Genomic DNA, 57,671 nt, shown 5'->3' with positions numbered 1-57,671 from the left:
GTAAGCGGCGTAAGGTTAAGCCGGAAGTAGTTACCCATTTTTTCAAAAGCCGTCATATCCATTTCTGCCGATTGGTTCTCGGTCGCTTTCCTGATCAATGCCGGGAACTTGGCTTGCAATTTAGCCGCATCGGCGCCGTTCTTTAGCAATATGTAAGTGCCGCAGCTGTAAGTAAACCAGTCGGTACTCCTATATTCGGGGCGAGAAGCCATCGAAAAAAAGAAATCGAAATTAAAGTGCGATTGTGCGGGGATGTCCTGCATAACGCCGGTTATCTTATACACAGCGGAATCATTTACCGTTAGCGTTTGGCCGATGACATGTGTATCATTAAAGTACTTTTTGGCGGTAGCTTCGGTAATTACCACGGTATGCGGTTCGGCAAGCGCGGTGTTAGGATTACCTTCGATAAAGGGCAACGTAAATACATCAAACAAACCGGCATCGCTATACACAACCTTATCTTCCTGAATGCTCTCGCCCGATTTTTTTACACGTACACCTACATCATGGTACATCCTCACAGCCTTTTCAACCTCCGGAAAATTGCTCATCAAAGCGGCCGAAAGCGGCGGCGGGGTTATAGCATTTGACGATGCGCTGCCGCCGAATTTAATATCGGCATTAACACGGTAAATGCGATCGGCATGGGTATTGTACTTATCGTAACTTAACTCATCTACCACGTAAAATATAATAAGCAGGCAGCTGGCTATCCCCAGGGTTAAACCCATAATGTTGATAAAGGTGAACCCTTTGTTTTTACGCAGGCTTCGGAAAGCTGTTTTGATGTAGTTTCTGAACATGTTATTCTTTAAATAGTGGTGAGGTAGCTTTTTCGGTTGATGTACGGTAGCTGGCGTAGCATTTTTTAATGTAGAGCAGCAGTTCGTAATCGGTCATCTCTTTTACCGAATCGATAGCCGGGCGGTAGCGGTCCATAAACACCCTTAACGAGTCGCCTTTGAGCGAGGTGATATTGCTTACACGTTGCCTGGTAAAGCGGTGGTCAACAAAGGTGCTTTCCTCCTCGCTGAGCAGTATTTTCTGTAGCTTGGTTACCGGTAGCTTGTTCTTATTGAACAAACCTATTACCGACAGCACATTCACACTTACAATTGAGGTAGCCGTATTGGGCGATGAAATTTGATCGTAAGGCAAATACGGGTTATAATGATGGGCGATAAAGGCATCTTTTATCCCCATTTCTTTATGCGCGAAAACCGCCGCGAAGTCTTTGCGGTTCTGCATCGAATCGGCCGTAAAATCGCGCCGTTTGCTGATGGTGGTGCCCTTCAGCATAATGGAGATCTGCTCCATATAGATCTTAATAGTATCCTGTTTTTTATAACCGATAATTAAATGGTAGGGCTTGTAACCGGGCAGGGTAATTAAAGCGGTATCGCCGGGTTTGGGCTTAATGCTGAAACAGCCCGCGTAATTGGTATACCCCAACAACTTGGGCGAACTTATTTTGGCGTAGGTTAATGGCTGCTTTGTAACCCTATCAATCACCAAGCCGGTTACACGCTGTGCAAAAAGCCGGGCAGAAAGCAGTAACAGCAAAAGTGTACACAGTAAACGCATGCGGCAGTTAATTATTCGGGTTAAGGTATTTTGCTAAAGCAGCCTAAATATAAAGGCTTTACCGGCCGGTAAATAATTGTTTAACAAACGTTAACATTTGGGGTGAAAGGTTTCACCTGAATAGTAAATATCATAGGTATATTAACTCATCCCGACATCGCTTCGCTCGTCACCCTTCTCTCCGCAAGCGGAAAGAAGGGTTTGTTTTTTTTTAGCCCTCTTTGCGCTTGCGCAGAGAGGGCGGTCCAGCGAAGCGTAGACCGGGTGAGTTGATCCCCCTCAAAAAAAATTTACAATCCGCGTAAGGGTAAACCTTTGCAAGCGTGTTTTAGGGGAAATTAATCACAATGAAAAAGATCGTTCAATTGATAATGCTGTTTTTACTGGTGCTTGTCACGCAGGTAAAAGCGCAGGTAACCGACTCAACACAAACCAAATTTACCCAAACCATTAAAGGTATCGTAACCGATAAAGATTCGAAACTTACATTACCCGGAGTTACCATAAAGTTAAACACCGTACAACCGTTAAAATCTACAAGCACCAATATTGATGGCGTGTTTCGCATAACAGGTGTGCCGGTTGGCAGGCACGTGGTAGAGGTAAGCTACATGGGCTACCAAACCGCCATTATTGCCGAAATACTGGTAACCACCGGGAAAGAATCGGTACTCAACATAGAACTCGAACCATTAAGCACCCAGCTTAATGAGGTGCGGGTGAACGGCACATCGGGCAAGCGGCCGCTCAATGAAATGGCAATGGCCAGTGGCAGATCGTTCTCGCCGGAGGAAACTAATCGTTATGCCGGGGCATTTTTTGATCCGGCACGTATGGCGCAAAGCTTCGCAGGCGTGGTTGCCGGGGGCGATAATAACGAGATCATTGTACGCGGTAATTCGCCCAAGAGCCTGCAATGGCGTTTGGAGGGTATCGAGATCATCAACCCCAACCATTTTGCCAACGAAGGCGCGGCGGGCGGCAGCGTGAGCATGCTGAACACTACCGTACTGGGCACATCCGATTTTTATACAGGCGCCCTGGCTGCCGAGTATAACAATGCCAATTCGGGCGTGTTCGATCTTAAGTTTCGTAAAGGTAATACCGATAAACGCGAATATGCCTTAAACGTAGGTGCCTTGGGTGCAGGCTTAACATTAGAAGGTCCGTTTAAAAAGGGCGGCAATGCTTCATATTTGGTCAGCTACCGTTACTCATCATTAGGTTTACTTAAAAAGGCCGGGGTTGAAATATCAGATGCCGGTGTGCCCGAGTACCAGGATCTTTCCTTCAACTTTGTGGTGCCTACAAAAAAAGCGGGTACCTTCTCGTTTTTCGGTGTGGGCGGTTTAGGCGCACTTAACAATGATGCCGAACGCGATGTAAGCAAATGGGAAGAACGCTCTGACGCGTACGATAACCGCTATAGTTACCGTGCAGGCAGCGCGGGCTTAAAGCATTTGTTTATTGCCAACAGCAAGTTGTATATCAACAATATCATATCGTACTCCAACAGCCGGAGCGCTTACAAAACGGATACGCTAACCAATACCTTTCAGTCAAGTTTGTACCGTACCAACCGGTTCGAAAATTCGGCAGTGCGCTATGCCGGTACGGTTAACTACAGGGTGAGCAGCAACAACACCATCCGCACCGGGGTAAACGCGGGCTTTTTACGCTACAACTTTTACGCGCTCGAATATAAAAAGGAGCAAAACGGACTGAAAGAACTGATAGACCAGAAAGGCAACACCAGCACCTTTGATGGCTACATACAAAACAAGCACGAGTTTGGCGGTAACGTTACCGTAAACACGGGTGTGCACGCCAACTACTTTACCCTTAGCAAAACCTGGAGCATTGAACCGCGCGTGGGCTTAAACTGGCAGGTAACTCCCGATCAGCAAATTTCGGTAGGCGCGGGTTTGTATAGCAGACTGGAGCCCCTGTCGTTCTATTTCGCTAAGGATGAATCGGCCACACCGGCACAGCAACAGGCTAATGGCAAACTTACGCCCACCAAATCGGCACAGGCGGTTTTGGGTTATGAGAAGCTATTTAGCGGCAACCTGAAATTCAAAAGCGAGGTTTACTATCAGCACCTGTATGATGTGCCCGTTTCCAGCGATCCAACTATCAATTATTCGCTGCTGAACGAGTCGGATAATATCGGCATAGCCTCGTCAGACTACCGTTCACTGGTAAACAAAGGCACCGGTAAGAACTATGGACTGGAGTTATCGCTCGAAAAATCGTTAAGTAAGGGTTATTATTTCATCATCACTTCCTCACTGTTCGATTCAAAGTTTAAAGCCTTAAGCGGTCAGGAATTTAACACCACTTACAATACCCGTTATGTAGGCAACCTGCTGGCCGGTAAAGAGTGGGCTGTGGGTAAAAGCGACAAAAATATGTTCGGGCTGAATGCTAAATTCATTTACGCGGGCGGCAGAAAGTATTCGCCTATACTGGTTGCCGAATCATTTGAAAAAGATGAACAGCTCATTAACCAGGCACGCATCAACACATTATCTGCCGATCCTTATATTCGTATGGATTTTTCGGCAAGCTATCGCATCAACGGTAAAAGGGTAACGCATTTTATTTTGCTGGATATCCAGAACGTGCTTAACAGGCGCAATAATACCGGCTTATGGTATAACCAAAGCAAACGCATCATCGAAAAAAACAAATGGATAGGTATGGTGCCTACCATCAATTACCGTATAGAGATATAATACACGTGCTAACCTCAAACAATTAACACATTGAACCCGGATAACGAACAATTGATCCCTTTGCTGTTGCAGGGCGACGAACCGGCCTTTGAGCGAGTATACAAATACTTTTTAAAGCCGCTGCATGTGTACGCCATCAATATGCTGAAGGATGAAGATACCGCCGCCGAAATGGTGCAGAATGTTTTTTTGAAACTATGGGAACGCCGCGAACGGTTCAGCCTCAGCGGCTCTATACAGGCTTACCTGTACGGTGCGGTGTACAACGAGTGCTTAAACCACCTGCGCCACCAAAAAGTAAAGATCAATCACCAAAGCCACGTAGCCTATACCATGAAACAGGATAGTGAAACAGATGCAGGTATGGAACTGCTTGACCTGAAAGAAAGATTGCAGCAGGCCTTGAACGAACTGCCCGAAAGATGCCGTACCATTTTTCAGCTAAGCAGGTTTGAGGATTTGAAGTACAAGGAAATTGCCGATCAGTTGGGCATTTCTATAAAAACGGTAGAAACCCAGATGGGCAAGGCGCTCAAAACGTTGCGCTTAAAACTGGTTGATTATCTGCCGGTAATTATTTGGTTGATCAGTAGAAGTATATAAAAACATTGAATATGATGGACGAGTTATTGGCAAAATATATGTTAGGCGAAACCACCGCGGCAGAGGGTGAAGCCATTGCCGCGTGGATTGCCGAAAGTGAAGAGAACCGCAAACGTTTCGATCATTTTAAGCTGATATGGGATACCAGCAAATCCCTTAAAACAGAAAGTAAGCTGGATGCCGATCAATCGTGGACTGCGTTCAGGCAGTTGGCTGCCAGGCAGGATATGGCAACCGCCGTAGTGGAGCCGATGCACGCCAACCGTAACCGATGGATGCGTATAGCCGCCGCCTGGATAGTGATACTGGGTGCCGCCGCCTTACTGTACACCCTGTTAAAGCCGGGCAAACCAATGATGCTTACCCTGCAAACCATTGATAAACCCATTACCGATACCCTTGCCGATGGCTCAATCATTACGCTGAATAAAAATTCGGCATTGAGCTATCCCGAAAAGTTTACGGGCGATATCCGCGAGGTAAGGCTAAAAAAGGGAGAAGCGTTTTTTGACATCGCGCATGATAAAAGCAAACCTTTTATGATAAAGGTGAACGATGTATTGGTGCAGGTGGTAGGTACATCATTCAACATTAAAGGCACAGGCAACAAAACCGAGGTAATTGTAGCTACAGGTATTGTACAGGTAATTAAAAAGAAACTGGTGATCAGGCTGAAGCCTAAAGAGAGCGTAACCATTAATAACGGTTCGGCTAAATATGATAAAGCATTGCGTACCGATGAACTATACAATTACTACCGCACACGCAAGTTCATTTTTAACAACACCCCTTTATGGCGAGTGGCGCAAGTGCTAAACGAGGCCTATAATGTAAACATTGTAGTGCCCGATAAGCGCCTGGGTAAAGAACCGTTTACGGCCACTTTAAGTTACGATTCGCTGGCGGGCGGGTTAAAAGTGATCAACGATGCATTGCTTACTAAAGCAGTAAAACAGGGTGATAAAATAATTATTCAGAAAAGATAAAGGGCATTTGCCTCAGCTAATGTTAAAACTTAAACAACTGTTTCGCCGGGCATTAATAGCCGTATGTACTTTTTGTACATGCGGCGTACTGGCGCAAAATAACCTCAGCCGTAATATTACGGTGAATATAAAAGGCAAAAAAATTGCCGATCTGCTTACTATTATAGGCGAGCAGGGCGGGTTTTACTTTGCCTATGGTAACAACCTGGTGGCTACCGATAGCGTGGTGACCGTATCCGCAAGTAACAAAACGGTAAGGACTCTGCTCGATGACCTGTTTAACGGCAAGGTTGATTATAAAGAAACCCCGGGCTACATCATATTGCGCCCTGCGCCTTATCGTCTTTCGGTATACCCGGATAGCGTGGGCACTCCCGATAACCTGTACATCATCAGCGGGTATGTGGTTGATGATAACACGGGCAAGAAACTGGCCAACGCCAGCGTGTACGAAAAAAGCCTGCTCATATCCACCCTTACCGATCAGAACGGGTTTTTCAAACTGAAAATAAAACATGCCGGTGCATTAACGCTCACGGTTAGTAAAGAGATGTACCGCGATACCAGCGTAAACCTGTTGAGCGATATCGCAGTATACTCTAAGCCGCGCAGTCATTACTATTACAGTGCCGATACTGCTTACAATAAACTGGAACGCGGCTGGTTCGGGCGACTGTTCATCTCATCAAAACAAAAGATACAGGGCATTAACCTTGGTGGCTTTGTAAGCAGCGTTCCGGTGCAAACCTCACTTACGCCCGGTCTTAGTTCGCAGGGAATGATGAGCTCGCAGCTGGTTAACCATTTATCACTGAATATTATTGGCGGCTACACAGCCGGGGTGAACGGTGTTGAGCTGGCCGGTGTGTTCAATATTGATAAGGGCGACGTAAAGCAGGTGCAGGCGGCAGGTGTGCTTAATTTAGTAGGAGGCGATGTGCGCGGTGTTGAATTGGCTGGTGTGGGCAACCATGTTTATAAAGAGGTAAAGGGCTTTCAGGCGGCGGGTGTGTACAATGTAGTGAGGGGGAAGCTATCAGGCGTGCAAATGAGCGGCGTACTTAACCGGGTTAAGGATAGCGTAAGCGGTGTGCAAGTGGCTGGTGTGCTTAATACAGCCAAAACTATTAAAGGGGCGCAAATGGCCGGTATACTGAACTACACCAAACAAAACAGCAAGGGTTTTCAAATAGCGGGTATTGGCAATATTACCGGGGGCGAAGCCAAAGGCTTTCAAATGGCAGGTCTGTTTAACAAGGCTCGGACGATGAAGGGCGTGCATTTTAGTATAGTGAACATTGCCGATACGCTGGATGGCTGCGCCATTGGTTTGATCAGTTTTTCAAAAAATGGGTATCACCAGTTGTCCGCTTATACCGACGAAACCTTCAGCACTAATCTCTCTTACAAAAGCGGGAATAAAAAACTATATACCCGCCTCATAGGCGGCGCTAACCTTACCGATAGCGTACGGTATTTCAGCTACGGATTGGCTATAGGGCACGATTTTATTTTGAATAAGAACATGGTATTATCTGCCGAAGCCTCATCAGTAACGCTGCGGTCGGGTAGTTGGAAAAACCAGCATCAGCTTAACCGGGTAAGCGCCTTGCTTAATATAAAGGCCGGGCCTAAGGTGAGTTTCTTCGCCGGGCCGTCGTTCACCCTTTATCATGATCTGGGCGATACCAAAGCGCCCAACGAGCAGGCGCAGATCACCCGCGATAAACTATTGCCCGTTAAGTTTAACAATAACCTGAAAGGCTGGCTGGGCTTCAGCGCGGGTATTACCCTATTTTAAAAATCTTAAAGCACAAAAAAAGAGCGACCCAACCGGATCGCTCTTTTTTATTATGTAAGGCTGCAATTACTGCGGCCTTTGTGTTAAGCCAAATTTAGCTTCGTAACCTTTGTACTGGTCGCCATACTTTTTGTTAAGGGCGGCCTGGTGAAAGTCTTTCGTTAAACCGATCAACCCGTTCAATAACGACATTGATAATTGTATATCGCGGTTATTGGTATCAGTTTCGCCTTTTTGTATCAGCGCGTAGTTGTATGTTAACAAGTTATCCAAATACCTGTCAATCTGCTCGGCAAGGGCGTTACCTGTTTTAATATCGCCGGTGCGGTAAGCAACCTCTATCATGTAATATTTACGGATAGCCACCTCTGTTACCGGGATGGTGGTAGGTAATACTTCTTCCGATTTTTTGATAGCGTTCTTAGCCAGATCAGTGCGGCCTTCTTTAGCCAGGTCATCAGCCAAATTAAGGAACAAACGGCTGATCAGCGGGTAGAACATCGTTAACGACTCGTGATCAAGATAGCTGGCTTTCTTCAGGTTGCCGTATTTAAACTTGTTCACCATGTTATCATACATCTTTAAAGTATTGGTGCTCTCTAAAGCTTGTGCGCTGGTATCAGGTTTTAATGGCATCAGGCGGTAAGCAAAACCTTCGTTATATAAATAACGGTCGAGGCCTATCATGTTATCGCTGCCTACTGTTACCGAAAAATATATCGGGCGTTTCCAGTTGTTATGCGCCAAAATATCCAGCAGGGCTAAGTTATCTTTAGTAACGTAGTTGCCCGGGTATTTCCACTCTAAGGCAGGTAATATCTGGTCTTTTTTATCGGCAGGTACAGTACCTGATTTTACTACATCATCAGGGCTAACTGTAATTTTGAAATCCTTAGTAGGCAAGTAGTTCATTTTTTCGCCGCTGTTGGTTTCTGCCTTGGTGCGGTCATCATCAGATGTAATGAAATCAAATACTTCTTTCAGTTCAACCGGGCCTTGCACCTGGTTATCGCTGTAATAGATCACATCGCGCACACCGGCCACAAATTTCTCGTTAGGCATAGTGATAGGCAACGGCTCTGATTCGTTCATCTTCACTTTCATCTGGCGGATATACCAGTCGGTACCCAGCAAGCTCAAATTCACGATACGCACATCCGGACGAACATTTTCTACCTCCTGTAAATACCAAAGCGGGTAAGTATCGTTATCGCCGTAGGTGAACAATATAGCGTTAGGCGCGCACGAGTTAAGGTAGTTATACGCCATATCGTGCGGGGTAAGCTTGGTTGAACGGTTGTGATCATCCCACTCCTGGTTAGCCATTAATACCGGCGCGGCCAGTAATGATACCACTGTAGCTATAATAGCGCCTGTTTTTGCATTCAGCTTTTTGCTTAGCAGATCGGCCAGGAACAATACTCCCAAGCCTATCCATATAGCAAAGGCATAGAAAGACCCCGCGTAAGCGTAATCACGTTCACGAGGTTGTAAAGGGTCCTGGTTAAGGTAAAGCACAATAGCCAAACCTGTAAAGAAGAACAGCACACCCACAATACCGGCATCTTTTTGATTGCGGCGGAAATGGTACACAGCTCCTAATAAGCCCAATATTAAAGGCAGGAAGAATAAACGGTTATATGTTTTACTTTCGGTTACGGAGTATGGCAGCGGTTTGCTGAAATTCCAGCCGCTTATCCAGTTACCGTCAATACCGGTAGAACTGGTTTGGCCATCCATTTCGTTGGTGCGGCCGGCAAAGTTCCATAAAAAGTAGCGGGTATACATTTGCGTTACCTGCCAGCTCATAAAGAAACTAAGGTTGGTACCCAGCGATGGCTGTTCGCCCTCGCCAAGATGGGTCCAGTCGCGGTAGAACGCCGCATGGCCCGGTTTATCACTGAACATACGCGGGAAAATGGTGTTCCTGTCGTAAACGGTAACTACCTTTTTGCCTGCAATTTCATATTTATCTTTACCACGACGGTAAATGTTTGCACCGTCTTTTTGGTCAACCGGTTTTGAATCGAAGTATTGGCCGAATAATAAAGGAGTATCGCCATACTGATCACGGTTAAGGTAGCCGTTAAGTGCGAAGGCATCCTGCGGATCGCTGTTGTTTAAGTTAGTACCCGCTTTAGCACGGATAACGATCATCACGAACGAACTGTAACCGAACAGGATGAAGGCTAAACAAACTAAAAAGCTGTTAAGGGCAAAACGCTTTTCGCGAATTTTTACCACATACTCTAATAAAGCTACAACAGCTGCTGCAACTATAATACCTATAACACCACCGCTGATGCCTGCAAGCAATACAAAGCTGGCCGCTGTAACCAATATGATGGTTTTAACAGGTTTAATAGTGTAATATATACCCGAGGTGATCAACACGATCAGCAATACAAAGAAAGCGATGGCACCCGTGCCGAAGCCCAGGCCAAGGGTATTTACAAATAACAGATCGGAAAAGGCAGCACCCTTAACCGTGAACTGGATAACACCCCACAGTACAAATGCTACGGCAACAATACCGCCCAGGAACCAGTAAATGGTACCCTTAGTAGTAACCTGCTTAGCCTTACGGAAATAAATAACCAACGCTATGGCCGGTATAACCAGTAAGTTAAGTAAGTGGATACCTATTGATAAGCCCATAATGTAGGCTATAAAAACGATCCATTTATTGGCATAAGGCTCATCGGCATGGGCATCCCATTTCAATATGGCCCAAAATACTACGGCAGTACACAGTGACGACTGCGCGTAAACTTCCGACTCGACAGCCGAAAACCAGAACGTATCAGAAAAAGTATAAGCCAGCGCGCCTACCAAACCCGAACCTATTATTAATATAAGGTTGGTATTGGTAAGGTCGGTTAGTTTTTTTACAAGCAGCTTTTTGGCAAGCGCGGTAATGGTCCAAAACAGGAACAAAATAGTAGCGCTGCTGGCCAGTGCCGATGCCATGTTGGTATAATAGGCCACTTTGGTATTATCACCGAATGATAGGAGTGATACCACTTTACCTATCATGGTAAATAACGGCGCACCGGGTTGGTGGGCCACTTGCAGGCGGTAAATACAGGCTATGAACTCGCCGCAATCCCAAAAGCTGGCAGAGGGTTCAAGTGTTAAAATGTACGTTACGGTGGCAATCAGGAAGGCTACCCAGCCGAAAATGTTGTTGAGCTTGTTGTAATTCATCTGTTCAAATACAAATACGAAACATATTTATAAGCTGACGAAATTAGCAAAACTATTAGTATGAACTAAAAAAATCTACTCCGTTAACATTTTTTAACGCACATTTTCAGCACATAACATAGGGGCGAATATTTTTTTAAAAATTACTTTTGAGAATTAAAAAAACGTCTTACATTTGCATTCCCTTCGCAGAAGCAATGATACGGAGCGGAGATTGCCTGATAGTATAATGGTAGTACGACGGTTTTTGGTACCGTTTGTCTAGGTTCGAATCCTGGTCGGGCAACAAAATTCAACTTCGGATTTCGATTTTTAACGTCGGTTTAGATGCCGGATTTAGAAAAACGAAATCCGAATTGTGTTTTATAGGTTTGGTAAATTTAGCACATCAGTTTCGGGGGCATTAAAAATATCCGGAAATGAAAACTCGAAATCCGAAATAAAATGCCTTTACAATTTAATCCGGTTAAATTATTTTCCGGTTCAGGTTCAAAAGAGTTGGCTACCGAAATAGCGGCCAGTTACGGGCGTGATCTTGGTGAAGTAATTCTTTCACGTTTCAGCGATGGCGAGTTTCAACCACACTTTAACGAATCGGTTCGCGGTAGCGATGTATTTCTTATCCAGTCAACCAACCAGCCTTCTGATAACCTGATAGAACTATTGATGCTGATTGACGCGGCCCGCCGTGCATCTGCTCACTACGTTACCGCGGTTATCCCTTACTTCGGTTTGGCCAGGCAGGACAGGAAAGATAAGCCACGTGTGGCCATTGGCGCTAAACTGGTTGCAAACCTTTTGGTAGCAGCCGGTATTAACCGCATCATGACGATGGATTTGCACGCCGCGCAGATACAGGGGTTTTTTGACATCCCGGTTGATCATCTGGATGCCGCCGTGATATTTGTACCTTATATTAAAAGCCTTGGCCTTGGCAATTTAACTATTGCCTCGCCGGACATGGGCGGCTCATACCGCGCACGTACCTTCGCTAAGTTTTTTAACGCCGAGGTGGTTATTTGCGATAAACGCCGTAAACGTGCCAACGAAATTGAATCGATGACCGTTATTGGTGATGTTACCGACCAGGACATTGTATTGATAGATGATATTTGCGATACCGCGGGTACCCTGTCAAAAGCGGCCGGTTTAATTATGGAGCGCGGCGCACGCAGTGTAAGGGCGGTTTGTACGCACCCGGTATTATCGGGCAAAGCTTACGAAACCATCGAAGCATCTGCTTTAACAGAGCTGATCGTTACTGATACTATCCCTTTGAAACGCCACAGCGATAAAATAAGGGTATTATCAACTGCCGATCTGTTTGCGAAAGCGATAATGAACGTTAACGAGCATGGCTCAATAAGCCAGCTTTTTAAGGTGGACTAATTTGGTCAGTGGTCATTGGTGAATAGTCAATGGTCAATAGTGAATAGTCAGCGGTCATTGGTGAGTAGTCAATGGTTAATGTTGATTAGTCAGTGGTGAATATGAATAGCTGATGGTCAATAGGCCTTGGCTTATAAAGAAGATTAAAAATATCTTGCTTTTAGTCCCTCTCCGGCGGAGAGGGGGTAGGGTGAGGCTTTAAATAAATAACAATAAATAATTAAAAATGAAATCATTTGCTATTAGCGGTTCTCCGAGAGAGAACGTAGGGAAAAGAGATGCTAAAGAGCTGCGTTATCTGAGCCAGATTCCGGCAGTACTTTACGGTGGTGCAACTCAAAGCCACTTTTCAGTATCCGCAGCTGATTTGAAAGCCGTAGTTTATACCCCGGTTGTTCATTTCATCGATCTTGATATTGCCGGTGTTAAATCACAAGCTATCATCAAAGACATCCAGTTTCATCCATTAACTGAGCAACTTTTACACGTTGACTTTTTATTGCTTGATCAGGATAAACCGGTAACTATCGAAATCCCTGTTCAATTAACCGGTACTTCTCCGGGTGTTAAAATGGGTGGTAAATTAGTTCAAAAATTACGTAAACTGCGTATCAAAGCTTTACCTAAAGATCACCTGGATTTTATCGAAGTGAGCATCGAAGGTTTAGAAGTTGGTAAATCAGTACGTGTATCTGACCTTAAGTTAGATAACCTGTACATCACTAATGCTAAAGAAGATACTATCGTTTCGGTAACTACTTCACGTGCATTACGTCAGGCTGAACAAGAAGCAGCAGGTAAAAAATAATATTTTAAGGTGTTATCACCTTTTTAATGTGATTAACAGCGGCAGAATTTTTCTGCCGCTGTTTTTTTGTCTCTGATTTTTTAATGTATTGCTACAATAATATTACGTGGCGTTTACCATTCCCCGATATACAAAGAGCTACTTTTGCGGCACAAAACCCCAATAAAACCATTTGCCCGTAATGTTTAGTACGATAAAAAAAACAATAAAAATGTACGCGAAAGTGTAACATAATGTTTTTTCAGCCGTCTCTTGTATTGTTAACTATGCTAACTAATAACTGTCCGATAGTGCCAAGCACAACAACTGTATGAAATATCTTATAGTAGGTTTAGGAAATATAGGCCCTGAATATGCCGACACGCGCCATAACATTGGTTTTATGATACTGGATGAACTGGCCAAGCAGGAAGGTGCCAAATTTAATATCATGCGCCACGCTTATTATACCGAAGTATCATACAAAGGGCGTGCACTGCACCTGATAAAGCCTACCACTTACATGAACCTGAGCGGAAAGGCCTTAAACCATTGGATGAACGAATTGAAAGTACCCGTTGAAAATGTACTGGTACTGGTTGATGACCTTGCTTTACCGCTGGGTACGCTGCGCCTTAAGCCTAAAGGCAGCGCGGCCGGCCACAATGGTTTAAAGCATATTGAAATTACACTGGGTAACAACAATTACGCCCGCCTGCGTTTTGGCATTGGCGATAACTACCCTAAAGGCCGCCAGGTTGATTATGTATTGAGCGGCTTTGATGATGACGAACAACCCGAACTACCCGCGCTGATAGATCGCTCGATTGAAATGATAAAGAGCTTTGCCACAGCCGGTACCGAACTAACCATGACCCGATTTAACAAATAGAGCATCAGTAAGTTAAATTGTGTTAAATATAATATACCGATAATATCCCCTAATTAACTTGCAATAGTTCTACCACTTTTTTTATGAGAAAATCCTTATTCACAATAATATGCTGCCTTTTTGCGTCGTCACTTTTGGCGCAAAATATAACGGTAAAAGGTATCGTTATTGATTCGGCAAGCAACAAAGCGCTTGATTATGTTACCGTAGCCTTGCAGGATGCTAAAACCAGCCAGTCTGTAAAAAGCGACCTGTCCAAAGGTGATGGCAGCTTTGCGCTGAGCGCCCCCGGCGGTAAAGCTTACCAATTAGTACTGGCTTATGTAGGTTATGCCAATAAGGTGATCAAACTGGATAGCAGCAAAAAAACGATCGATCTGGGCCGTATCCTGTTTTCATCGGCTACCAAACAATTGGGTGAGGTATCTATCACTGCTGTAAAGCCGGTAATGAGGCAAGAGGTTGACCGCATCAGCTACGATGTACAGGCCGACCCTGAAAGCAAAGCTGTTACCGCGCTGGATATGATGCGCAAAGTGCCTTTAATTAGTGTTGATGCCGAAGACGCCATCAAACTGAAAGGCAGCGGCAGTTACAAGATCCTCATCAATGGTAAAGAATCGGCACTGATGGCCAAAAACCCATCGGATGTATTGAAAGCCATGCCGGCCACCAACATTCAAAAGATAGAAATAATTACCACCCCGCCAGCTAAATACGATGCCGAAGGTTTGGCCGGTATTATCAACATCATCACTACAAAAAATGCCGATAATGGTTATAACATAGGTATCAACGCCCGTTACAACACTGTATGGGGTTCGGGTATGAACTTTAACGGTACCGTTAAACAGGGCAAGTTTGGTTTTTCGGGTTATGCAGGTTTTGGCAAGCAGCGCCGTAACAGCAATACCTCAAAAAACGTTCAAACCTTTAAATCTGATAACTCGGTGTTGCAGCAATTGGGCGATAACTCGTTTGGCGGTAACTACAACTATTTAAATGGTGAGCTAAGCTATGAGATAGATACCCTGAACCTGCTTACCGGTTCAATTGAAATGTACAAAGAAGCTAACGACGAATCGGGCAGCCAGCTTTCGCAACAGTTATTGAGTAATAACGATATTACCGAGCAGTACCGCTTAAATAACAGTACTGATAGCCATTACAAAGGTATGGACCTTGCCCTCAACTACCAGCTGGGCTTTACCCGCAGCAAAGATCAGTTGCTTACCCTATCTTATAAATACAGCTATTCGCCGGGTACACAGTTTACTGATAATATATTTTCCGACAGGATACAGTACCCCGTAATTGGTCACCCCGATTACCTGCAAAACAACAGGCAGGGTACCCGCGAGCATACCGTGCAGTTAGATTATGTGCATCCGTTTAAAGCCATCAATGTAGAAGCCGGTGGTAAGGCCATTCTGCGCAACAACTTTAGTGATTTCTCTACCGATACCCTGGTATCGGCCGGTGTTTATGATCGTAATCAATCGCAAACCAATGTGTTCGATTATCAGCAAAACGTATACAGCGTTTACAACTCGTACCAGTTAAAGGTGAACAAGTGGGCAGCCAAAGCAGGCTTGCGTTTAGAGCATACTACAATTGATGCCAACTTTGAATCTACAGGTACGCCTTTAAATACAGGGTATGATAATTTGATCCCATCGGTATCAATTCAGCGCACCTTAAAAAGCAGCAGTATTAACCTGGGGTACACCCAGCGTATACAGCGTCCGGGTATTTTCCAGTTGAACCCCTTTGTTGACCGCTCGAACCCTAAGTTCATCAGCACCGGTAACCAGGATTTGAAACCCGAGCTGAACAACTCGTTCGAGTTAACTTATAGTAATTTCTCTAAGGGTTCTATCAACTTGGGCTTAAGCTATGCCTTTTCAAACAACGCTATTCAAAATGTAACCAGCCTGGTGCCAACCACCATTAATGGCCAGCCCGATACGGTTACCTTTACTACTTACCAAAACTTAGGCAGTAATAAAACGCTCGGCTTTAGTGTTAATACCAACCTGGATATCACCAAGAAATTCTCTATCAGCCTTAACGGACAAGTTTCGCATGTATGGCTTGAGGGTACCTACAGGGGCACACCTTACAAAAACGATGGTTACATTGGTAACGCCTTCGCTAACTTGGGTTACAAGTTTGATAACGGCTACCGTGTAGGCTTAAACGCGGGTTACTTTAGCGGTAACGTAACTTTACAGGGTAAATCAAAATACTTCATATTTAACTCGTACGTGGTTACCAAGGAGTTTATGGATAAAAAGGCATCTATATCATTAGTGGCTAATAACCCTTACAGTAATAGATGGACGCGTACTTCATCAACCAATACGCCCGATTTTTACCAGTCATCGGCATTTGTGCAGCCTTACCGCCATTTCGCTATCAGGGTTAACTACAAGTTTGGGAAGCTGAGCAGTGATATTAAAAAGAACCAGCGCGGTATAAATAATGACGATACCAAAGGCGGTGCCAGTAAAAGTGGCGGAAATGGTTAATTTTGTGGCATGAAGGTATACGGAATAACCAACTGCAATACAGTTAAAAAAGCGCTCGACTGGCTGAAAACCAACAACGTGGCTTACGATTTTCAGGATTTTAAAAAACTGGGTGTAAGTAACGATACCCTGCAAAAATGGGATGCCAAAGCAGGTTACGAAAAGTTTTTAAACAAACAGGGCCTCACCTGGAAACAGCTTGACCCCGCGGTTAAAGAAACTATAAAAACCAAAGAAGATGCCCTGCAATTATTGCAGCAAAAAACCAGCATGATAAAACGCCCCGTAATTGAGGATGGCGATTTTCTGTTCTTCGGTTTTGATGAAGCTGTTTATAAAGATCACTTCAAAAAATAAGACAAGCAGCACGCCGGGGAAATCGCTTTTAAAACATTGCGCAACGGAATTGTGCGATTCCCCTCTTGAGAGAGGTGAAGGGGGGGGCCTTTGGAATAGAAATGTTCAAATACACACCCCGCCAACACTCGATCTCTCCCGCCCCCTCTCAAGAGCATAGCCGTCAACTTAAGGGTTTAAGCAAACCGCATAGTTAACTCACCCGGTCTACGCTTTGCTGGACCTGCCCTCTCTCCGCAAGCGGAAAGAGGGCTAAAATAACAAAAAACCCTCTTTCCGCTTGCGGAGAGAGGGGTGACGAGCGAAGCAAAGTCGGGGTGAGTCGATATGCCGCTATAATATTTACTTTCTCAAGTAAATATTTCATCGATCAATACTTAAGTTGACGCCTATGCCTCTCAAGAGGGGATAAAACTTTAAAAGCGGTTCCCCTGTGCAGCACGAGTTCTGCATGCTGTTATCGATAACTAATTTTCTTTTTAATATTTATTCGGAGCCGGCATAACTGGCTTTGAATAAATATTTTGGTAACAAAAGCTTTACTGCTTATTCCTGTTAAGGCAATTTGTAGTATACTTGCCTTTTAAAACAAAAACTAATTAACATGACCTTTAAATCCACGGCTGGTTTGCTACTGGCTTTCTTGGGTATTGCAAGTTCAGTGCAGGCACAGCAGGAGTCGGCTACAGGAGGGCAACCCGTATCTAAGTATAACTATCACGACGCTTTCGCCCCCCTTTTCTACACCAAAAACGGTAATGAATTTCGTGCGGCAGATGGCGCGCCGGGCGCCCAATACTGGCAAAACCGCGCCGACTATCAGCTGAGCGCGAAGCTAAACGATCAAACAAGTGAAATTACAGGTTCTGAAATATTAACCTATACCAATAACAGTCCGCAAAAATTAGGTTTCCTGTGGATGCAGCTCGACCAGAACTTGTTTAAACAAGATTCGCGCGGTTCGGCAATTGTACCGGTTACCGGCAGCCGTAACGGTGGCCATGGCCAGGTGTTTGATGCCGGTTATAAAATTAAATCGGTTAAAATTGCCGGTACCGATACCGAGCTGAAATACCTGATCAACGATACTCGTATGCAGATCTTCTTACCCAAAGAAGTTGCACCGGCCGGCGGACAGATCAAAATTAAAATTGATTATTCATTCGTTTCTCCTGATTATGGATCAGACCGCACAGGTGTATTAGCAACCAAAAACGGAAAAGTATTCACCATTGCACAATGGTACCCGCGTATGTGCGTGTATGATGATGTATTAGGCTGGAACACCGTGCCATACAGCGGCCCGGGTGAGTTTTACCTGGAGTATGGCGATTTCGACCTGAGCATTACCGCTCCGGCAAGCCATATTGTGGTAGCATCGGGCGAGTTACTGAACCCGCAGGAAGTATATACTGCCGAGCAACAAAAACGCTGGGCAGAAGCAGCTGCGAGCGAAAAGACGGTGATCATCCGTTCTGCTAAAGAAGTTACCAACCCGGCATCCCGTCCAAGCGGTAAAGCGGAGTTAACCTGGCGCTTTAAAATTAAGAACGCGCGTGATGCTTCATGGGCTTCATCAGCATCGTTTATTGTTGACGCTGCCAAAATGGACCTGCCAAGCGGTAAAAAATCATTAGCTATTTCGGCTTACCCCGAAGAAAGCGATGGCAACGACGCATGGGGCCGTTCAACCGAATACGTAAAGAAATCGGTAGAGTTCAACTCTAAAAAATGGTTTGAATATCCTTACCCTGCTGCTACAGCCGTTGCCGGTATTGTTGGCGGTATGGAGTATCCGGGTATTGTATTTTGCGGTTACAAAGCAAAAAAAGGAAGCCTTTGGGGTGTAAATGATCACGAGTTCGGTCATACCTGGTTCCCGATGATCGTTGGCTCGAACGAGCGTTTATACGGCTGGATGGATGAAGGTTTCAACACCTTTATCAACACCCTTACCACTGCCGATTTTAACAGCGGCGAATATGCGCCGAAAAAGCCAGCCGATATGGAACGTGTAGGTGATTACCTGACCAAGCCTGATCTGGAAACCGTAATGAGCGCGCCAACCAACCTCAAAGAGCGTAACAACGGTTTACTGTTGTACTTTAAACCGGGTACCGGCTTAACTTTATTACGCGAGCAAATTTTAGGTAAAGAGCGGTTCGATTTCGCTTTCCGTACCTATGTGGAAAGATGGGCGTTTAAGCACCCTACACCTGATGATTTCTTCCGTACTATGGAAAATGCCGCAGGCGAAAGCTTACAGTGGTTTTGGAGAGGCTGGTTTGTGAACAACTGGAGACATGATGTTGCCGTAACCGATCTTAAATATATTGATGGCGATGCTTCAAAAGGCGCGCTGATCACTTTGGTTAGCATGGAAAAACTGCCAATGCCAACTATATTAGATATTAAACTGAAAAGCGGTAAGGTTGACCGCGTAAACCTGCCGGTAGAGATTTGGGAGCGTAACAGCACCTTCATTTACAAACATCCATCGACAGAGGAGATAGAATCAGTTACCTACGACCCTGAAAAAGTATTACCTGATGTAAACCCGGACAATAACGTTTGGAAAAAATAATGAAGAAAAACCCGGCTCGTCCGGGTTTTTTTGTTTGATATGCATAACATCTATGCAGATATTCGTTTTTATATACTATGTCGCAATTATTTATTGAACAAATACGCCCCGAGCTAACCTGGCGCCTACGCCAGGAAGTACTATACCCGCAACAACACCTTGCCGAAATGAAGATGGACGAAGATACCAATGGCATCCATTTCGGCGCTTTTTTAAATGGAAAGCTTATCGGCGTAGTGTCGTTGTTTCAAAATGATAAAGATTTTCAGTTCCGCAAGTTCGCGGTTGATCCCGGTTTGCAAAAACAGGGTATAGGCACCACCATGCTGCAATACATTACCGACTTTGCCATAACCGAAGGCGGCAGTCGCTTATGGTGCAACGCGCGTTTATCGGCCATTAAATTTTATACCCGCGCGGGATTTACACAAACCGGAAACTTTTTTAACCGTGGCGGGTTTGATTATGAAATATTGCAAAAAGCATTGCAATAAATTTCAAAGCTCATCAGCTTTATTATATTTGCCATAGGCTTTGCTAAAAAGTCTATTTTAAGTGAGAAACATGGCTAAAAAGAAAACGGATACGCCCGAACATATTCCAGTAGTTAACGAAACATCATTATCATTTTTTGAAAAATACATCAATAATGCCTCTCCAACCGGCTTCGAGTGGAAAGGGCAGGAAATGTGGCTTGAGTATATCAAACCATATATTGATGAACATTATGTGGATAACTACGGTACGGCGGTGGGTATCATTAATAAAGATGCCGAATACAAGGTAGTAATTGAAGCGCATGCCGATGAAATATCATGGTTTGTAAACTACATTACCAGCGATGGTTTGATCTACGTGATCCGCAATGGTGGTTCTGATCACCAGATAGCGCCATCGAAACGTGTAAATATCCATACCGATAACGGCGTGGTAAAAGCGGTTTTCGGCTGGCCGGCCATCCACACCCGTGGCGGCGAAAAGGAAGAAGCTCCAACCCTTAAGAATATTTCCCTTGATTGCGGCGCCACCTCAAAAGAAGAAGTGGAGAAACTGGGGATCCATGTAGGTTGTGTAATTACCTATGAGGATGAGTTTATGGTGCTTAACGACCGCTATTATGTTGGCCGCGCGCTGGATAACCGTGCCGGTGGTTTCATGATTGCCGAGGTTGCCCGTTTATTAAAAGAGAACAATATCAAATTACCTTTCGGCCTGTATATAGTAAATGCAGTGCAGGAAGAAATAGGTTTACGCGGTGCCGAAATGATAGCGCACCACATTAAACCAAACGTAGCCATTGTTACCGATGTTACGCACGATACCACTACGCCGATGATCAACAAGATCACCCAGGGCGATTTGGCTTGCGGTCGTGGCCCGGTAGTATCTTACGCCCCGGCGGTACAAACCAACCTGAACAAGCTGCTGATTGCTGCCGCGCAAAAGGCTAATATTCCTTTTCAGCGCCAGGCATCATCAAGGTCGACAGGTACCGATACCGATGCCTTCGCTTACTCAAACGGCGGTGTACCATCGGCATTAATTTCGCTTCCGCTGCGCTACATGCACACCACGGTTGAAATGATACACAAGGAAGACGTAGATAACGTAATACGCCTGATATACGAAAGCTTGCTCACCATTGAGGCCGGACAGGATTTCAGGTACATCAGGTAATAAATAATTTGTTAAAGCATAAAATACGCTGAATTAATCATCAACACCTATCATTGGCGATCAATACGGTAAATTGACACACATCATAATCACATTTAAAATATGAAACCAACGTTATTAATATTAGCTGCAGGTATGGCCAGCAGGTATGGCAGTATGAAACAGGTAGATGGCTTTGGCCCTAACGGCGAAACCATTATCGATTATTCAATATATGATGCTATTAAAGCAGGTTTCGGTAAAGTAAGCTTCATCATTCGCGAAGAGTTTGCCGAAAACTTTAAAACCATATTTGAGCCTAAATTAAAAGGTAAGGTTGAAACTGATTACGTGTTTCAAGGCTTTGATCTTAAACCTTTCGGTATTGAGAAAGAAGTGGAACGTGCTAAACCATGGGGTACCGCGCACGCTGTATTGGCTGCCCGCAACCAGGTGAACGAGCCGTTTTGCGTTATCAACGCCGATGACTTTTACGGTTTCGACGCGTTTGAAAAAATGGCCAAATTTTTAACTACCGAAGCATCTGACGATACTTACTCACTGGTAGGTTACCAAATTGATAAAACCTTATCAGAAAACGGTTCGGTATCTCGCGGTGTATGTAAAGTTGAAGATGGCAATATGATAGAGATCAACGAGCGTACGCAAGTATACTTTAAAGAAGATGGCAGCGTAGTTTACGAAGATGGTGGTGTTGAGTACCCGCTACCTAACGATACCCGCGTATCAATGAACTTCTGGGGCTTTACTCCGGCTGTGTTCAAACAAAGCGAGCCAATGTTCAAAAAGTTTGTTGAAGCTAACGAAACCAACCCTAAAGCAGAGTTCTTTATTCCGTTGGTGGCTGATGAGCTGATCAAATCCGGCGTAGCTTCATTCAAAGTTATCCCAACTGCCAACAAATGGTTTGGTGTAACTTACAAAGAAGACAAGCCAATTGTACAGGAAAATATCTCTGAGCTGGTAAATAACGGAACTTATCCGGCCAACCTTTGGGCATAATTAAAAAATAAAACAAAGATCCTGCCCCACACGGCGGGATTTTTGCATTTAATAGCACTTTATTGGCATCGACGGATTAACCCATCCGGTAAGTACTGTCATTCTGAGGAACGAAGAATCTATTCTTCATCCAATAATGACTATTGACGACAACTACTCACTACTGACGATTGACTAAACAACTATGACAGAAACAGGCAACGTAGAAAATATACTTAAACAAGGCAATGTTTTAATACTTAAAACGGCCACCGCAACGGCTAAAATATCGGTATACCATGCGGCAATTATCAGGGTTAATATTACCCGTAACCCGGATAAGGCTGATACCTCTTTCGCGGTAATACAAAACGCGGAAACGGATATTGAGTATATCGAAACTGCTGATGATATCACAATTGATACCGGCGCGTTAAAACTGATTGTAGGTAAGGCGCCGTTGCGTTTTAGCTTTTACACTGCCGATGGTAAGGTTTTAAGCGAGGATGATAGCCGTTTTGGTGTGAACTGGCAGGGTGAGCGGGTAGTTAATTACCGTAAGCTGTATGCCGATGAAAAGTTTATTGGCCTGGGCGAAAAAACAGGCGGGCTTAACCGCCGCGGTACGCATTATGTGAATTGGAATACCGATGCATCGAGGCATACCATTGAAACCGATCCGTTGTATAAAACCTTCCCGTTCTTTATCGGTCTGCATGATGGGCTGACTTACGGGTTGTTCTTTGATAATACCCATAAAAGCTATTTCGATTTTGGCGCTACTACCGATGATGAAATGAGCTGGTTTGGTGCCGATGGCGGGGATATGAACTATTACTTTTTCGGTGCGCAAACCGTAGCCGGAATTATAAAGGATTATACCTGGTTAACCGGTCGTATGGATATGCCGCCATTGTGGAGTTTGGGTTATCAGCAATGCCGTTACAGCTACATGAGCGCCGAAGAGGTGCTGGATGTTGCCGCCAATTTCAGGAAAAGGAATATACCTGCCGATGTGATCTATTGCGATATTGATTACATGGACAACTATAAGATCTTCACCTGGAATAAAGAGGCTTTCCCCGATCCGAAAGGCATGATAGACCAGCTAAAAGCCATCAACTTTAAAGTAGTAAGCATTGTTGACCCCGGTATAAAGGTGGAGGAAGGTTACAAGCAATACGATGAAGGTGTAGCCAAGGATTACTTTGCCACTTACAGCAACGGCGATAAGTATATTGCCAGCGTTTGGCCTGGCCGCTGCTACTTTCCCGATTTTTTTAACGACGAGGTAAAAGAATGGTGGGGCGCATCGTTCACCGCGCTTACTGAACCGGGTATCGAGGGCTTTTGGAACGACATGAACGAGCCCGCTGCCTGGGGGCAAAACATTCCGCTTAACGTTAAGTTTGGCGATAAATATATTGGCGAGGTGCGTAACGTGTACGGCATGGAAATGACCAAAGCCACCTACAACGGTACCCGCAAGATACTCGGCAATAAACGCCCGTTTGTGTTAACGCGCGCGGCCTATTGCGGTACTCAACGCTACTCCGCCGTGTGGACGGGTGACAACACCGCCACCGACGAACACATGCTGTACGGTCAGCGATTGATCAATAGTTTAGGTTTAGTAGGCATGTCATTCGCGGGTGTGGATATTGGTGGTTATACCGGCAACCCGACACCCGAACTGATGCTGCGCTGGAATTCGTTAGGGGTATACATCCCGATGTTTCGTAACCATGCCGAAATTGGTACTGCCATGCGCGAACCATGGCACTGGGGCGATGTAAATGAAAAGGTAATTAAGAAGGATATTGAGCAGCGTTATAAATTGCTGCCGTATATTTATTCGGGTTTTTACCATTCGGCCCAAACAGGCTTGCCCCTAAGTGGTACGCTGGCTATCCATCACACTAATGATGAAAACGTATTCAACCTGAAATATCAAAACCAGTTTATGTTTGGCGACGCGTTACTGGTAGCCCCGGTAGAAAGCACCAAGCTACTGGCCGACGTTTACCTGCCCGAAGGCAACTGGTACCGTTTAACTACAGGAGAGCTGTATGAGGGAGCACAGGCCGTTGTTGTGCCTGCGCCGCTAACCGATTTGCCCGTGTTTGTAAAAGGCGGCAGCATTATACCGATGCAAAGCGTAATACAAAGCACCAGCGAAAAAGGCGACGGCATCCTCGAACTCAACATCTGGAACGGCAACGACGCGACCAAATATGTTTACTACGAAGATGATGGTGACACCTATAACTACCAAAATGGTACCTATTACAAGCGCACCATCAGCTTCGATTCGCAGGCAAAAACCATTACCTTATCTGAAGTAGAAGGCAGTTTTATATCTCGCTTTGATAAAATAAAGCTGGTATTACACGGTTTTGATAAAGGTCTGAAAGCGGTAATAGTTAACGAAAAGGCGGTAAAACTGAATAGCTTGCTGGCTAATGATAGGAGTGAGGTGGTTATTGGTTATTAAAAATAGGACTCACCCCGCCAGTGAATTAAAAAACTAAAACTCCCTCTTTGCGCAGCAGAGAGGGATGTCAAGCGCAGCGATGACAGGGTGAGTCACCTTAATAGAAAAGCATTGACAACTTTTTAAAGTTGTCAATGCTAAATAAGTCTAAGGTTTGTACATTAAGCAATCCCCAATTTGCAAAGCGGCTCTGTATAGCTTAAAGATTGCTTCACTACGTTCGCAATGACGATGGGGAGTAGGTTGCCCTCGACATCCAAATCTCAAATCCTCAAGCCCCGTAGCCCGGAACCCCAAACCTGAATCCCACACAACCTACAACTCCTTTCAATTCACAACAATTATTTACATTTGAGCGCTACATGAAAGATATCCCGTTACATCAGTTAAAAGACAGGGCCACCTCCGGGATGGAATTGTTTCACTTTGTTCCGGGTGATTCGCATTACAAGGCCGAAACACTCGGTGCCCATCGCGACGATCATTATATATTTTTTCTGGTAGAAAGTGGCGATGCTTCGTTGATGATCGATTTCCACGAGATCCGCTTTTCGCCGCCCTGCCTGTACTATGTTTTACCCGGACAGGTGCACCATCGCATTAATAATGTAGTAGCAGGCGGCTGGTTTATGGCGATAGATACCTTGCTGATACCACCCGATTACCGAAAGATCTTCGAAAATCAGCTTTTCTTGCAGCAACCTTACGCTTTAAATGATACGCAGCTGCGCCAATGCCGCGAGGTGCTTGGTTTACTATTTGAAAAATACGCGGAGGATGAGAAACAACCTTTTTGCCTGCCGGTAATGCACTCGCTGCTGCAATCGTTTTTGGGGATGGCTGCCGGCTGCTTTAGCTGTTCAAGTAATCAGGGTATCACCATATCGCGACCGGTTGAGTTGGCGCAGCAGTTTAAACTGTTACTGGTAGAAAGCCTGCGTACGCTTAAAAGTCCATCAGCTTATGCCGAAAAACTGAATGTATCCGAGAGCTACCTTAATGAGGCCTTAAAAAAGGTGACCGGCCTATCGGTGAGTTACTGGATACAGCACGAAGTAATGCTGGAAGCCAAGCGCTTACTCTATTACAGCGAGATGAATGTTAAAGAGATAGCGCATGCTTTAGGCTATACAGATCATGCCTATTTTTCGCGCATTTTTAAGAAGGCTGAGGGGAGTACTCCTTTAGCTTTCAGAACGCATTACCGCAAATAGTCCAATCATTACCTTAAGTGTGCCATTGTTGCCGAAGCGCTTATGCGCTTTCTTTGTGATATTAAATTTATCACACATGGAAACATCCACTTTACATAAAATACGCAAAACGGCCAGCCGTTTCCTCGAACATAAATTGCTGCAAAGCGGTACCGTACTTGAAGTGAGGCAGTGGGAGCCATCTACCCTTGTGGAGATCGACCTGCACTTACCTCTTGTTAACATGCAGCAGTGGGACGAGGTGCCCTACATCAAATTCAGGGTTGATGACCTAACCTTCCGCGATTACACGCCATCGGGCTGGGATGCCGAAACCAATACCTGCACCATTTTTGTTGATGCCGCGCACAACGGCCCCGGTAGTAACTGGGCCAAAGGTTTAAACAAAGGCGATATCATTGGCTACCTTAAAACAGTAGGCTTTACCCATCACAGTCCCGAGCCTGTATCGGCAGTTATTGCCCTTGGCGACGAGAGCAGCCTTGGCCACATGCTGGCCCTGCAACAAATGGTATTGCCGGTTGCCCGCTTTTCGGGAGCGGTAGTAATGGGTAACGAAGATCACCGCCAGCAGTTCGGCGAATACTTTAAATCGCCCTTGCAACCTGTGCCGCGCAAAGATATTTACGGGCACCACAGCCTGATAGAATGGGTGCTTGAACAATATTATAGCCTGGAAAATACGGTGTTCTATCTGGCCGGCAACAACACCATGGTAGCCCAGCTGCGTAAAATGCTTAAGCAGCAGGGTTATTCATCATCGCAAATAAAAACACAGGGCTTTTGGTCGTGATGCCATAATGTATTAAATTATTCCTCTATCACTACTATCCTGCCTGCCGGTATCGTTACTGCGCAGGCAGGATTTTTTTTATACCATCAGGTTATCCTTTTTATACCCGCCCGGCGATTGTCCGGTGATGTTTTTGAATATCCGCGAAAAATAAGAGAGGCTATCGAAACCGGTTTCGGCGGCTATTTCGTAGAATGGCATATTGGTGGTAATGAGCAGTAACTGTGCCCGCTCAATTCTTTTCGACTGAATATAAGCTAACGGGCGCTCGCCTGTATTTTCGTAAAACAACCGCGAAAAATAATCGGCGTTATGATTGGCCCTGGTAGCCAGATCCGCAACGGTAAGGTTGGTTTGCAGGTTGGTTTGAATGTAGTTAATGGCATCCGCAATTTTAGAGTGTATAACGCTTTTATCTGTCACCCTGAAAACATCGGGCGTTAAAAAACGGGAGAGTAATTGCAGCAAAATCCCGCAGGTTTCCATATAAGCTGAGGTAAGCGTGCTGTTATTGAGCTCGTGGTAACTTTTCAGCACAGGGCGTTTTTCATATACCGATGGATTGTAGGAAGCATGCAGACTACGGTTAGGGTTAAGCTGTAATACACGTTTTACACATTCAACATCATAAGCACTCGCGGGCAGCTTAAAGATCTTTTTATTGGCCGAAAATAACGATACCCCATCTGCTGATTCTTCAATAAAGGCGATATAATACTGGCTTAAATAATCATCGCAATAATAATTGCAGGTGGTAAAGCTGGGCACAAGGTACAGGTAGCCCTCTTCAAGCTTCACGGTATCGGCAGCATTGTAGAGCTTGCCTTCGCCGCCATCTATCAGGTACAGGCGGTAAAAAGTACTGGTTACATTCTTATAATTCCAGCTTTTATTTAAGCGGACATGATCAGTACTGAGTAATGAAAACGTTGATCGTAATATGCTTTTGTTCATGCCTTATATAAACGCAATGTAGCAAATATGCAAATCATAAGTATAAGCTGGTCGGGTTTGTGCAAATAATAGTTGTATTTGTGAAAGCCCGTTTGCCTGCCTTAGCGTAATATTGAATAAATTATTAAACCGAAAATTCATTCAGGCTATATGACCAAACGTTTATGTTTTCTGCTACTGCTGTGCGCATGTTGTATTAACACTTACGCCCAAAATTCGCCCTTAAAATTATGGTATACCAAACCCGCGGCCCAATGGGAAGAAACCCTGCCGCTGGGCAATGGCCGTTTAGGCATGATGCCCGACGGCGGCGTGCGGCACGAAAGAATTACGTTGAACGATATCACGCTATGGTCGGGGGCGCCGCAGGATGCCAATAATTACAACGCCTACAAACGCCTGCCCGAAATAAGGCAACTCCTGCTGGAAGGCAAGAACGATAAGGCGCAGGACATTATCAATAAAGATTTCATTTGTACCGGCAAAGGCTCGGAGGGAGCTAATTATGGTTGTTTCCAAACTTTGGGCAACCTCGAATTATCGTTCAGTTATAAAGGCACGGATACCGCTGTAAAATATCAGAATTACTACCGCGACCTATCCGTTAACAACGCCATAGCTACTACCCGTTTTACTGTGAACAGAGTAAATTACAAACGTGAATATTTCACCAGTTTCGGTACCGACGCGGATGTGATCAGGCTGACGGCGGACAAACCGGGACAGCTGAATTTAAAGATAGAAATGAACCGGCCCGAAAGGGCGACTACCGCCACGCGGGGAAACGAACTGCAAATGTTTGGTCAGCTGGATAATGGTATTGATGGCAAGGGCATGCAATACATTGCCCGGGTAAAAGCGCAGCTGAAAGGCGGTACGTTGTCCGCTGATGCACAATCGCTGAACATTAAGGACGCGACGGAAGTGATCATCTACCTATCTGCGGCAACCGATTTGAAACAGCCCTTGTACAAACAGAACAGCGCCAAAATACTTGCCGCCGCTATGAAAGTACCTTATGCTGCCGAAAAGAAGCTGCACATCGCCAAATACCAAAAACTGTTTAACCGGTTAACGCTAAACCTGGGTGCAGATAATATGCAAGGCGTTCCTACTGACGAACGTTTAAAGAAATTTCACGCCAACCCCAATGCCGATAATGGCTTGCCGGTATTGTTTTACCAATATGGCCGTTACCTTAGCATCAGCAGTACGCGTGTAGGATTGCTGCCGCCCAACTTGCAGGGCTTATGGGCCAACCAGATAGTAACCCCGTGGACGGGCGACTACCACCTTGATATTAATGTACAGATGAACCACTGGCCGCTGGAAGTATCCAACCTCTCGGAACTGAACCTGCCTTTGGCCAAACTGGTGCAGGGCATGGTAAAAAACGGCGAGAAAACCGCCAAAGCTTATTACGACGCCGATGGCTGGGTGGCGCACGTAATTACCAATATATGGGGCTTTACCGAGCCCGGCGAAGCAGCTTCGTGGGGTATTACAAAAGTAGGTTCAGGCTGGTTGTGCGATAACCTTTGGCAACATTATGAGTTTACAAATGACAAGGCCTACCTGCGCAATATATATCCTATACTGAAAGGTGCCGCCCAGTTTTATAACGGCATGCTCATTCACGATCCTAAAACCGGGTGGATGGTTACGTCGCCATCATCATCGCCCGAGAATGGTTTTTATGTGCCGGGCACCGATACTCATGCCAGTATTTGCATGGGGCCAACTATTGATAACCAGATCATCCGTGAGCTGTTTAATAACGTGATCACTGCCACTAAGGATTTGGGGGTAGATGCCCAACTACGCAATGAGCTATCGGCACAGCTTAAAAAGATACCACCTGCCGGAGTGATAGCCAAAGATGGTCGGCTGATGGAATGGCTGGAAGATTACAAAGAGCTGGAGCCGCATCACCGTTGTATCTCGCATCTGTATGGCCTGTACCCGGCCCCGCTCATCACCCCCGAAAGCACACCCGATTTGGCGGAGGCCAGCAAGAAAACACTGGAAGCACGCGGCGATGATGGGCCAAGTTTTTCTATCGTATACAAAATGCTTTGGTGGGCACGGCTGCACGATGGTAACCGGGCGTACAAACTCTTCAACCAGTTTATATCGCCAACCCTGGCCACTTTTATGAACTATGGCGATGGCGGCGGTATTTACCCCAATATGCTATCGGCAGGGCCGCCGTTTCAAATAGATGGTAACTTTGGCGGCACGGCTGCCATTGCCGAAATGTTGATACAAAGTCACGCAGGCTATATCGAATTACTGCCTGCCATACCAGATATCTGGAAGCCTTCCGGCGAAGTTAAAGGCATAAGAGCACGCGGAAACTTCACCATTGATATGCGCTGGAAAGATGGTAAAATAACTTATTATCACATCACTAACCCACAAAATAGTAAGGTAAAGGTTAAAATAAACGGGGTGGTAAAAACCATATCTACACAAAAAGTATAATAACTATTGCAAGTATTATTATATGTACATACATTTACGGCGATCTGTAAGCTATCAACCAATTAGTTTAATCTTCGCTGTAAATGAAAAAACGTATACTACTTATCCCGGCAATTTTATTTTGCCTTTGTTTTGGTGCTAACGCGCAAGTAAAGCATAACCGGCAACTGGCTAAAGCCATTGTTGAAAATAAAGATTTCGACACTATTACCGTGCGTGCGAAAAAGCTGCTGAATGGCTTTTCGGCGGGTACTTCTTATAATGAGGTATGGATCCGCGATTTTAATACCTTCATCAAGGGCTCGCTGGTTGCACACCCGAAAGAGGAAGTAAAAAAGATGCTGCTGATGTTTTTTCAGATACAGGGCACCGACGGCAATATTGTGGATGGCGTAGTTGACAGTGCCAAAGCAGGCGTTGGTTACCAGTACCGCTATTCAAAACTGTTACCCGGCTGGGCCGCGCACAAAAACACGGTAGAAACCGACCAGGAATCGTCGTTGATACAAGCCATCAAAAAATATATCGATGTAACCGGCGACAAAACCATCCTTACCGAAAAAATTGGCGACCGCATTGTACTGCAACGCATAGAGGATGCCATGAACTATATAATGAAAGACCGCTGGTCGGCAAAATATGGCCTGGTTACCGGCGCTACCACTATTGACTGGGGCGATGTACAGGCCGAAAGCGGCTGGGGTGTAGCCATTAACCAAAAAACCAAGTGGGCTATTGATATTTACGATAATGCCATGTTCGTTATCGCTATCAATAATTTCCTGTCGTTCAAGCCTGCATCGTACAAAACCCAACGCAACTGGGGTGTGGTAGCACAAAATATAAAGGCCAACGTACGCAAGCACTTGTGGATGGCTAAACAACAGAAATACAAACCGCATATTTATCTTAATGGCAGCCCGTTCTCCAAATCGTTCAACGAGGATGAGATCATTTATAGCGGCGGTTCTATCTGCGCTATTTTGGCCGGTTTTAATACCCGTGCCGAGGTACAGGAGATCAACCGCCAGCTGATCGCTATGGCTGCCAAAGAGAAATATGCTACCATCGGCATGACGGTTTACCCGCCATACCCTAAAGAAGAATACCCTAACGATCATCCCTACGTTTACCAAAACGGCGGCGACTGGACATGGTTCGGCGGCCGCATGACCGAAGCCCTGCTCAAATACAACATGCCGCAGGAAGCCTACGAAAACATTGTCCCGATGGTTAACCGCGCTATAACCAACAAAGGCTTTTTTGAATGGTACGATGTACAAACCGGCGCCCCCAAAGGTTCAGGCGATTTCCGCGGCGAAGCAGGCGTATTGTTTGATGCGATAACTTTATTGAATAAGTGGGCGAAGGGTGGTAAGTTGTAGGTTTTGGGTTGTAAGTTGTGAGTGCTTGTCATTGCGAGGAACGAAGCAATCTCGTCGCTTTTGAGTAATAAACTTAGCTTACCGCTCTATTATACTTTAGCTTTGACAACTTTTTGAAATAAAAAAAGCCTCTCCGTTTTGGAGAGGCTTTTCTATGTTATTCCTGGTCGCCTTCGATAACTACGCCCATTGAGCAGAATTTATCTATGCGTTCGGTTACCAGTTCGTCAATGTTCTTTTCTTTCAGGGTTTTCAAATCCTTCAGCAATTGCTTTTTAAGGATAGCTGCCATAGCAACCGGATCCTGGTGAGCGCCGCCAAGCGGTTCTTTCACCACGCCGTCAATCAGTTTGTTTTTCAGCATTTCGGTTGAGGTAAGTTTTAATACCTCTGCCGCGCGCTCTTTGTTCTCCCATGTTTTCCACAGAATGGTTGAGCAGTTTTCCGGAGAAATTACCGAATACCATGAGTTGTCCAGCATTAATACCCTATCGCCGATGCCTATACCCAATGCGCCACCTGATGCACCTTCACCAATGATAACGCAAATGATAGGCACTTTAAGTACCGACATCTCTAACAGGTTACGGGCAATAGCCTCACCTTGTCCGCGTTCTTCAGCTTCCAGGCCCGGAAATGCTCCCGGTGTATCTATCAGGGTAACTACAGGTTTGTTAAATTTTTCGGCCAGTTTCATCAGGCGTAAAGCCTTGCGGTAACCTTCGGGGTTAGCCATACCGAAGTTGCGGTACTGGCGCTCTTTGGTGTTACGGCCTTTTTGGTGACCGATGATCATTACTGTTTGGCCGTTGATGGTACCAAAACCACCAACAATCGCTTTGTCGTCGCCAACGGTACGGTCGCCGTGCAGCTCAATAAAATCATCGCAAATCAGCTCAATATATTGCAGGGTGTATGGTCTTTCAGGGTGACGCGAGATCTGTACCTTTTGCCAGCCGTTAAGGTTGCCGTACACTTCCTTTTTAGCTTCTTCAAGCTTAATATTAAGCTCTGCCAGCGTAGCCGACATATCCAGCTTGTTCTTATCTTCTATCTGTGTAACCTTATCAATCTGCGTTTGCAGTTCGGCTAAAGGTTTTTCAAAGTCAAATGTGATCTTCATACAATTCTTTCCGGGGCAAATTTAAGTAATTGTAATGGCATATTGTTATTTACCGTTAAGCAAACGTTCAAACTTGCTTATCTGTTTGGGTGTCAGCAAGCTTTGCACCTTTACACATGCCTGTAAAATGGCATTGCGCAACTCGCCCTGGTATATGCCATAGCGATTAGTAAAGAAGATAATGTTGCCGTCGTTTGCTTTTTTAGTGCGGAAAAGGCTGTCAATTACCCGCTCATTTTTAATAATGAAACCACCCATTTCTTTCTTTTTGCGGATGAGTTCGGTATTGATAGTCGTAAGTTTAGTTACCTGCTGCGGACTAAGATCAAGCTCTTTCTTATAATCGAGCACCTTACCCGGCGACGGATAATGGTTAAGCTCACCGGCCAGTGCCATATCGTATACATCTTCGCCTTTCAGCAGGGCATCATATTGCTTCAGGTTCAGCGTTTTTACCGGAGATCGCATTGTGGTACTATCAGCACTGCTTTGCGAATAACTTGCCGAAGCAGCGGCCATCAGCATAAAAGAAAATAGTGGTTTCAGCATAGATGTTTGTTTTTTGCTTAAACGGCATTAGGCCGAAGGTAGTATTTATAGCGGCAAAAGCAAAAGTTTGAAAATGTGTTTCATTCTCTTTTAATGTAAATTATTTAATTAATTGAAAATGTTTGCATGGTAACTGTACTGTTAATATCGCCATGCTAATAAATGCTGTTAGCGGCTGAATCAACTTTTTAAAGGTCTTCTTTAATTAAGGATGAGGGAAACCTGCAAACACAGGCGATTCTTTATCCCAATTATAGAACTAATGGGGGCATCGGCAACGGTGCCCTTTTTTAATGACTATAATTTTAATCGCTGTAAACCAACAGATCACTTTGAGCATCGGCATCAATTTATAACTTTACGGCAATTTATAATTCAGCATGATCATCGTTATCCAGTGCCGCGACCAGGTGGGTTTAGTGGCTTCCATATCTGCCCTGATGGCTAAACATCAATACAATATTATCTCGCTTGGCGAGCATGTTGATGTTGCCGAAAACCTGTTTTTTATGCGTCTGGAAGTGGCCGGAGATACGGTTAGCCCTGATTTAGAGCAGGAATTGCAAGCCATATTGCCTGCCGATGCTGTGATCAAAATAAACCCACAGCCCGATAAAAAAGTAGTGGTGCTGGTAACCAAAGAGTACCATTGCCTGGCAGATATACTGATCCGTAATTATTTTGGTACGCTGGGGGCTACAGTGCAATGCGTAATTGGTAATTACACCGTGCTGGAAGATATCTGCAAGCGTTTTGATGTGCCCTTTCACCATGTATCGTACGAAACGCAGGACAAGCTGCAAGCCGAACAGCAAATAACCCAACTGGTACAGCAATACGATCCGCATTACATTGTACTGGCCAAATTTATGCGGATCTTGTCGGCAGATTTTAATAAGCATTTCCCGATGCGGATCATCAATATACACCATTCATTCCTGCCTGCTTTTGTTGGCGCAAACCCTTACCGCAAAGCCTTTGAACGTGGTGTAAAACTGATAGGCGCAACGGCACATTTCGTATCCGACGAGCTGGACGAAGGCCCGATCATCGCCCAGCAGATCATCCCCGTAAACCATACCTACACCGCCGCCACCATGATGAACGCCGGCAAAGAAGTAGAAACATCGGTACTGGCACAAGCGCTGAAACTGGTATTTGACGACAGGGTATTTGTGTACAACAATAAAACCGTGATTATAGAATAGCTATTTATTTGCCACCGTTTTTTGTTTTGCGGAATAAGCTTTCAGGCAGATATACCCGGCGGATGCAGCCAAAACAGATGCTACCAATATAGCAAACTTGGCTTCGCTTTGCAGGGCCGGTGTGTTAAACGATAGCAGTGCAATAAATATCGACATAGTAAAACCGATGCCTGCCAGCAAACCCACACCTGCCATGTGTATCCAATTTGCCTGCTCCGGTAGTTTGCTTAATTTCGATTTTACTGCCGCCCAGGCCATTAGTAAAATGCCCAATGATTTGCCCAAAACTAATCCGCAAATTATCCCCAATCCTAATGGGCTAAATAACCCGCCTAACATACCACCCTCATACCGGATATTGGTATTAGCCAGCGCGAATAACGGGATAATTAGAAAATTTACAGGGTTTGATAACTTATGCTCCAGCACGGCTACCGGCTGATAACCCGACCGTGTTTTTACCGGGATAGCCATGGCTGTTAATACCCCCGCCACCGTAGCATGTACACCGGAGTGATGAATAAAATACCAGATGAATACACCCGGTATCAAATAAAAGGCGATATGTTTTATTTGGAACGCGTTAAATATTAGCAACAGCGCAAAAAAGCCTCCTGCATAAAGCAGCTGATCGTAATGGATACCCTGGGAGTAAAAAACAGCGATAACTACTATGGCGCCCAGATCGTCGACAATGGCAAGCGCCGTTAAAAACACCCTTAACGATGCCGGAATAAACTTTTTCAGCACATTTAAAATGGCTATGGCAAAGGCTATGTCGGTAGCCATGGGTATTCCCCAGCCGGCGGATGTAGTGGTGTTTTGGTTCAGTAAAGCGTAAATAACGGCAGGGAACAGCATGCCGCCCAAAGCGCACAACACAGGTAAAGTAGCTTTTTTAATATCTGATAGTTCGCCCTCTACTATTTCCCGTTTAATTTCGAGGCCGGCCATCAAAAAGAATATAGCCATCAGTCCGTCATTGATCCATGCGGAAACAGAAAGTTCGGTACCGGGATGGCTGTTAAGGAGATGATTAAAGGCATTGCCCAAAGATGAATTAGCGATAACCAGCGAGATAATCACACAGCTTAATAAGATGACTCCGCTTGATGATGGATGCTCAATGAAATCAATAGCCCGCTGTAATCGCCGTAATTTAGCCATAGCTGCAAGTTATAAATTTAAGATGGAAACAGGGGATCATGTTCCTGATTTAACTATAAGGAATACGAAGGTTTCCACGGAGTTGCACCACCCCAACATCCGATCCCGGAACCTGAAACCTCGAACCCCAATACCCACAACTCAATACTTCTCCGTAATTTTACATAACCGATGGAGAATGAAAGCACCATTACTTACCGTAAGATCATCCATATTGATATGGACGCGTTTTACGCGTCGGTTGAGCAACGGGATAATCCCGAATTGCGGGGCAAGCCTTTGGTAGTTGGTGGCCCGCCCGAGGGCAGGGGAGGTGTGGTGGCTACTGCGAGTTATGAGGCGCGTAAGTTTGGCATCCGTTCGGCAATGCCCTCAAAAAAGGCTTTGCAGCTTTGTCCGTATGCTTTGTTTGTGAGGCCACGGTTTGCAGTTTACAAAGAAGTGTCGCAAAAGATTAGGGAGATCTTTAGCCGGTATACCGACCTGATAGAGCCGCTATCGCTGGATGAAGCCTATCTTGATGTTACCGATGACAAGCTGAATGTGGGTTCGGCCATTGAAATTGCCAAGCAAATAAAACAGGCCATAAAGGATGAGTTGCAGCTAACGGCTTCCGCAGGGGTATCTGTCAATAAATTTGTGGCCAAAATCGCGTCTGACATTAATAAACCCGATGGTTTGAAATTCATTGGTCCATCGGCTATTGAGGCATTCATGGAGAAACTACCCGTGGAGAAATTTCATGGCGTAGGCAAAGTTACGGCCGATAAGATGAAGCGAATGGGGTTACACACTGGTGCCGATTTAAAAAAGCTCACACAAGATGAACTCACAGGCCGGTTTGGTAAGGTTGGCAAATTTTATTACCAGATAGTGCGTGGTGTAGATGATCGTGCGGTACAGCCTCACCGCGAAACCAAATCGATGGGTGCGGAAGATACTTTCGCTTATGACCTTACCACGGTTGAAGAAATGTACGACGAACTGGATAAAATTGCCCAAACGGTTTACAACCGCCTGCTGAAATACAACCTGAAAGGCCGCACCATAACCCTCAAAATAAAGTACCACGATTTCCGGCAGATCACCCGCAACCAATCTTTTCCATTCCCGGTAGGCGATCTCGAAACTATTGGTAACACTGCGAAGCACCTATTGCTTGCATCTGGTATTGATGATAAACGCATCCGCTTGTTAGGAATCTCGCTATCAAACTTTGGAGAGGCGGCTGTTAAAGTTAAAAGGGATGAAGTGAGTGAACAGTTGAAGCTGTTTTAAGACTTTTTCTTACTCAAACCCATGAAAAACCTGTCATGCTGAGGTACGAAGCATCTGTATACATCAAGCTGTCATCACTATTAAATCAATCGTGTCATTGCGAGGTACGAAGCAATCTCGTCGCGTTTTTCAGCTTCCTAAATAAACCATCGTCAATTGCGAGGTACGAAGCAATCTCTACTTAGGTTTTGCTTGTGATTTCCTCAATGCCAGTCTGCTCATTGCCGCAGCGGCTACTACTTTTGGCTGTGCCCCAAAAGTAGCAAAAGGTCATGTCCAGCAAAAGGCTTCTTTGCCGCACAAGGCCATTCCCCTGCAAAACAGTCAGAACTTAGGGCTGGAACGTTTGCCCCAACGCTCTTTTCCCTCCCCACATGCAACAAGTTCACTATGCCCGCCTTTCCGCTCATGGCCACCAAAGTTCTGCCCGTTTTCGCCCGAAGCTGTTTGCTGACGGCACATTCAACAGGGCAGTTCGTTAGTCTCTCTCGCTGTCGCGGGGTTGCACCCCGTGACCCGGCATGTTGGCAGCTGAAAGCTTACACCATATTTGGTCACGAGTTTAGCTTTGCTAAACTCGTGACAGCATTGCCTATTTTATCTTGTCTCCTGAATCTCTACTCTTGCATCTATCCTTAACCTTTCTTATTCTTATCCGCATAACTAAACACCTTTTGCAATAATGGTGTTGAGCGTGCCGATAGGTTTTGGCGAATGTTCAGTTCTTCTTTGGCTATCTCTACAAACAGGCCTTCAATAGCTTTTTGGGTTACGTAGGCGCTGATGTCGGGGTTAAGTTTGGTGCTAACCAGTGGTACTTTGTTATAGGCGGTAACTACATCGCTGTAGTATTTGGTAGCGTTAACTTTGCTTAAACTGGCTTGTATAACGGGTTTAAATCTTTCGGTGAGCTGGTTAACTGTGGTGCGTTTAAAGTATTCGGTAGCGGCATCTTTATTACCGAATAATATGTTGGTGGCATCTTGCAGGGTAAGCTGTTTTATTGAATTGATGAAGATGGGCTTTGCTTCTTTGGCAGCATCTTCAGCAGCGCGGTTAAGGGATAGTATCACGTTATCGCATAGGCTGTTCAAACCTAAAGAGCGTAATGTTTTTTCAGCTTTTTGTGCTTCGGGCGGAAAAAGTATTTTCACTACCGCGTTCCCAAAGAAACCATCTACTGCCGATAACTGGCCCGAACTTTTGGTGGTGCCTTGCTCCAAAGCCTGTTTAAGGCCCGATGCTATTTCTAAGGCTGATGGGTTGCCCAGTTGTTGCCCGGCAGTTTGTGCTACCTGGTTAAGGGTGTCGCAGCCTGATAGTGGCGCTAACAATAATAATGCGGCGGGGATTAGTAAAAATGCTTTTTTCATATGTAGTTTAAACCTTTATAAAGGTAAATGGTTTAGCGTTCATCTCGAAATACTTACTGTAACATGCCCGCTATAAGTATATTTTGAAACGGGATAAAAACAAAAAATCCCGGTTTTACTGGCCGGGATAATATATTGTGAATTGATTCAATATTGTTAAGCGAATACGCGGAACAGCGAATAAACCCCCGCGGCTATCAAGGCCGAAATAGGTATGGTGATGATCCATGCCCAAACCAAGTTAATGGTTACACCCCAGCGTACAGCCGATACACGTTTAGTTAAGCCCACACCGATAATTGAACCGGTAATGGTGTGCGTAGTTGAAACCGGTATACCCAAACGTTCGGTGATAAACAATGTTACGGCACCCGCGGTTTCGGCACTTACACCTTCAAGCGGGGTTACCTTGGTAATTTTGGTACCCATGGTTTTAACGATCTTCCAACCGCCCGACATGGTACCTAAAGCGATAGCGCTGTAACAGGTAAGCGGGATCCACTCCGGCATTGGCATACCATCGGTAATAACGTTGGTAGTTACCAACGATACGTAGATGATACCCATTACCTTTTGCGCGTCGTTACCACCGTGTGCAAAGCTTAGCGCGGCTGATGATACCAACTGACCTCTTTTAAACCAACGTTCGGCAGTAGAGGGCTTGGCATTTTTACACAGGTGTAATATGAGTATGGTAATAATATAAGCGATAAATAAACCAATGAACGGCGCCAATACAATGTAGGATATGATCTGGATAACATAATCCATTTTAACAGCGCTTAACATATTATGACCCATGTATAAGGCGTTGGTCATACCGGCACCGGCAAACCCGCCGATAAGCGTGTGCGACGAGCTGGATGGGATACCGAACCACCAGGTAATTAAGTTCCAGGTGATGGCCGCAATTAAACCGGCCATAATTACATGGATGGTTACATAATCGTGCAATACAATTTTGGCAATGGTATTGGCTACTTTGTGATCTTTAATAACAAAGAAAGCCAGAAAGTTAAAGGCTGCTGCCCATAACACGGCCTGAAAAGGCGTAAGTACTTTTGTTGATACGATGGTAGCGATAGAGTTGGCGGCATCATGAAAACCATTGATGAAATCGAAAATGATTGCCAGAACTATTACTACAACAAGCAGGGAAGTAACCATGTGTGGTGGTATAAAGGAAGTTACGCGTTTTTAACTAAAATTGATTCCATTACGTTGGCGGCATCCTCGCACATATCTGTCGCGGTTTCAAGCGCGGCATATATCTCTTTGTATTTTATCAGTTGGATAGCGTCTTTCTCGTACAGGAACAGGTCGGCAACGGCGCGGTCAAATACATAATCGGCCTGGTTTTCCACACTGTTTATCCTGATGCATGAATCAGCTATGTTACGTACGTTTTTAAGGTCTTTCAGTTCCCTTACGGCTTTTTCAAGGTCGATGCTGGCCTGTAATATCAGTTCAGATAATTTGCTGATATGATCGTTAGGGGCGTCAATACGGTAAAGGCTCATACGGTTAGCGGCACCGTGTATATAATCGGCTACGTCATCAATAGCGGTTGCCAGTGCGTGTATATCTTCTCTGTCGAAAGGAGTAATAAAGTTCTTGCCAAGCTCCAGGTAAATCTGGTGGGTTATTTCGTCGCCTTTGTTCTCTAACTTATCAATTTGCTTAAAAAGCTCCTCTTTAGTAGCAACATTGTTTAGGTTAACTGCCTCTACTAAAATGGTTGCCATTGCTACCACATTGTTTGAAGCCTGCTCGAATAATGGAAAGAAAACCTTTTTATCTTTAGGTACAAAGTATTGAAATATACTGTTTAATGACATCGTAATCGTATTTCCGACAAAGGTAACTTTGCAATGTTAAGTTAATGTTAACTTTTTAGCGTTGGTAAACTCGGGAAGGGCAAATTCTGCTTAGCTTTTTGCAATGTGAAGCCAAAGGTTGAACCTAATCCTTCGGTGCTGCGCACGTTGATGGTTTGCTGGTGCGCCTCTATAATGTGCTTAACAATGGCCAGTCCTAAGCCCGAGCCACCGATCTGCCTTGAACGGCTGGTATCGGTACGGAAAAAGCGCTCAAATAATCGCGGCAAAAATTTCTCTTCAATGCCGATACCATCATCCGTAATTTCTACCAGTACCTGCTCGTGCAGGTCGAACAAGCTTACGGCCGTGTTGCCGCCTTCTTTGCCGTATTTTAAGGAGTTATCTATCAGGTTGATGAGCACCTGGCTTATCTTCTGCCTGTCGGCATATACCAATATGGAGTCGTCGTATTTTTGCTTGAATATCAGCTTGATGTGGTGTTGCTTAGCTTTCATCTCCGATGCCTCGATCACCTCGCGCAGCAGATCGTTGATCTTAAACTTAGAGTAATTGATCGGTATCTCGCCCGATTCCAGTTTAGAAATTTCGTCAAGGTCTTTGATCAAATAGCTCAACCTGTCAACATTGCGGGCTGCCTTTTGTAGGAACTGGCGGGCCATATCCTTGTCCTCCAGGTCATCATCCTGTATGGCATCAATATATCCCTGTATGGCAAACAGCGGGGTTTTAAACTCGTGCGATATGTTCGACAGGAAATCGCGGCGGAACTTCTCCTGTTTGCGCAGCTCGTTGATCTCGTCCTTTTTTTGCGCTGCCCATTCTTTTACCTCGTGCTCCACATCGTTAATGGGGTCGGCGCTTACGTGTTCGCCAAGGGCATCGCGCAGGTCGCGGCCCAGTTTAAGGTTGTGTATCAGTTTGTAGATCAGTTTTATCTTCGAGTAGATATACTTCTCTATCAGGTAATAAAATATCAGGAAGCTGATAATAAGCGCCACCGAAAAGGTAACGATCACAGCATGCCAGTTATGTTGAAAATAGTAGTTGGCAACAGATAAGGTAACAGCAACGGCAAAGGCGTTGATAAAAACAAGTACACGCAGTTTCATACCGTAAAGTTAACCTTTAGAGGGTATTAGTTATCAACTAAACTTTATGAAATTGTTATTTAGTAATATCCGCCTCAATAAAAACGGTTACCTCGTCGCTTAGTACCATGCTGCTGCCGCCTACGTTAAAATCGTTACGGTTTATTTTAAAGTTACCTTTAAAACTGGCTGTGTTGCCTGTTTCGATATAAGTGAATGGTACATCAACCGCTTTGGTTTTGCCTTTTATGGTAAGGTTAAATTTCGACTTGAAGTTATTACCACTCTTTTGCTGAAACGAAACCGATTTTAAGGTAATGGTTGCATAATGCGCCACATCAAAAAACTTCTCGCTGCGCAGGTGTTCGTCGCGTTTGGTGTTTTCGGTATTGATGGAGTTGGCATCTATCGATGCTTCGATGCTGCTGGTGGACAATTGTGCCGGGGTGAATTTTATGTCGGCCTGTAAGCCGCTAAATTTACCCTCGGTAGTAATGCCCATATTTTTTACTTCGTACCTAACTACCTGGCGGGTTATAGTAGTTTTGGTTTGCGCGTACGCTGATGACATAATGAACGCGCAAACCAATAAGAAACCAAATCTTTTCATGCTCAATTAACGGTAATAAAAACGTTTTTATATAAATAGCTTCCTCTTATTTTTCTTTAGCGATGCGTGTAGGCGTGTCCTTGCCGCCTACTATAGTGCGCGAGCTTAAAGCGATAGCTCTAATGGTTGAGGTAATGTTGCCTGCATCCAGCGAGCTGAACTCATCTTTTACTGTGTGATATAATTTATCGCTGTCTATCTGGTCTGTTGAAATACTGTGTGCCGGTACTCCTAAACGAGCCAGTGTGGCATTATCGCTGCGGTAAAAAAGCTCCTGCTCTGGGTACGGATCCGGGTGAAACTGGAACACGGTACCTTTCAAGTTCTTTTGCAAAATGGTACCGAAGTTAGACCTTTCGTAACCGGTAATAAATGCCGAGTTGGTGCCGAATTTTGAAGCCTTACCAATCATTTCAATATTGAACATGGCTACAGTTTTTTCAGGATCAACCTTCTCCGAAAAATAATGTGAACCGTAACCGCCAATCTCTTCGGCTGTAAAGGCAACGAAAATTAAGGTGCGGGCGTTGTTGTTTAGCTTTTTGTAATACCTGGCTAATGAAATAACCGCCGTGGTGCCCGATGCATCATCGTCTGCACCGTTGGCTATGCTGTCGCCATCCATTGGTTTAATAATACCAAGGTGATCATAATGGCCCGAAAAGATCACAAACTCTTTAGGTTTGGTTTTACCTTTTAACACACCAACAACATTGGCCAAAGGCAGTTCTTCGGTTTTGCTTTCGTAAGTTACAGTGTAATTCTTTACTTCATCGTACTTACCCAATATAAAAACAAGGGCTTGTTTTTCGCTGCCTTTTGCTACAAGTTGACCGTCGGCCGAGCGCTGTTTTATCCGTTTAAATATAGCATGGAATGAAGTATCAACAATGATGATCATTTTTTTGCCGCTCTCTATATATTTAAAATACTCTTCCCTGAAGTTGGCTCCTGCTGGAATTTTTGCGACCTCCGCGCCGCTGTTGCTATCCCATGTAAAGGAAGCCCCGGCAGATACAAATGCCGAATCGGGAGATAATTCAGTCCCGTTAATGTTCACTGTTGATTTTAACGGTGTTGAACGGTTAATGCTGAAGCTTTGCAGGTAACCTTTATTGCCCGTTAATGGCGTAAGGCCTATCTGCTTAAACTCATTAGCTATAAATTTGGCTGCTTTTTCAATGCCCGGTGTAAATGTACCGCGGCCCTGCATGTCATCGGCCGAAAGGGTTTTGATAATCCGTTCCACATCGGCACGTTTTATTAGCTTGTTAACATTTTGCCCGAAGGTGTTAACCGATAAGGCAACTAATGCCGAAGCGGCTATAATATGTTTTATATTCATGATAGTATTATTTAACTTTTGATTGTAACCAGTTATTACGGAAAGCTTCCTGGTCTGCTGTTAATGTTTTGCCCGCCTTTTCAAACGGCACGACTTCAAAATACGGGTTTTCTTCTAACACGATAGTGGTTTGATGATCGCCTGTACGGTTCTTATAATTCACTACGATCTTATCGCCCGGTTTTTTAGTCGCTACGATATCGTTAAACTCTTTTTGTGTTTTTATACTCTTGCCATCTGTCTTCAATATCACATCACCGGCATCTATACCTGCTTTGTAGATAGGCGTACCTTGTACGGTGCTCGTCGCTATGAACAAACCGCTATCGGCCACTGCCGAATGTGCCTGCCCTGCACGGCTGCGGCCAAAATTGTTAAACAGCGGCCCGGCCCACGCCGCGCCCGGTTTTGCCTTTTGCATAGCAAAGCCCGCGTTGGCCAGTAACGGCACGTAATTGTTCTTCTCGAACCCGTAAATATACTGCTTGAAGAAATCCGACGCGAAGCCCGGTTCTTTGGTGAGTTGTGCCAGCGCAAGTTGCAGCATTGGTATGGTATAAGCTCTCTCTTTTTTGCCGTATAGTTGCCAAACCTTGCGCATATAATCATCAAGGGTAAGGTTAAACTCGCTGCGCAAACGAAGATCGAGCGCTAAGGCAGTTGCGCCGCCATATACATAATACGAGGTGAAAATGTTGGGGTTATTATTGGCATCAATAGATACACCTGCATCGGCAAATACCGCGTAGCGGCTCATTTGGGCCGGTGAATATTTAGCCGCGGCAGGCGTGTTCATTACCGAATTAACCAAACCGGCTAATACTTTGCCATAAGCTTCATCATCATAAAAACCGGCACGGCGCAGCAGCATTTCGCCATAGTATTGCGTAAAGCCCTCGGCAAACCAAAGTTCGGCACTTACGTTGGAGTGCTCAAAGTTGAATGGCTCTAATGATTTTGGGCGGATGCGCTCCACATTCCAGCTGTGAAAGTATTCGTGCGAGAAGGTACTCAGTACATCAACCTCGTTACCGCCAATTTTATCAATAGGATCGGTAATAATGGTGGAGTTGCGGTGCTCCATGCCATCGCCGTTTACGGTAGGGTGTACGTTGTTGATGAAGGTATATTCACCATAATCGTAATTTGGCAGTTCGCCGTACACCGCTTTTTCTTCCTGTACTACCTTTTGCACCATTTTGGCGAAGTTATCTACCACCTGCTGACTATCATCGGAATATACATGCAGGTTAACCTTTTGCCTTTTACCATCAGGGTTTACCACCTCCCACGATGCCGATTTAAAGTTCGACAACTCGGTAGGGCTATCCATCATGTATTGCAGATTGGGCGCGCTGTATACGTTATCGCCCTCGTTCTTTAACTGGGTTGATACCTTCCAGCCGTATTTTTCAATACCGTTGAACTTGAATTTTACAGGCCTTTTGTCGAGCCCTGCTACCCACATAAAACTGGCGGGCATATTCAGGTGCGCCTGCCCAGCATCAATACCGGCATAAGTGCCATCAACCCAATTACCAAACAGCGTATAGCTAATGTTTACGGTTGAGGGGTGCATGGCAACTTCGTACACATCGCCCTCAATTTGCTTAAGAGGAAGTTCGGTGCCTTTATCGGTAAATGCCTTTACGTTGTATATGTTTTTGCCAAATTCATGCGTGGCGTAACGCCCCGGCGAAGAACGGCTCATGCGAAAACGCATTGGTCCGGCAGGTGCCTGCGGTACGGTAATTACAATCTCGGCCTCGTGGTGTACCGCGTTTGGGAACGATACATTATAATATACAGGGGCTTGCGATCTTTTTTGCGCGAATAAAACGGATGTGCCTATACAGGCCACCGCCACTAATAGAAGTTTTTTCATGAGAACCAGTTAACAGGCTGAAATTACTATAATTTTTCAATAGCGGTAAAAAGCGCCCGCCTGTTAACCGATTATTATTGTAAAATATCTATTGCTTATTCGCTCCACGGCGAATGCAGTATACAATCGCAGAAGTTTTTACGGTGAAAATTGGGGATCATAAAAGCACATACATCAGCCTTAATATTACCAAAAGTAGTTTCGGTTTTATGCTCGAAGCCCGAGAAGAATGTAGGGATGATGTTCTTTTTAAAGTTGTTGCGCGGGAATGCGCTGATGATCTCTTCGCGGTTTTCGGTGCTAAGGTTTTCGTAACCTTCGCCCATTACATCTAAACCAACGCCCGAATACATTAAGGCTACTTCGTTTTCTTTATACTCGGCAATGCCAATGGTTGTATGTAGTGCAATGGTATCCCACACCAATTGCAACGATTCTTTAGGCAAGCCATGGCTTTTCAGAAAGTCGCGGGCTGCATTTGCGCCATCAACTTCAAAGCGTTTATCGGGGCTGCTATAATGTGGCACCAAACCCAGGTCGTGAAATACGGAGCTTACGTAAAGCAACTCGGCATCATACGGCAGGTTGTTACGCTGCCCGTTGAGCGACGAGAAAAGAAATACTCTTAACGAATGATTATATATAAATTCGGTACCGTGGGTTAATAAAAGGTCGGTGGCCTGTGTGGCTATAGCACTGTCAGGAATGGTGATACCGGCTACTGATTTTAATTTGTTAATTGCCATAATATTATTGTTTGCAAGCAAAGCTATGGCTAAAACAGCGCGCGATAAATGTTAATAACGGTTAATCAGATGCCAATATTTACAAAGTGCGAACGATAATCATTTGGCGAAACAAGGGTGATTTTTTTAAAAAAGTGACTAAACTGGTAGGGGTTTTGAAAGTTAAGCTGAAGGGCTATCTCCTTAACCGGCTTTGATGAAAATTGCAATGAACGCTTGGCTTCGGCAATGAGCTGACCGTTAATAATATCTTTGGCTCCCTTGCCGCTGCAACGTTTGCACACGTCGGATAGTTTGCGCGGGCTGATACCTAACTGTGCAGCAAAATCGGCAACCTCATGAGTATGATGATACTGGTTACTCACCATTTCTATAAATTGGCGGTAAAGCTGGTTTTCGTAGGTATCATACCCCTTAATTAACGAAGCGTTAATATTAGCTATCTTGATCATGATGATCTTTAAATAAGCTGCAAGCGCATCCAATTGATTGATATAAACCGGTTTGCAAAATTCCAGGCTAAGTTGCCTGAAAAGCATATCAAGCTCGGTAAGTTCAGCCTGTGCCAGCGGAATATTTTGATTGGCAGCGGCATTATTAAATAATACAGCTTTGCAATTACTGGCGCTGGCCGGTGTTTTTTCCCAAAAACAATCGCCAAAGCAAAGTTCGTGAGTGGTTAAGGTAGTGCCGGGGAGAAAGGAGTATACCTGCCCTTTAGCTAACAAAAATAATTCACTGCCGGTTATGGGGTGTGTATGATCATCAACCTGTATAGTCCCACTGCCGCTTTGTATTAAAAAGATACGATGATAGTTTGCCCGTTTTAGTAACTGATCTGTATATGCCTCTTGCTCAAAATATTGGATAGAAAAAGAATCCTTTATTTCCTGATCAACCAATGTAGTTAATAGCAAGTTTGCAGCCATCGTATCTTAAATAATGCAGGCATAATATTCCCTTTTGTGTAAGAATGTGTGCGCTAAGTTACAATTTTGTGCAAACATTAATCATAGCTATGCCTGCCCAGGTCATACTCTGCCTGGCCGGTAATCATTTGCTTTCGCTTGTTTACATCGGCATCAAGATGGTGATCGTATACGTTATCGGTAACGGCAATATCACGATCCTTATCCTTTTCGGCATGGTAAATATTGGCCTCTGCAATTTTGGCGATAGCTGTATCATAAGGCCCTTTGGGCGACATTAGTTTTACAAATACCGGCAAGCACTCAAACAAAATGAACAGGTAGCCTATGAACGCTATGGCAAGATAAGTATCCAGGTCGCGCGTGCCGTTTTCATTGTATGATAGCTGCCCCAAAGCCCAGTTACGGTCGGAGAAACCGGCAACGCTGCTGAGGCTGTCCAGTTGTTTTTCGGAAAAAAGGCGGGTGCTATTGAGTCCTTCGTAATCTTTACGGGCGCTGAGGTATTGGTCCATCTGCCCTAAATTATCGGTAACGGTTTTCAGGCGGGCCTGCTTTTCTTCTAATACCGCCTGCTTTTGCTTGGCATAAGTGCCGTAGCCTGAAATACCCGAAGTTTGATTGGTTTTATCACCAAAAACCTCCTGGTTAAGCTGGTAACGCGAGCGGTTAATATCCTTCTCTAAAGAATCCTTCTCCTTTTTCAGCTCTCCATTTTTACCCAGCTCCATAGCGTATTTTTGCTGATAGGTTTTTTGCAGGGTATCAATTTTACGGTGCTGACCTTTCAGGTAAGATGTTTTTAACTTCTGGCGTATTTCTTTATCAAATATCTTGAGTTCGAGCGGGCGCGATATCACAACACCTATCATAATAGCCAGTAAAATACGCGGCGATGCCTGTAAGATCTGCTGGTTGGTGCTGCCTTCTTTATTTATGCTTGATACGATGTACCTGTCCATATTAAAAATGGCGGTGCCCCACAGCAAGCCGAACAGTATGGCAAAGCCAACCGCAAAAGCACTGCCGCTAAACACGAAATACATAGCATAACCGCCGGAAAGGGCTGCAAATAAGGCGGTAAAGAATATGGTGGCGCCTATGCCAACATACTTATTATGTTCAATAGGGTACTTTTTTAGGGTATCAATATGCGCTCCTGAACAAAACCAGAAAAAGCGGGTAATTTTCTTCATCAATAATTAAAATTACTTTAACTACTATAAAACGCCTTTACTGCCTGATTGTTACAGCACAAAAGGTCAAATATTTGCAATTGGCCTTAAAGGGTCATCATTATAAGGTTTGCTATGTCGGTGCCGGAATATTTCAAGGTAATCACGCAGGCAACATTAAAACAAAAAACGGCTTCGCAATTATTCCAAAAGCCGTTTTGAGTTGCTTTAATATTTATTTATTGTAAATATTACTTTCGTTACGATAGCCGCTTTCTAAATTATCATACCAATCGGCAAACATGTTGCCACCGGAACTTGCCCATTGTTTGAAATGTAAGTAAGCGTCGGCTATATCAACATTTTCGAGTGGGTAATCAAACTTCCATCTGAATTTTATAGCCCATGGTCCGTTCTCTTTCGATAAGTAATATCTCCTTGCCAAAGTATCAGTATTATCATCTCCTGTTTTAAATAAGTTCGCATTAACTTTATCTGTTGGTTTTGTACCCGGTAAGTGTATTTCATAACCGCGGCGAAGATTGCTGATAAGGAATGGGTTAAATGGTGCTATTCCAAGATAGGCATTAGATAAAGGCGTAATAAATTGTATTTTTATCCTTGCTGTATCGCTAACCATTTTAGGTTTTGAATCGAGTGTGTTCACAAAATAAGCATAGCCCGGGTTATGAATAAGCGCGTCCTGGTTATCAAACGGAATGATAACAGCGTAGCTTTGTTCTGCTTCAACTCCGTTAGGGGCTAATTTTATATAATTGCTTATTAATTTTTGCCCGGTTACTGATTTTACACGGTCAGGAGTAATAGGTAATACAACGCCAAAGCCGTTTTTAAAAGACGCGCCTGCAGCTTTAATTATAAATTCGCCTGTTAATTTAACTACTTCGTTATTAGCGTTTCTATAAAATATATAATGCTGACCAACTACAAGGTCATTCATGTCATAATCGCCTTTTTGAGGCCAGTTATCTTCAAATGCTATATTGGCAAATGAAAATTCGGGATACTCAGTTACGTATGCCAGTGTCGGATCGTCAGCAAACCAATCTAACTGATCTATCACCCCGTCACCATCCCTGTCATCTGCCGAGTCGAGTTCCGGAACATTGGTGGGGTTAATTGCGCCTTTTTGGGATGTGCTTGCCAATATTACAAGATCCTCAAAGTCTTCATCCGATTGATAGCCCTCCGGGTTTGCAGAAGGGTTTTCCATGTTAAGATCTTCAAAGCCCAATACAAATAGTTTACGGGTTTTATTATACAGCATTACCATGTGCCTGTTCTTTACCTTTTCCGGATTGAACTTTGGCTCTGAGTAATATTTTGTATTGCCCGTAGCAATGCCGGTACCTGTCCAGCCATCTTGTATCAGCACAAAAGCTATTGATGTTCCTGGATCAAAATAACCAATATTTACTTTGTCGCCGGTTTTTAAACCTCCTAACGATCCATTTAATGAAGCATTCGGAAAAACATAAGTTAGTTTGCTTATTGAATTGGCTGTATTGCCTGCTCCTTGTTTGGGTGGGTTATTTGTTGGATAGGTATAATAAGCCAGCGTATTTCTGTAGCCCGCGGTTTCCGAAATAAAAGTTATATACACATTGGTTGGAGCTGTCACGTTTAGTGTTGAAACCACGTTGTTGCTTAAATATTCCGGATGTGTTTCATAAACAGATTTAACCGGTGATAGCGCCCCGTTAATTGCTTTCAAGAGCGTTCCATCAATACTATATATGCCGTCGGCCGTTGCATCGCTGGGGGAAAGAAGATATGCCGGAACACCTAAAGCAAACGGAAAAGTACTATTATTAACAATAGCCCTGTCAGGTAAATAACCCATAGGATAAACATATTGTGTACCTGTCTCATTATTTTGTAATGAGTTAATACGCGCAGTTTTATTACCAATGGTATACGTTTCCGGTATGATATTGCCATCATAACCTTGCGGACCACCAATAATTGCTGTAATATTATTATTGGTAATAGCTGCCTGGGCGTTATGCATTAAACCAATATATGCAGGATCGATAATTACCTTATTAAGATAAGTTGGTACAGAAAATTTACCTGAGAGTACACCCTGTTTATCTGTGAGGCCTTTGTAAATAGCGTTCTTTGTATTTTTAGGGTCGTAAATACTCACCAAAACACCCGACAGGGGCTCGTTACTGGTTGTTTTTAAACTGAGATTTAAACTGACATCCTTAGTAGTACTGTATGTAAAACCATCGGGCGCCATTTTATTGATGTTTTCGGCTGAGCCTTTAGTGGGTGAATGATCTTTTTTACAGGATACAAATGCAGTCGAGGCTAAAAGCAGGCAGGTAAATATTTTTTTCATATAAATGTTCTATGTAACAAGTGTTTAGTCAGGCCGCGATGTGCAAAAACAAAGCCACATATATAATTGTCGTTAAAATTGGGTTATTGCCTATTAAGCAAAAATATGGGGGAGCATCATTAGAGGAAAAGCTTGCTCAATTATCCCCGATTCCTCAATTTGGGGTACGGGAATTACCGGAGACTAAAGCAATTGAAGTATGTAGGCGATAAAGGAAATGGCTGTGGTGTAGTTATTTGTATAACGGTGTAGTCATAAACATTTAATGCTATTGTAAATATTTATTGGCCACAATAGCCATTTTGATTGTTTGCTATATAAAAAACATACATTTGAAAATTAAATAATTATACCATGAACGAGATTACCGTACAGGAATTAAAAGAAAAGCTTGACAGGGGCGAAGATTTCCAGCTGATAGATGTAAGGGAAGATTTTGAATACGAAACATCAAACATTGGCGGTCAGCATATACCATTGGGTGGTATTTTAATTGAGAAAGATAAATTATACAAAGATAAACCGGTAGTTATTATGTGCCGCAGCGGCAAACGCAGCGCGGTAGCGGTAGCGCAATTAGAGCAGCAGGGTTTTACCAACCTGTACAACCTGCAAGGTGGTATATTAGCCTGGCAAGCCGAAATTGACCCGGATATACAAGTGTACTAAGCCATGGGTAAAAAGATTGCACTTAACGTACTGTACAACGTAGGTATAGTAATAGCTATTATTATAGGTTACTGGGGCGTTGAACATGGCCGTTACGAATTTTTACTGGGCGCGATATTTATTGGCGGGGTGTTTATAGCCCTCAAAATAAGGCTGCGTAAAGAGGTAAAAGAGCTGATAGATCAGCACAGAAATAACTCGAAAAATTAAGCTTGCCATATTCCGGCCTTACGAAGTTTTCAAAACTTCGTAAGGCTTTGGCCGAGATACCAACGCTGGTCACCCTGAGCTTGTCGAAGGTGCGTGCGAAGGCCTTTCCGCGCGATCCTTCGACAAGCTCAGGATGACCACCCCTATAGTAACCCAATAACAACCATTCCCCAACACTCACGATGGACTATAACGATACCCCCTTTAAATCCTACGAATTTGAATTTGACGGCTACCCGGCATTTGCTATAATCAACTCAACGCTCGATGGCTTTGATAACAAGGCGGCCTATCCGGTATCGGTTTTTATAGGCATTGAACCCGAACAGGTAGATGAGAACGGGCACCCAAGCGACGCGGAATACGAGTATCTGGAAGCAATAGAATCCGGGTTGTTAGAGAAGTTAAAACCGTACGACGTGATCTATGTAGGGCATACCACTATACCTCAGCGCCGCGAAATTATATTTTACATCCCCGACGATGAAGCGCTTGGTGCCTTTTTTGAAGAATGGGGAACTACCACCGGCAGACTTACCGATGTTGACATTGAAGAGGATGCCGATTGGGAGAATATACAGGCTTTTATAGATTAATACCCAAGCCCGGTTCGCTGTTCAACATCCACCTGCCATTTTCAAAGCCGGGTTGCCGGTAAGGGTTATTCATTGTTAAAAACGGTCCATCCAAATCGGCCCAGTCGCATTGCGGGGCGAGGGCTGCCGCGGCGAGGGTAGCGCAACTGGTTTCGCTCATGCAGCCTATCAGTATTTTCAGGTTCAGTTCGCGGGCTTTTTGTATCATCAGCCCGGCCTCATACATTCCTGCCGATTTCATTAGTTTTATATTGATACCGTGGTAAACACCGTGGGTTTTCGCTACGTCGTCCAGCCGCTGCACGGCTTCGTCGCCAATAATGGGGATCGGGCTGCGTTCGGTAAGCCAGGCATTACCGTCAATATCGGCCTTGTCCATAGGTTGTTCTACCAGTTGTACATCTTGCTCATGCAGCCAATGCAATAAGTCGAGGCTTTGGTGGCGATCCGTCCAACCCTGGTTGGCATCGGCATAAAGCGGGGTGTCAGTTACCGAACGTATGGTACTGATCAGCTCTTTATCGGCATCGCGGCCCAGCTTTACTTTTATTACCTTAAAACCTTCGGCCTCTTTTACCTTTTGTCGTATCATTTCGGGCGTATCCATACCAATGGTATAGCTGGTTACGGGCATTTTTGAAGGATCACTGCCCAGCAATTGCCAGCAGGGTTGTTGTTTGATCTTTCCATCCAGATCATGCAGCGCAATATCGATGGCCGCTTTTATGGCCGGGTTGCCTGTGGCAAGGCTATCCAGATAGGTAATGATTTCCGCAAAATTGAAAGGGTAAGTAAACCGGCTTACATCAACCTTGTTTAAAAACGCTGAGGCACTTTCGTGACTTTCGCCCATATAGGGCACCATAGATGCTTCGCCATAACCTATATAGCCCTCGTGTTCAAGCTGTACCAGCGTTAGGGGCGTGGATGTGCGGGTGAAGCGAGCTATGGTAAAAGGGTGCTTCAGTTGCAGGTGATATGGCTGGTAAGTCAGTTGCATGTTATAAAATCAAAGCTAAAAGTTTCCAATCAATTTCATGCTTATCTTTGCGACCATGCCGGCACAAATTTATAATCCGTTCGAGAATTTTAATTTTAGTAACAGAAACTGCTTTTTAACCGGGCAGCAACTGATTAGTGAGGAAGAGAAGATACAGGTTTTTCCGCAATGGCTAATGAGCCGTTTTAATTTACAGGATCAGCCTTTTAAGCTGCTTGATGAAAGCATGGCTACCTATAAAGACCTTAAATTACCCTGCTCGGCACAAATTAACCACGACTACCTCGAACCCCTCGAAAACGAAATAGCCGAAGCTTTTGAGCGTGGATATGATGCCGTTAAACAGCTGGACGAAGTAAAGCTTTTTCAGTGGGCGGGCAAATTATTGTACGGTATCATTTTTAACGAGATACAAGCCGGCATACGCCAGCAGCACAATAATGGCGAAGATTTTAACATGTCGCAGGCTATTATACACCGGTTTAGTCACCTGCATTTGATGTTGCAAAGCCTTAATCTGCCTATCATATTTGACGAATTTACACCCTTCAGCCTTTTCCTGTTCAAAGTAAATAATAGCGAAGATATTTTTGGCTACCGCGATGAGATCAATACCCTTACATTTTCGTTGCGTATTAAAGATTTCGGCCTGATCATTTGCTTGCAGGATAACGGCACCAACAGAAACTACCATCACGAAGTGTTGGCAAAAATAGGCGACGAGTTGCTGCATCCTATTCAATTTGAAGAAATGAACGCACGGTTGTTTTATTCGGCCTACCTGTTTAACCGCTTGCCCGAATACAATATATTACCCGTTAACGAGGATATTTATATTGAAGCTATGCCCCTGAGGGGTATGAGCAGCAAGCCATTGTTTGATCACTGGATGAACAAAACCTACGGCCAGGTATTGGAAAACTTCTGGAAAAACTGGGGCTTTTTGCTGCTGGAGATCATCAAAGATCCCGAACACCCGGTAAGCTACCTGCTTGATAAAGAAGGCGAATTTATTAAAGCTAACGATATTACCCTCGCCCTATAGCCTTATCCCGAATTGGCTCAAACAAATAGCGATAACATCTGGATTAAGCGCAATGGTGATCAATAAACCGCTAAGCGCGCCATATAGGTGGGCATCGTGGTTAATGGCATCGTGTGAGTGTTTCGAGGCATAGGTGCAATACAATAAGTAAAGCCCGCCAAATATATACGCCGGTATTGGAAATGGGATAAACAGTATACCCATCTGGCTTTTAGGGTAATACAATATAAAGCTGAAAATAACCCCGCTTATAGCTCCCGAAGCGCCAAGACTGTGGTAGCCATAATTATCGCGCTGCTTGTAAATGGTCGGTAAATCGCTCAATACCAACGTTGCTACATATAGCAAGCCAAATTGCCAGTGCCCTATAGTCGCTTCCAGCATAAAGGCGAAGAAATAGTAGGACATCATGTTAAAGATGAGGTGCATCCAGTCCTTATGGATCAGCCCGCTGGTGAAAATGGTATAAATGTATTGCTTACGCGATACACTATACGGGTGCAGCATAAATTTACCATAAAGCGTTTCGTTTGAAAACGCCATTAACGAGGTAATAATGGTAATTATAAATATGAGTGAGGCCACCGGGGCCATCTGAAGATATTCAATCATTTAAGGTCAAGTTTGGTATCGGTCAATAACCTGCCGATAGGGTAGCGAAGATATGTTTTTTCGAAATAAGGTGAGTTGCGGTACACAAAATATAGCTGTGCTTCGGCATCGGTGGCCAGTATGCTATCCTTCGCCTTGGCTTCGTCGAGTTTCTTGCGTAGTTCAGGGTCTTTCTTTAGCAGGTCGGCAGCCATGTCTTCAAATACATAGTCGGAGAAATATTCCTTTTGCCCCAGTACCGAATCAAAAAAGTTCCAGGCAAAAAATGAATCAACACCCTGGGGTTCCAGCGTTTCAACAATATAGCGGTTTACCGGCTGGTTGGTGTACACTACGTAATCGCCGGCGTAAAACTTAATTTTGGCATCAACCGGGTTTAGCTTTACACCATTATGGGCATAATGCCCTTCGTACGGACGAGCCGCTGTTTTATAATCATCAATATAATACATCTGCAAAGCCAGCGTGGTATCGTGGCTAAGGGTTTGCATCTTTACGCCGTTAAGTTTAAACAGGTCTATCACCTTACCCCAGGCCTGCGGTATAACATAAGCCACGGGTTTATCAACAGTTATTATTGGTTTATAGGTATTATAGAACTTTACGGTTTTGGTGTAAGGACTGTTCCTGTCGTAATACAAACGTTTTAAGCCACTTACTTCGCTGGTTTTGTACTTGGCCTCGTAGCCTTTAAAGGTGATGGTATCTACCTTTTCCATATCCAAAGTCCAGGTAAGCGGGAAAGTTTTCTGCTTTTTAACCTGCTCATCTGCCTGGTGTTTCAGCTTACCTATCTGTTTTGCATCGCGGGCAATAGTGTTAATAAAGTTTTGCATTAGCGCGTAGGTGGCGTAGACCCGTTTATCAAAAGGCTTTAACATATGGGTTTCGGCCATGTAGCTGATCATGTTGTGCAATACTGCATAGCCTGTTGAAAACCTCGGCGATTCCATAAAACTCACAATGCCCGAATCCGGCAGTCCTGTTTCGCCCGCGCCATAAGGGATCATCTCGAAACCATCCTTTTTCATACCGCTATATAGGGCAGGGGTGAGGGTTTTGGTGGTGTAATTGGCCAGCAGGGGAGTCTGCTTGTCTTTTTGGGTTTCAATCAGTGTCATTACATACTGATAGTCGGCGCCATCGCTGGTATGGTTATCCAGCAGTACTTCGGGCTGCCAGGTATTGAGGATCTGCTCAAAAGCGAGCGCGTTACGACTGTCGGCCTTAATAAAATCGCGGTTCAAATCTAAATTGCGGTAATTACCCCTGAAGCCGTGTGCCCGCGGGCCGTTTTGGTTGGCGCGGGAAATACCCCGGTTCATGCTGCCGTCAATATTGTACAAGGCTATAAAGCAAAGCACTACATTTTTAGGCAATTGTTTATTTTTCAGCAGATCGCGTACCAGCATCATACTGGCATCAATTCCTTCCGGCTCGCCGGGATGGATGCCGTTGTTGATGAGAAATACCCGCTTATCCTGCTTTTTTATCAGCGCCGGGTCAAACACCTTATCAGCCGATAATACGACTAAAGTAAGTGGCTTGCCTGCATCGGTACTGCCGTAATTAATTAGCCGCATTTGCGGATATTGGGTAGCCAGCTTTTTGTAATAAGCAATTACTTCGGGATAAGCAGCGGTATAGTTTTTATCCTTACTTTGTTCAAAAGGAGTAAGCTGGGCAAATGTGCCGGTATATATAATACTGAAAAAGAGGGCGGCTAAAAAACGTTTCATCAGTTAAATTTAACCAAATATACCGCTCAGGTAGTAGCCTCGTTAATTTCGGCCTGTAATTTTTTGGTTAGGCCTTTAAATACCAGGTCGTATGAGTGGTCAACCATATCTAACAACTGTTTGAGGGTTAGGCTGCCGTTAATAAAAACGGTATTCCAGTTGGCCTTGTTCATGTGGTAGCCGGGCTGTACTTCGGTATGGCGTTCGCGTAGGTCAATAGCCAGTTCGGGATCGCACTTTACATTAAAACGATCGCCTTGCGGCAGGCCAGCCAGTAAAAATATCTTATTGCCAACCTTAAATACCAGCGTATCATTATCAAAAGGGAAGCTTTCGGTTACACCCGGTTTGGCAAGGCAATGGTCGCGTATTTCTTCAATGTTCATTTTACCTGATGCGTCTTATAAATTTATTATAAGATACCTCCCTGCCAAAATCGTACCTTATTCCTATGGTGATCTGGTTGTACTGATCGGGCTGATCATTCTTGAATATTTCGGGCGGGTCATTATAGCCATCTAAACCTTCGCCGAAGGTGAAGTTGTGCACATAACCTATGGTAATCCGCAGATACGGGTCGTCGTACTGGTCAAATATCTTAAACTCGTAACCAAAGCGTACCGGCACCATAAAGTTGCTGCTTTTATCTACCCCCGGAAACCTGTAGCCCACATTGGTACGGCTGTAGCGGTTTGTTTTATTATTGTTCATGATAAAGCCTACGCCTGTGCCGCCGTAAAAGCCCTTAATCGCATCCAGAAAACCGCTGTACGAATACTCGATGAACGAACCAAGTTGCACATCGCCGTAAATCAGGGCAGCCTTATAGTTATTAGTGAATTGACGGGTATCCTTATCGCTAAAAATATCGCCGCCCGAAAGCCGACCGAACTGAAATTCGGCAGTAAGCGGTATGTATGGATTATAGTTATACGTAATAGTTGCCCCGCCCGAATAACCAAAATCAGTTTTTTGCAGATCGCAAAATGGTTTGGTCATGCCGCCGGTTATACCAATCGCCCATTCGCGGTAATTATAACTTTGCTGGGCCATCACTTTTGCAGTAACGGTAAATAGCAGGAGTAAAAAAAATATTTTTTTCAAGGTTCAAGGGGTATTAAAATGATAATTTAGCATTGGTAAGATACGCTGAAAACGGGGTTATCTGCCCTAAATCAAATATACATGAATAACCTGAATAACTATACCGTGACCGAACGGTTTTTAAGATATGTAACGATAGATACCCAATCAGACCCTGAATCGGAGACTTTTCCATCCACCGAAAAGCAGAAGAACCTGGGCCGTGTATTGGTACAGGAACTATTGGAAATGGGCGTTGCCGACGCGCATTTAGATGAGTTTGGCTATGTATATGCCACCATTCCTGCCAATACCGATAAGGCTGATGTGCCGGTGATCTGCTTTTGCTCGCACATGGATACCTCGCCCGATTGCAGCGGCGAAGGTGTGAAACCTATTATTCATGCTGATTATAACGGGGCTGATATTGTACTGCCCGACGACGAAACACAGGTGCTCCGCCTTGCTGATCACGCCGACCTGAAGAATCAGATAGGTAATGACATTATCACCGCCAGCGGCACCACGTTGTTAGGTGCCGATAATAAAGCAGGCGTAGCCGAAATTATGGATGCCTGTTATCAACTG

48 protein-coding genes and 1 tRNA gene (2 of these 49 cut by a window edge) are annotated in these 57,671 nt (G+C 44.5%); 26 read left to right on the top strand and 23 right to left on the bottom strand.

The features are described from left to right. Both AC07NA_RS19715 and AC07NA_RS19710 read right to left on the bottom strand, forming a co-directional pair. Window positions 1–806: the beginning of an ABC transporter permease gene (locus AC07NA_RS19715; RefSeq protein ID WP_494899226.1), read on the bottom strand. 1,603 nt of this gene lie to the left of the window's left edge; 806 of the gene's 2,409 nt are visible here — the first part of the coding sequence; its start codon is at window positions 804–806; its stop codon lies beyond the left edge, outside the window. A gap of 1 nt (window position 807) precedes the next feature. Continuing rightward, window positions 808–1,587 carry a peptidase associated/transthyretin-like domain-containing protein gene (locus AC07NA_RS19710; RefSeq protein ID WP_494899225.1) on the bottom strand — a complete coding sequence of 260 codons (780 nt, stop codon included), beginning with the start codon at window positions 1,585–1,587 and terminating at the stop codon, window positions 808–810. A gap of 347 nt (window positions 1,588–1,934) precedes the next feature. Between AC07NA_RS19710 and AC07NA_RS19705 the strand changes: the two genes are divergently transcribed. Genes AC07NA_RS19705 through AC07NA_RS19690 form a run of 4 tightly spaced genes read left to right on the top strand, consistent with a single transcriptional unit; the run spans window position 1,935 to window position 7,715 of the window. Continuing rightward, complete coding sequence (locus tag AC07NA_RS19705) at window positions 1,935–4,325, top strand: TonB-dependent receptor domain-containing protein (protein WP_494899224.1); 2,391 nt, start codon at window positions 1,935–1,937, stop codon at window positions 4,323–4,325. Between the two features lie 30 nt (window positions 4,326–4,355). After that, window positions 4,356–4,928: an RNA polymerase sigma-70 factor gene (locus AC07NA_RS19700; protein WP_494899223.1), complete on the top strand. Its 573-nt coding sequence runs from the start codon at window positions 4,356–4,358 to the stop codon at window positions 4,926–4,928. An 11-nt stretch (window positions 4,929–4,939) separates the two neighbouring features. Further along, a complete protein-coding gene (locus AC07NA_RS19695) occupies window positions 4,940–5,914 on the top strand; it encodes a FecR family protein (protein ID WP_494899222.1) in 975 nt (324 codons plus the stop codon). A gap of 19 nt (window positions 5,915–5,933) precedes the next feature. Then, entirely contained in the window at window positions 5,934–7,715 is a 1,782-nt protein-coding gene (locus AC07NA_RS19690) for a carboxypeptidase-like regulatory domain-containing protein (RefSeq protein ID WP_494899221.1), read from the top strand. 66 nt (window positions 7,716–7,781) lie between these two features. Here the strand turns inward: AC07NA_RS19690 and AC07NA_RS19685 are convergent, their stop codons facing one another. Continuing rightward, complete coding sequence (locus AC07NA_RS19685) at window positions 7,782–10,922, bottom strand: glycosyltransferase family 117 protein (protein ID WP_494899220.1); 3,141 nt, start codon at window positions 10,920–10,922, stop codon at window positions 7,782–7,784. A gap of 215 nt (window positions 10,923–11,137) precedes the next feature. On the opposite strand from AC07NA_RS19685, the gene AC07NA_RS19680 reads away from it, so the two are divergent. From AC07NA_RS19680 to AC07NA_RS19620, 13 genes are all read left to right on the top strand, one after another. Continuing rightward, window positions 11,138–11,208: transfer RNA gene (locus AC07NA_RS19680), tRNA-Gln, on the top strand. A gap of 158 nt (window positions 11,209–11,366) precedes the next feature. Beyond that, the gene (locus tag AC07NA_RS19675) at window positions 11,367–12,311 is read left to right on the top strand and encodes a ribose-phosphate pyrophosphokinase (RefSeq protein ID WP_345212778.1); all 945 of its coding nucleotides are present in this window, start codon (window positions 11,367–11,369) and stop codon (window positions 12,309–12,311) included. Between the two features lie 226 nt (window positions 12,312–12,537). After that, a complete protein-coding gene (locus AC07NA_RS19670; RefSeq protein ID WP_494899219.1) occupies window positions 12,538–13,119 on the top strand; it encodes a 50S ribosomal protein L25/general stress protein Ctc in 582 nt (193 codons plus the stop codon). A gap of 310 nt (window positions 13,120–13,429) precedes the next feature. Then, complete coding sequence (pth, locus tag AC07NA_RS19665; RefSeq protein ID WP_345212776.1) at window positions 13,430–13,990, top strand: aminoacyl-tRNA hydrolase; 561 nt, start codon at window positions 13,430–13,432, stop codon at window positions 13,988–13,990. 83 nt (window positions 13,991–14,073) lie between these two features. Next, window positions 14,074–16,521, top strand: a complete 2,448-nt coding sequence (locus tag AC07NA_RS19660; protein WP_494899218.1) for a TonB-dependent receptor — start codon at window positions 14,074–14,076, stop codon at window positions 16,519–16,521. Between the two features lie 9 nt (window positions 16,522–16,530). After that, window positions 16,531–16,878, top strand: a complete 348-nt coding sequence (locus AC07NA_RS19655) for a Spx/MgsR family RNA polymerase-binding regulatory protein (protein WP_494899217.1) — start codon at window positions 16,531–16,533, stop codon at window positions 16,876–16,878. Window positions 16,879–17,482: 604 nt separating this feature from the next. Next, window positions 17,483–19,462, top strand: a complete 1,980-nt coding sequence (locus tag AC07NA_RS19650) for a M1 family metallopeptidase (RefSeq protein WP_494899216.1) — start codon at window positions 17,483–17,485, stop codon at window positions 19,460–19,462. A gap of 77 nt (window positions 19,463–19,539) precedes the next feature. After that, a complete protein-coding gene (locus AC07NA_RS19645; protein ID WP_494899215.1) occupies window positions 19,540–19,956 on the top strand; it encodes a GNAT family N-acetyltransferase in 417 nt (138 codons plus the stop codon). 70 nt (window positions 19,957–20,026) lie between these two features. Further along, window positions 20,027–21,139, top strand: a complete 1,113-nt coding sequence (locus AC07NA_RS19640) for a M20/M25/M40 family metallo-hydrolase (protein WP_494899214.1) — start codon at window positions 20,027–20,029, stop codon at window positions 21,137–21,139. Between the two features lie 102 nt (window positions 21,140–21,241). Further along, complete coding sequence (locus tag AC07NA_RS19635) at window positions 21,242–22,141, top strand: nucleotidyltransferase family protein (protein ID WP_494899213.1); 900 nt, start codon at window positions 21,242–21,244, stop codon at window positions 22,139–22,141. Between the two features lie 184 nt (window positions 22,142–22,325). Beyond that, window positions 22,326–24,614, top strand: coding sequence for a glycoside hydrolase family 31 protein (locus AC07NA_RS19630; protein ID WP_494899212.1), 2,289 nt, complete (start codon window positions 22,326–22,328; stop codon window positions 24,612–24,614). Window positions 24,615–24,976: 362 nt separating this feature from the next. Continuing rightward, a complete protein-coding gene (locus AC07NA_RS19625) occupies window positions 24,977–25,828 on the top strand; it encodes a helix-turn-helix domain-containing protein (protein ID WP_494899211.1) in 852 nt (283 codons plus the stop codon). Between the two features lie 76 nt (window positions 25,829–25,904). Then, a complete protein-coding gene (locus AC07NA_RS19620; protein ID WP_494899210.1) occupies window positions 25,905–26,621 on the top strand; it encodes an SIP domain-containing protein in 717 nt (238 codons plus the stop codon). A gap of 78 nt (window positions 26,622–26,699) precedes the next feature. Here the strand turns inward: AC07NA_RS19620 and AC07NA_RS19615 are convergent, their stop codons facing one another. Further along, window positions 26,700–27,575, bottom strand: a complete 876-nt coding sequence (locus AC07NA_RS19615; protein WP_494899209.1) for a helix-turn-helix domain-containing protein — start codon at window positions 27,573–27,575, stop codon at window positions 26,700–26,702. Window positions 27,576–27,725: 150 nt separating this feature from the next. On the opposite strand from AC07NA_RS19615, the gene AC07NA_RS19610 reads away from it, so the two are divergent. Both AC07NA_RS19610 and AC07NA_RS19605 read left to right on the top strand, forming a co-directional pair. Continuing rightward, window positions 27,726–30,059: a glycoside hydrolase family 95 protein gene (locus AC07NA_RS19610; protein WP_494899208.1), complete on the top strand. Its 2,334-nt coding sequence runs from the start codon at window positions 27,726–27,728 to the stop codon at window positions 30,057–30,059. An 83-nt stretch (window positions 30,060–30,142) separates the two neighbouring features. After that, on the top strand, window positions 30,143–31,444 hold the full coding sequence (locus tag AC07NA_RS19605) for a glucosidase family protein (RefSeq protein WP_494899207.1): 1,302 nt from the start codon (window positions 30,143–30,145) through the stop codon (window positions 31,442–31,444). A 157-nt stretch (window positions 31,445–31,601) separates the two neighbouring features. On the opposite strand, the gene AC07NA_RS19600 is transcribed toward AC07NA_RS19605, so the two are convergent. Together AC07NA_RS19600 and AC07NA_RS19595 are read right to left on the bottom strand one after the other, a co-directional pair. Next, a complete protein-coding gene (locus tag AC07NA_RS19600; protein ID WP_345212795.1) occupies window positions 31,602–32,567 on the bottom strand; it encodes an acetyl-CoA carboxylase carboxyltransferase subunit alpha in 966 nt (321 codons plus the stop codon). Between the two features lie 45 nt (window positions 32,568–32,612). Next, a complete protein-coding gene (locus AC07NA_RS19595) occupies window positions 32,613–33,116 on the bottom strand; it encodes a hypothetical protein (RefSeq protein WP_494899206.1) in 504 nt (167 codons plus the stop codon). Window positions 33,117–33,496: 380 nt separating this feature from the next. Here AC07NA_RS19595 and purU point away from each other — a divergent pair, with 380 nt between their 5' ends. Then, window positions 33,497–34,324, top strand: a complete 828-nt coding sequence (gene purU / locus AC07NA_RS19590) for a formyltetrahydrofolate deformylase (RefSeq protein WP_494899205.1) — start codon at window positions 33,497–33,499, stop codon at window positions 34,322–34,324. On the opposite strand, the gene nhaA is transcribed toward purU, so the two are convergent. Further along, window positions 34,325–35,491, bottom strand: a complete 1,167-nt coding sequence (nhaA, locus tag AC07NA_RS19585; RefSeq protein ID WP_494899204.1) for a Na+/H+ antiporter NhaA — start codon at window positions 35,489–35,491, stop codon at window positions 34,325–34,327. It lies immediately after the preceding gene. Between the two features lie 171 nt (window positions 35,492–35,662). Here nhaA and dinB point away from each other — a divergent pair, with 171 nt between their 5' ends. Beyond that, window positions 35,663–36,769: a DNA polymerase IV gene (gene dinB / locus AC07NA_RS19580; protein ID WP_494899203.1), complete on the top strand. Its 1,107-nt coding sequence runs from the start codon at window positions 35,663–35,665 to the stop codon at window positions 36,767–36,769. 635 nt (window positions 36,770–37,404) lie between these two features. On the opposite strand, the gene AC07NA_RS19575 is transcribed toward dinB, so the two are convergent. The 11 genes from AC07NA_RS19575 to AC07NA_RS19525 all read right to left on the bottom strand — a co-directional run bounded on the left by AC07NA_RS19575 (window position 37,405) and on the right by AC07NA_RS19525 (window position 50,129). After that, window positions 37,405–38,142: a DUF4197 domain-containing protein gene (locus AC07NA_RS19575; protein ID WP_494899202.1), complete on the bottom strand. Its 738-nt coding sequence runs from the start codon at window positions 38,140–38,142 to the stop codon at window positions 37,405–37,407. A gap of 156 nt (window positions 38,143–38,298) precedes the next feature. Continuing rightward, window positions 38,299–39,309, bottom strand: coding sequence for an inorganic phosphate transporter (locus AC07NA_RS19570; RefSeq protein WP_345212803.1), 1,011 nt, complete (start codon window positions 39,307–39,309; stop codon window positions 38,299–38,301). 20 nt (window positions 39,310–39,329) lie between these two features. Next, window positions 39,330–39,980, bottom strand: a complete 651-nt coding sequence (locus AC07NA_RS19565) for a DUF47 domain-containing protein (RefSeq protein WP_345212804.1) — start codon at window positions 39,978–39,980, stop codon at window positions 39,330–39,332. A gap of 47 nt (window positions 39,981–40,027) precedes the next feature. Next, on the bottom strand, window positions 40,028–41,092 hold the full coding sequence (locus tag AC07NA_RS19560) for a sensor histidine kinase (RefSeq protein WP_345212805.1): 1,065 nt from the start codon (window positions 41,090–41,092) through the stop codon (window positions 40,028–40,030). Between the two features lie 55 nt (window positions 41,093–41,147). Continuing rightward, window positions 41,148–41,681: a YceI family protein gene (locus AC07NA_RS19555; protein ID WP_494899201.1), complete on the bottom strand. Its 534-nt coding sequence runs from the start codon at window positions 41,679–41,681 to the stop codon at window positions 41,148–41,150. Between the two features lie 46 nt (window positions 41,682–41,727). Then, on the bottom strand, window positions 41,728–43,026 hold the full coding sequence (locus AC07NA_RS19550) for a M20/M25/M40 family metallo-hydrolase (protein WP_494899200.1): 1,299 nt from the start codon (window positions 43,024–43,026) through the stop codon (window positions 41,728–41,730). Window positions 43,027–43,033: 7 nt separating this feature from the next. Next, the gene (locus tag AC07NA_RS19545; protein ID WP_494899199.1) at window positions 43,034–44,911 is read right to left on the bottom strand and encodes a M61 family metallopeptidase; all 1,878 of its coding nucleotides are present in this window, start codon (window positions 44,909–44,911) and stop codon (window positions 43,034–43,036) included. A 95-nt stretch (window positions 44,912–45,006) separates the two neighbouring features. Continuing rightward, entirely contained in the window at window positions 45,007–45,657 is a 651-nt protein-coding gene (locus tag AC07NA_RS19540) for an HD domain-containing protein (RefSeq protein WP_494899198.1), read from the bottom strand. 65 nt (window positions 45,658–45,722) lie between these two features. Next, window positions 45,723–46,586 carry an AraC family transcriptional regulator gene (locus AC07NA_RS19535; RefSeq protein WP_494899197.1) on the bottom strand — a complete coding sequence of 288 codons (864 nt, stop codon included), beginning with the start codon at window positions 46,584–46,586 and terminating at the stop codon, window positions 45,723–45,725. A 77-nt stretch (window positions 46,587–46,663) separates the two neighbouring features. Further along, window positions 46,664–47,782, bottom strand: coding sequence for a DUF4407 domain-containing protein (locus tag AC07NA_RS19530; protein ID WP_494899196.1), 1,119 nt, complete (start codon window positions 47,780–47,782; stop codon window positions 46,664–46,666). 214 nt (window positions 47,783–47,996) lie between these two features. Further along, a complete protein-coding gene (locus tag AC07NA_RS19525; protein ID WP_494899195.1) occupies window positions 47,997–50,129 on the bottom strand; it encodes an LruC domain-containing protein in 2,133 nt (710 codons plus the stop codon). 354 nt (window positions 50,130–50,483) lie between these two features. On the opposite strand from AC07NA_RS19525, the gene AC07NA_RS19520 reads away from it, so the two are divergent. From AC07NA_RS19520 to AC07NA_RS19510, 3 genes are all read left to right on the top strand, one after another. After that, a complete protein-coding gene (locus AC07NA_RS19520) occupies window positions 50,484–50,798 on the top strand; it encodes a rhodanese-like domain-containing protein (protein ID WP_345212810.1) in 315 nt (104 codons plus the stop codon). 3 nt (window positions 50,799–50,801) lie between these two features. Beyond that, the gene (locus tag AC07NA_RS19515) at window positions 50,802–51,008 is read left to right on the top strand and encodes a DUF6358 family protein (RefSeq protein ID WP_345212811.1); all 207 of its coding nucleotides are present in this window, start codon (window positions 50,802–50,804) and stop codon (window positions 51,006–51,008) included. A 182-nt stretch (window positions 51,009–51,190) separates the two neighbouring features. Then, on the top strand, window positions 51,191–51,604 hold the full coding sequence (locus tag AC07NA_RS19510) for a DUF695 domain-containing protein (protein ID WP_494899194.1): 414 nt from the start codon (window positions 51,191–51,193) through the stop codon (window positions 51,602–51,604). Here the strand turns inward: AC07NA_RS19510 and AC07NA_RS19505 are convergent. Beyond that, window positions 51,594–52,604 (bottom strand): dipeptide epimerase, encoded by a 1,011-nt coding sequence (locus AC07NA_RS19505; RefSeq protein ID WP_494899193.1) that lies wholly within the window; start codon window positions 52,602–52,604, stop codon window positions 51,594–51,596. The two genes, AC07NA_RS19510 and AC07NA_RS19505, sit on opposite strands and share 11 nt — an antisense overlap. 55 nt (window positions 52,605–52,659) lie before the next feature. Between AC07NA_RS19505 and AC07NA_RS19500 the strand changes: the two genes are divergently transcribed. Beyond that, the gene (locus tag AC07NA_RS19500) at window positions 52,660–53,649 is read left to right on the top strand and encodes a hypothetical protein (protein WP_494899192.1); all 990 of its coding nucleotides are present in this window, start codon (window positions 52,660–52,662) and stop codon (window positions 53,647–53,649) included. Here the strand turns inward: AC07NA_RS19500 and AC07NA_RS19495 are convergent. The 4 genes from AC07NA_RS19495 to AC07NA_RS19480 are packed head-to-tail and all read right to left on the bottom strand — an operon-like array spanning window position 53,644 to window position 57,104. Continuing rightward, entirely contained in the window at window positions 53,644–54,261 is a 618-nt protein-coding gene (locus tag AC07NA_RS19495) for a rhomboid family intramembrane serine protease (RefSeq protein WP_494899191.1), read from the bottom strand. The two genes, AC07NA_RS19500 and AC07NA_RS19495, sit on opposite strands and share 6 nt — an antisense overlap. Further along, window positions 54,258–56,000, bottom strand: a complete 1,743-nt coding sequence (locus AC07NA_RS19490) for a M14 family zinc carboxypeptidase (RefSeq protein ID WP_494899190.1) — start codon at window positions 55,998–56,000, stop codon at window positions 54,258–54,260. The genes AC07NA_RS19495 and AC07NA_RS19490 overlap by 4 nt, the downstream gene beginning before the upstream one ends. A 26-nt stretch (window positions 56,001–56,026) precedes the next feature. Next, window positions 56,027–56,386, bottom strand: a complete 360-nt coding sequence (locus AC07NA_RS19485; protein WP_494899189.1) for an MmcQ/YjbR family DNA-binding protein — start codon at window positions 56,384–56,386, stop codon at window positions 56,027–56,029. A 1-nt stretch (window position 56,387) separates the two neighbouring features. Next, window positions 56,388–57,104, bottom strand: a complete 717-nt coding sequence (locus AC07NA_RS19480; protein WP_494899188.1) for a putative outer membrane beta-barrel protein — start codon at window positions 57,102–57,104, stop codon at window positions 56,388–56,390. Between the two features lie 81 nt (window positions 57,105–57,185). On the opposite strand from AC07NA_RS19480, the gene pepT reads away from it, so the two are divergent. Continuing rightward, window positions 57,186–57,671, top strand: the beginning of a protein-coding gene (gene pepT, locus AC07NA_RS19475) for a peptidase T (RefSeq protein WP_494899187.1). The gene runs 765 nt beyond the window's last position; only the first 486 of its 1,251 coding nucleotides appear in the window; it begins with the start codon at window positions 57,186–57,188; the stop codon falls past the right edge of the window.

The sequence above is a fragment of the Mucilaginibacter sp. GW821-FHT07G05 genome (genome assembly GCF_059418565.1).
This window is presented reverse-complemented; position numbering and strand designations above follow the sequence as displayed.

Excerpts from the sequence above, each read along its gene's own strand:
- AC07NA_RS19710 (WP_494899225.1), bottom strand. The coding sequence starts at position 1,587 with ATGCGTTTACTGTGTACACTTTTGCTGTTACTGCTTTCTGCCCGGCTT.
- AC07NA_RS19705 (WP_494899224.1), top strand. The coding sequence starts at position 1,935 with ATGAAAAAGATCGTTCAATTGATAATGCTGTTTTTACTGGTGCTTGTC.
- AC07NA_RS19695 (WP_494899222.1), top strand. The coding sequence starts at position 4,940 with ATGATGGACGAGTTATTGGCAAAATATATGTTAGGCGAAACCACCGCG.
- AC07NA_RS19690 (WP_494899221.1), top strand. The coding sequence starts at position 5,934 with ATGTTAAAACTTAAACAACTGTTTCGCCGGGCATTAATAGCCGTATGT.
- AC07NA_RS19685 (WP_494899220.1), bottom strand. The coding sequence starts at position 10,922 with ATGAATTACAACAAGCTCAACAACATTTTCGGCTGGGTAGCCTTCCTG.
- AC07NA_RS19675 (WP_345212778.1), top strand. The coding sequence starts at position 11,367 with ATGCCTTTACAATTTAATCCGGTTAAATTATTTTCCGGTTCAGGTTCA.
- AC07NA_RS19670 (WP_494899219.1), top strand. The coding sequence starts at position 12,538 with ATGAAATCATTTGCTATTAGCGGTTCTCCGAGAGAGAACGTAGGGAAA.
- pth (WP_345212776.1), top strand. The coding sequence starts at position 13,430 with ATGAAATATCTTATAGTAGGTTTAGGAAATATAGGCCCTGAATATGCC.
- AC07NA_RS19660 (WP_494899218.1), top strand. The coding sequence starts at position 14,074 with ATGAGAAAATCCTTATTCACAATAATATGCTGCCTTTTTGCGTCGTCA.
- AC07NA_RS19655 (WP_494899217.1), top strand. The coding sequence starts at position 16,531 with ATGAAGGTATACGGAATAACCAACTGCAATACAGTTAAAAAAGCGCTC.
- AC07NA_RS19650 (WP_494899216.1), top strand. The coding sequence starts at position 17,483 with ATGACCTTTAAATCCACGGCTGGTTTGCTACTGGCTTTCTTGGGTATT.
- AC07NA_RS19645 (WP_494899215.1), top strand. The coding sequence starts at position 19,540 with ATGTCGCAATTATTTATTGAACAAATACGCCCCGAGCTAACCTGGCGC.
- AC07NA_RS19640 (WP_494899214.1), top strand. The coding sequence starts at position 20,027 with ATGGCTAAAAAGAAAACGGATACGCCCGAACATATTCCAGTAGTTAAC.
- AC07NA_RS19635 (WP_494899213.1), top strand. The coding sequence starts at position 21,242 with ATGAAACCAACGTTATTAATATTAGCTGCAGGTATGGCCAGCAGGTAT.
- AC07NA_RS19630 (WP_494899212.1), top strand. The coding sequence starts at position 22,326 with ATGACAGAAACAGGCAACGTAGAAAATATACTTAAACAAGGCAATGTT.
- AC07NA_RS19625 (WP_494899211.1), top strand. The coding sequence starts at position 24,977 with ATGAAAGATATCCCGTTACATCAGTTAAAAGACAGGGCCACCTCCGGG.
- AC07NA_RS19620 (WP_494899210.1), top strand. The coding sequence starts at position 25,905 with ATGGAAACATCCACTTTACATAAAATACGCAAAACGGCCAGCCGTTTC.
- AC07NA_RS19615 (WP_494899209.1), bottom strand. The coding sequence starts at position 27,575 with ATGAACAAAAGCATATTACGATCAACGTTTTCATTACTCAGTACTGAT.
- AC07NA_RS19610 (WP_494899208.1), top strand. The coding sequence starts at position 27,726 with ATGACCAAACGTTTATGTTTTCTGCTACTGCTGTGCGCATGTTGTATT.
- AC07NA_RS19605 (WP_494899207.1), top strand. The coding sequence starts at position 30,143 with ATGAAAAAACGTATACTACTTATCCCGGCAATTTTATTTTGCCTTTGT.
- AC07NA_RS19600 (WP_345212795.1), bottom strand. The coding sequence starts at position 32,567 with ATGAAGATCACATTTGACTTTGAAAAACCTTTAGCCGAACTGCAAACG.
- AC07NA_RS19595 (WP_494899206.1), bottom strand. The coding sequence starts at position 33,116 with ATGCTGAAACCACTATTTTCTTTTATGCTGATGGCCGCTGCTTCGGCA.
- purU (WP_494899205.1), top strand. The coding sequence starts at position 33,497 with ATGATCATCGTTATCCAGTGCCGCGACCAGGTGGGTTTAGTGGCTTCC.
- nhaA (WP_494899204.1), bottom strand. The coding sequence starts at position 35,491 with ATGGCTAAATTACGGCGATTACAGCGGGCTATTGATTTCATTGAGCAT.
- dinB (WP_494899203.1), top strand. The coding sequence starts at position 35,663 with ATGGAGAATGAAAGCACCATTACTTACCGTAAGATCATCCATATTGAT.
- AC07NA_RS19575 (WP_494899202.1), bottom strand. The coding sequence starts at position 38,142 with ATGAAAAAAGCATTTTTACTAATCCCCGCCGCATTATTATTGTTAGCG.
- AC07NA_RS19570 (WP_345212803.1), bottom strand. The coding sequence starts at position 39,309 with ATGGTTACTTCCCTGCTTGTTGTAGTAATAGTTCTGGCAATCATTTTC.
- AC07NA_RS19565 (WP_345212804.1), bottom strand. The coding sequence starts at position 39,980 with ATGTCATTAAACAGTATATTTCAATACTTTGTACCTAAAGATAAAAAG.
- AC07NA_RS19560 (WP_345212805.1), bottom strand. The coding sequence starts at position 41,092 with ATGAAACTGCGTGTACTTGTTTTTATCAACGCCTTTGCCGTTGCTGTT.
- AC07NA_RS19555 (WP_494899201.1), bottom strand. The coding sequence starts at position 41,681 with ATGAAAAGATTTGGTTTCTTATTGGTTTGCGCGTTCATTATGTCATCA.
- AC07NA_RS19550 (WP_494899200.1), bottom strand. The coding sequence starts at position 43,026 with ATGAATATAAAACATATTATAGCCGCTTCGGCATTAGTTGCCTTATCG.
- AC07NA_RS19545 (WP_494899199.1), bottom strand. The coding sequence starts at position 44,911 with ATGAAAAAACTTCTATTAGTGGCGGTGGCCTGTATAGGCACATCCGTT.
- AC07NA_RS19540 (WP_494899198.1), bottom strand. The coding sequence starts at position 45,657 with ATGGCAATTAACAAATTAAAATCAGTAGCCGGTATCACCATTCCTGAC.
- AC07NA_RS19535 (WP_494899197.1), bottom strand. The coding sequence starts at position 46,586 with ATGGCTGCAAACTTGCTATTAACTACATTGGTTGATCAGGAAATAAAG.
- AC07NA_RS19530 (WP_494899196.1), bottom strand. The coding sequence starts at position 47,782 with ATGAAGAAAATTACCCGCTTTTTCTGGTTTTGTTCAGGAGCGCATATT.
- AC07NA_RS19525 (WP_494899195.1), bottom strand. The coding sequence starts at position 50,129 with ATGAAAAAAATATTTACCTGCCTGCTTTTAGCCTCGACTGCATTTGTA.
- AC07NA_RS19520 (WP_345212810.1), top strand. The coding sequence starts at position 50,484 with ATGAACGAGATTACCGTACAGGAATTAAAAGAAAAGCTTGACAGGGGC.
- AC07NA_RS19515 (WP_345212811.1), top strand. The coding sequence starts at position 50,802 with ATGGGTAAAAAGATTGCACTTAACGTACTGTACAACGTAGGTATAGTA.
- AC07NA_RS19510 (WP_494899194.1), top strand. The coding sequence starts at position 51,191 with ATGGACTATAACGATACCCCCTTTAAATCCTACGAATTTGAATTTGAC.
- AC07NA_RS19505 (WP_494899193.1), bottom strand. The coding sequence starts at position 52,604 with ATGCAACTGACTTACCAGCCATATCACCTGCAACTGAAGCACCCTTTT.
- AC07NA_RS19500 (WP_494899192.1), top strand. The coding sequence starts at position 52,660 with ATGCCGGCACAAATTTATAATCCGTTCGAGAATTTTAATTTTAGTAAC.
- AC07NA_RS19495 (WP_494899191.1), bottom strand. The coding sequence starts at position 54,261 with ATGATTGAATATCTTCAGATGGCCCCGGTGGCCTCACTCATATTTATA.
- AC07NA_RS19490 (WP_494899190.1), bottom strand. The coding sequence starts at position 56,000 with ATGAAACGTTTTTTAGCCGCCCTCTTTTTCAGTATTATATATACCGGC.
- AC07NA_RS19485 (WP_494899189.1), bottom strand. The coding sequence starts at position 56,386 with ATGAACATTGAAGAAATACGCGACCATTGCCTTGCCAAACCGGGTGTA.